This window comes from Glaciimonas sp. OK215 (genome assembly GCF_057787885.1).
On the sequence record NZ_CM173544.1, the window covers coordinates 3452041 to 3509711 of the forward strand.

General features: G+C 53.8%; 52 protein-coding genes and 3 tRNA genes (2 of these 55 only partly in view). 23 read left to right on the forward strand and 32 right to left on the reverse strand.

Annotation, left to right across the window (positions count from 1 at the left end):
- Positions 1 to 490 carry the beginning of a pyridoxal phosphate-dependent aminotransferase gene (locus AC3CHX_RS15765; RefSeq protein WP_488644838.1) on the reverse strand. Its footprint begins 740 nt before the window's first position, so only the first 490 of its 1230 coding nucleotides appear in the window; the start codon lies at positions 488 to 490; its stop codon lies beyond the left edge, outside the window.
- Positions 491 to 721: 231 nt separating this feature from the next.
- Here AC3CHX_RS15765 and AC3CHX_RS15770 point away from each other — a divergent pair, with 231 nt between their 5' ends.
- The 14 genes from AC3CHX_RS15770 to AC3CHX_RS15835 all read left to right on the forward strand — a co-directional run bounded on the left by AC3CHX_RS15770 (position 722) and on the right by AC3CHX_RS15835 (position 16715).
- Positions 722 to 1138 (forward strand): Mth938-like domain-containing protein, encoded by a 417-nt coding sequence (locus AC3CHX_RS15770; protein WP_488628988.1) that lies wholly within the window; start codon positions 722 to 724, stop codon positions 1136 to 1138.
- Complete coding sequence (locus AC3CHX_RS15775; RefSeq protein WP_488628989.1) at positions 1131 to 2900, forward strand: glycosyltransferase family 39 protein; 1770 nt, start codon at positions 1131 to 1133, stop codon at positions 2898 to 2900. Before AC3CHX_RS15770 ends, AC3CHX_RS15775 begins: the two co-directional genes overlap by 8 nt.
- A gap of 12 nt (positions 2901 to 2912) precedes the next feature.
- On the forward strand, positions 2913 to 3284 hold the full coding sequence (locus AC3CHX_RS15780; protein WP_488628990.1) for an EamA family transporter: 372 nt from the start codon (positions 2913 to 2915) through the stop codon (positions 3282 to 3284).
- A gap of 288 nt (positions 3285 to 3572) precedes the next feature.
- On the forward strand, positions 3573 to 4709 hold the full coding sequence (locus AC3CHX_RS15785) for a DegT/DnrJ/EryC1/StrS family aminotransferase (RefSeq protein WP_488628991.1): 1137 nt from the start codon (positions 3573 to 3575) through the stop codon (positions 4707 to 4709).
- Positions 4710 to 4724: 15 nt separating this feature from the next.
- On the forward strand, positions 4725 to 5681 hold the full coding sequence (locus AC3CHX_RS15790) for a glycosyltransferase (RefSeq protein ID WP_488628992.1): 957 nt from the start codon (positions 4725 to 4727) through the stop codon (positions 5679 to 5681).
- A complete protein-coding gene (locus AC3CHX_RS15795; protein WP_488628993.1) occupies positions 5678 to 6571 on the forward strand; it encodes a formyltransferase in 894 nt (297 codons plus the stop codon). Before AC3CHX_RS15790 ends, AC3CHX_RS15795 begins: the two co-directional genes overlap by 4 nt.
- 129 nt (positions 6572 to 6700) lie before the next feature.
- Complete coding sequence (locus AC3CHX_RS15800; protein WP_488628994.1) at positions 6701 to 7756, forward strand: bifunctional UDP-4-keto-pentose/UDP-xylose synthase; 1056 nt, start codon at positions 6701 to 6703, stop codon at positions 7754 to 7756.
- A 141-nt stretch (positions 7757 to 7897) separates the two neighbouring features.
- Complete coding sequence (locus tag AC3CHX_RS15805; protein WP_488628995.1) at positions 7898 to 8842, forward strand: polysaccharide deacetylase family protein; 945 nt, start codon at positions 7898 to 7900, stop codon at positions 8840 to 8842.
- An 82-nt stretch (positions 8843 to 8924) separates the two neighbouring features.
- Positions 8925 to 9374 (forward strand): peroxiredoxin, encoded by a 450-nt coding sequence (locus AC3CHX_RS15810; protein ID WP_488644839.1) that lies wholly within the window; start codon positions 8925 to 8927, stop codon positions 9372 to 9374.
- Positions 9375 to 9607: 233 nt separating this feature from the next.
- Entirely contained in the window at positions 9608 to 11320 is a 1713-nt protein-coding gene (locus AC3CHX_RS15815; RefSeq protein WP_488628996.1) for a PhoH family protein, read from the forward strand.
- A 370-nt stretch (positions 11321 to 11690) separates the two neighbouring features.
- On the forward strand, positions 11691 to 12170 hold the full coding sequence (locus tag AC3CHX_RS15820; protein WP_488628997.1) for a MarR family winged helix-turn-helix transcriptional regulator: 480 nt from the start codon (positions 11691 to 11693) through the stop codon (positions 12168 to 12170).
- 102 nt (positions 12171 to 12272) lie between these two features.
- A complete protein-coding gene (locus tag AC3CHX_RS15825) occupies positions 12273 to 13817 on the forward strand; it encodes an efflux transporter outer membrane subunit (RefSeq protein ID WP_488628998.1) in 1545 nt (514 codons plus the stop codon).
- Complete coding sequence (locus AC3CHX_RS15830) at positions 13814 to 15049, forward strand: EmrA/EmrK family multidrug efflux transporter periplasmic adaptor subunit (protein ID WP_488628999.1); 1236 nt, start codon at positions 13814 to 13816, stop codon at positions 15047 to 15049. The genes AC3CHX_RS15825 and AC3CHX_RS15830 overlap by 4 nt, the downstream gene beginning before the upstream one ends.
- Before the next feature lie 106 nt (positions 15050 to 15155).
- Positions 15156 to 16715 carry a DHA2 family efflux MFS transporter permease subunit gene (locus AC3CHX_RS15835; RefSeq protein WP_488629000.1) on the forward strand — a complete coding sequence of 520 codons (1560 nt, stop codon included), beginning with the start codon at positions 15156 to 15158 and terminating at the stop codon, positions 16713 to 16715.
- 315 nt (positions 16716 to 17030) lie between these two features.
- On the opposite strand, the gene AC3CHX_RS15840 is transcribed toward AC3CHX_RS15835, so the two are convergent.
- From AC3CHX_RS15840 to rpsF, 7 genes are all read right to left on the reverse strand, one after another.
- Complete coding sequence (locus AC3CHX_RS15840; protein WP_488629001.1) at positions 17031 to 18041, reverse strand: inorganic phosphate transporter; 1011 nt, start codon at positions 18039 to 18041, stop codon at positions 17031 to 17033.
- A gap of 117 nt (positions 18042 to 18158) precedes the next feature.
- Positions 18159 to 18785: a DUF47 domain-containing protein gene (locus AC3CHX_RS15845; protein WP_488629002.1), complete on the reverse strand. Its 627-nt coding sequence runs from the start codon at positions 18783 to 18785 to the stop codon at positions 18159 to 18161.
- Between the two features lie 261 nt (positions 18786 to 19046).
- Positions 19047 to 20435 (reverse strand): replicative DNA helicase, encoded by a 1389-nt coding sequence (locus tag AC3CHX_RS15850; RefSeq protein WP_488629003.1) that lies wholly within the window; start codon positions 20433 to 20435, stop codon positions 19047 to 19049.
- A gap of 125 nt (positions 20436 to 20560) precedes the next feature.
- Positions 20561 to 21013: a 50S ribosomal protein L9 gene (gene rplI, locus AC3CHX_RS15855; protein WP_488629004.1), complete on the reverse strand. Its 453-nt coding sequence runs from the start codon at positions 21011 to 21013 to the stop codon at positions 20561 to 20563.
- A gap of 26 nt (positions 21014 to 21039) precedes the next feature.
- Complete coding sequence (gene rpsR, locus AC3CHX_RS15860) at positions 21040 to 21324, reverse strand: 30S ribosomal protein S18 (protein WP_108439014.1); 285 nt, start codon at positions 21322 to 21324, stop codon at positions 21040 to 21042.
- Positions 21325 to 21345: 21 nt separating this feature from the next.
- The gene (gene priB / locus AC3CHX_RS15865) at positions 21346 to 21660 is read right to left on the reverse strand and encodes a primosomal replication protein N (RefSeq protein WP_488629005.1); all 315 of its coding nucleotides are present in this window, start codon (positions 21658 to 21660) and stop codon (positions 21346 to 21348) included.
- Between the two features lie 53 nt (positions 21661 to 21713).
- On the reverse strand, positions 21714 to 22097 hold the full coding sequence (gene rpsF / locus AC3CHX_RS15870; protein WP_488629006.1) for a 30S ribosomal protein S6: 384 nt from the start codon (positions 22095 to 22097) through the stop codon (positions 21714 to 21716).
- A 278-nt stretch (positions 22098 to 22375) separates the two neighbouring features.
- On the opposite strand from rpsF, the gene lexA reads away from it, so the two are divergent.
- Positions 22376 to 23047: a transcriptional repressor LexA gene (lexA, locus tag AC3CHX_RS15875; RefSeq protein WP_488629007.1), complete on the forward strand. Its 672-nt coding sequence runs from the start codon at positions 22376 to 22378 to the stop codon at positions 23045 to 23047.
- A 50-nt stretch (positions 23048 to 23097) separates the two neighbouring features.
- On the opposite strand, the gene AC3CHX_RS15880 is transcribed toward lexA, so the two are convergent.
- Positions 23098 to 23871 carry an RNA methyltransferase gene (locus tag AC3CHX_RS15880; RefSeq protein ID WP_488629008.1) on the reverse strand — a complete coding sequence of 258 codons (774 nt, stop codon included), beginning with the start codon at positions 23869 to 23871 and terminating at the stop codon, positions 23098 to 23100.
- Between the two features lie 148 nt (positions 23872 to 24019).
- Between AC3CHX_RS15880 and AC3CHX_RS15885 the strand changes: the two genes are divergently transcribed.
- Positions 24020 to 24823 (forward strand): inositol monophosphatase family protein, encoded by an 804-nt coding sequence (locus tag AC3CHX_RS15885; RefSeq protein ID WP_488629009.1) that lies wholly within the window; start codon positions 24020 to 24022, stop codon positions 24821 to 24823.
- Between the two features lie 376 nt (positions 24824 to 25199).
- A complete protein-coding gene (locus tag AC3CHX_RS15890) occupies positions 25200 to 26558 on the forward strand; it encodes a DEAD/DEAH box helicase (RefSeq protein ID WP_488629010.1) in 1359 nt (452 codons plus the stop codon).
- 356 nt (positions 26559 to 26914) lie between these two features.
- Here AC3CHX_RS15890 and ltrA read toward each other — a convergent pair whose 3' ends face one another.
- From ltrA to AC3CHX_RS15940, 10 genes are all read right to left on the reverse strand, one after another.
- Complete coding sequence (gene ltrA / locus AC3CHX_RS15895; protein WP_488629011.1) at positions 26915 to 28309, reverse strand: group II intron reverse transcriptase/maturase; 1395 nt, start codon at positions 28307 to 28309, stop codon at positions 26915 to 26917.
- Between the two features lie 473 nt (positions 28310 to 28782).
- Positions 28783 to 28859 (reverse strand) — tRNA-Pro (locus AC3CHX_RS15900).
- Between the two features lie 149 nt (positions 28860 to 29008).
- Positions 29009 to 29085, reverse strand: a tRNA-Arg gene (locus tag AC3CHX_RS15905).
- Positions 29086 to 29241: 156 nt separating this feature from the next.
- Positions 29242 to 29318, reverse strand: a tRNA-Pro gene (locus tag AC3CHX_RS15910).
- A 72-nt stretch (positions 29319 to 29390) separates the two neighbouring features.
- Positions 29391 to 30710, reverse strand: coding sequence for a phosphate regulon sensor histidine kinase PhoR (gene phoR, locus AC3CHX_RS15915; protein ID WP_488629012.1), 1320 nt, complete (start codon positions 30708 to 30710; stop codon positions 29391 to 29393).
- Between the two features lie 7 nt (positions 30711 to 30717).
- Positions 30718 to 31416: a response regulator gene (locus AC3CHX_RS15920; RefSeq protein WP_488629013.1), complete on the reverse strand. Its 699-nt coding sequence runs from the start codon at positions 31414 to 31416 to the stop codon at positions 30718 to 30720.
- Between the two features lie 48 nt (positions 31417 to 31464).
- A complete protein-coding gene (gene glmM, locus AC3CHX_RS15925; RefSeq protein ID WP_488629014.1) occupies positions 31465 to 32802 on the reverse strand; it encodes a phosphoglucosamine mutase in 1338 nt (445 codons plus the stop codon).
- A gap of 160 nt (positions 32803 to 32962) precedes the next feature.
- Positions 32963 to 33811, reverse strand: coding sequence for a dihydropteroate synthase (gene folP / locus AC3CHX_RS15930; protein WP_488629015.1), 849 nt, complete (start codon positions 33809 to 33811; stop codon positions 32963 to 32965).
- Positions 33812 to 33891: 80 nt separating this feature from the next.
- Positions 33892 to 35778: an ATP-dependent zinc metalloprotease FtsH gene (gene ftsH / locus AC3CHX_RS15935; RefSeq protein WP_488629016.1), complete on the reverse strand. Its 1887-nt coding sequence runs from the start codon at positions 35776 to 35778 to the stop codon at positions 33892 to 33894.
- A 188-nt stretch (positions 35779 to 35966) separates the two neighbouring features.
- Positions 35967 to 36611, reverse strand: a complete 645-nt coding sequence (locus tag AC3CHX_RS15940; RefSeq protein WP_488629017.1) for an RlmE family RNA methyltransferase — start codon at positions 36609 to 36611, stop codon at positions 35967 to 35969.
- Between the two features lie 36 nt (positions 36612 to 36647).
- On the opposite strand from AC3CHX_RS15940, the gene AC3CHX_RS15945 reads away from it, so the two are divergent.
- Positions 36648 to 37118 (forward strand): YhbY family RNA-binding protein, encoded by a 471-nt coding sequence (locus AC3CHX_RS15945; RefSeq protein ID WP_488629018.1) that lies wholly within the window; start codon positions 36648 to 36650, stop codon positions 37116 to 37118.
- Between the two features lie 118 nt (positions 37119 to 37236).
- Here the strand turns inward: AC3CHX_RS15945 and AC3CHX_RS15950 are convergent, their stop codons facing one another.
- The 5 genes from AC3CHX_RS15950 to AC3CHX_RS15970 form a co-directional block, all read right to left on the reverse strand.
- Positions 37237 to 37695 carry a DUF4149 domain-containing protein gene (locus AC3CHX_RS15950; RefSeq protein ID WP_488629019.1) on the reverse strand — a complete coding sequence of 153 codons (459 nt, stop codon included), beginning with the start codon at positions 37693 to 37695 and terminating at the stop codon, positions 37237 to 37239.
- Positions 37696 to 37880: 185 nt separating this feature from the next.
- Positions 37881 to 38357 carry a transcription elongation factor GreA gene (greA, locus tag AC3CHX_RS15955; RefSeq protein WP_488629020.1) on the reverse strand — a complete coding sequence of 159 codons (477 nt, stop codon included), beginning with the start codon at positions 38355 to 38357 and terminating at the stop codon, positions 37881 to 37883.
- Between the two features lie 277 nt (positions 38358 to 38634).
- Positions 38635 to 41856: a carbamoyl-phosphate synthase large subunit gene (gene carB, locus AC3CHX_RS15960; RefSeq protein ID WP_488629021.1), complete on the reverse strand. Its 3222-nt coding sequence runs from the start codon at positions 41854 to 41856 to the stop codon at positions 38635 to 38637.
- Positions 41849 to 43027, reverse strand: a complete 1179-nt coding sequence (gene carA, locus AC3CHX_RS15965; RefSeq protein ID WP_488629022.1) for a glutamine-hydrolyzing carbamoyl-phosphate synthase small subunit — start codon at positions 43025 to 43027, stop codon at positions 41849 to 41851. The genes carB and carA overlap by 8 nt, the downstream gene beginning before the upstream one ends.
- Before the next feature lie 362 nt (positions 43028 to 43389).
- On the reverse strand, positions 43390 to 43797 hold the full coding sequence (locus AC3CHX_RS15970; RefSeq protein ID WP_488629023.1) for a GlcG/HbpS family heme-binding protein: 408 nt from the start codon (positions 43795 to 43797) through the stop codon (positions 43390 to 43392).
- A gap of 274 nt (positions 43798 to 44071) precedes the next feature.
- Between AC3CHX_RS15970 and AC3CHX_RS15975 the strand changes: the two genes are divergently transcribed.
- Entirely contained in the window at positions 44072 to 44668 is a 597-nt protein-coding gene (locus AC3CHX_RS15975) for a C40 family peptidase (RefSeq protein ID WP_488629024.1), read from the forward strand.
- Positions 44669 to 44774: 106 nt separating this feature from the next.
- Here AC3CHX_RS15975 and AC3CHX_RS15980 read toward each other — a convergent pair whose 3' ends face one another.
- From AC3CHX_RS15980 to pstS, 8 genes are all read right to left on the reverse strand, one after another.
- Complete coding sequence (locus AC3CHX_RS15980) at positions 44775 to 45647, reverse strand: patatin-like phospholipase family protein (RefSeq protein WP_488629025.1); 873 nt, start codon at positions 45645 to 45647, stop codon at positions 44775 to 44777.
- A gap of 249 nt (positions 45648 to 45896) precedes the next feature.
- Entirely contained in the window at positions 45897 to 47213 is a 1317-nt protein-coding gene (gene phoR / locus AC3CHX_RS15985; RefSeq protein WP_488629026.1) for a phosphate regulon sensor histidine kinase PhoR, read from the reverse strand.
- 43 nt (positions 47214 to 47256) lie between these two features.
- Positions 47257 to 47946 (reverse strand): winged helix-turn-helix domain-containing protein, encoded by a 690-nt coding sequence (locus tag AC3CHX_RS15990; protein ID WP_488644840.1) that lies wholly within the window; start codon positions 47944 to 47946, stop codon positions 47257 to 47259.
- A 35-nt stretch (positions 47947 to 47981) separates the two neighbouring features.
- Positions 47982 to 48686, reverse strand: coding sequence for a phosphate signaling complex protein PhoU (phoU, locus tag AC3CHX_RS15995; protein ID WP_488629027.1), 705 nt, complete (start codon positions 48684 to 48686; stop codon positions 47982 to 47984).
- A 79-nt stretch (positions 48687 to 48765) separates the two neighbouring features.
- Entirely contained in the window at positions 48766 to 49566 is an 801-nt protein-coding gene (gene pstB, locus AC3CHX_RS16000) for a phosphate ABC transporter ATP-binding protein PstB (RefSeq protein WP_488629028.1), read from the reverse strand.
- Positions 49567 to 49650: 84 nt separating this feature from the next.
- A complete protein-coding gene (gene pstA, locus AC3CHX_RS16005; RefSeq protein ID WP_488629029.1) occupies positions 49651 to 50535 on the reverse strand; it encodes a phosphate ABC transporter permease PstA in 885 nt (294 codons plus the stop codon).
- The gene (pstC, locus tag AC3CHX_RS16010; RefSeq protein ID WP_488629030.1) at positions 50532 to 51539 is read right to left on the reverse strand and encodes a phosphate ABC transporter permease subunit PstC; all 1008 of its coding nucleotides are present in this window, start codon (positions 51537 to 51539) and stop codon (positions 50532 to 50534) included. Before pstC ends, pstA begins: the two co-directional genes overlap by 4 nt.
- A gap of 288 nt (positions 51540 to 51827) precedes the next feature.
- Positions 51828 to 52871 (reverse strand): phosphate ABC transporter substrate-binding protein PstS, encoded by a 1044-nt coding sequence (gene pstS / locus AC3CHX_RS16015; protein WP_488629031.1) that lies wholly within the window; start codon positions 52869 to 52871, stop codon positions 51828 to 51830.
- A 313-nt stretch (positions 52872 to 53184) separates the two neighbouring features.
- Here pstS and ppk1 point away from each other — a divergent pair, with 313 nt between their 5' ends.
- The 4 genes from ppk1 to rsxB form a co-directional block, all read left to right on the forward strand.
- Positions 53185 to 55320, forward strand: a complete 2136-nt coding sequence (ppk1, locus tag AC3CHX_RS16020; protein ID WP_488629032.1) for a polyphosphate kinase 1 — start codon at positions 53185 to 53187, stop codon at positions 55318 to 55320.
- Between the two features lie 28 nt (positions 55321 to 55348).
- Positions 55349 to 55807, forward strand: coding sequence for a SixA phosphatase family protein (locus tag AC3CHX_RS16025; RefSeq protein ID WP_488629033.1), 459 nt, complete (start codon positions 55349 to 55351; stop codon positions 55805 to 55807).
- A 291-nt stretch (positions 55808 to 56098) separates the two neighbouring features.
- Complete coding sequence (locus tag AC3CHX_RS16030) at positions 56099 to 57334, forward strand: polyhydroxyalkanoate depolymerase (protein WP_488629034.1); 1236 nt, start codon at positions 56099 to 56101, stop codon at positions 57332 to 57334.
- 104 nt (positions 57335 to 57438) lie between these two features.
- A protein-coding gene (gene rsxB / locus AC3CHX_RS16035) for an electron transport complex subunit RsxB (RefSeq protein WP_488629035.1) crosses the window boundary here: on the forward strand, positions 57439 to 57671 show its start. The gene runs 505 nt beyond the window's last position; the window shows 233 of its 738 coding nt (coding positions 1–233); the start codon lies at positions 57439 to 57441; its stop codon lies beyond the right edge, outside the window.

A 57671-nucleotide genomic window follows, 5' to 3' on the forward strand; every position in this document is an offset into this window, starting at 1 on the left:
TGCTCTTGATGTCGGCGATATCCGGGAACCAGTCGGCCCGCTCATCGCAGATGTAATGGCGCGGCGTCCCGCCGGATAGGCTGACCGCAGCGGTCCACAACGGATAATCGGGCGACGGCACCAGTACTTCGTCACCGGTATTGAGCAACGCGTTCATGCTCATCACAATCAGTTCCGAGGCGCCGTTGCCGAGATAGATATCATCGATGGTGACGCCCTGGATGTTCTTTTGCTGGGTGTAATGCATCACCGACTTGCGTGGTGCGAACATGCCCTTGGAATCCGTATAGCCTGAGGCGTTACCCATGTTGCGGATCATGTCCTGGACGATTTCATCCGGCGGCTCGAAACCGAATACGGCCAGATTGCCGATATTCAGTTTGATGATCTTGTGGCCTTCTTCTTCCATTTGCCGCGCTTTTTCAAGCACAGGCCCACGGATGTCGTAACAGACATCGTCCAGTTTTTTCGATTTTTGAATCGGTCGCACAGCGCAATCCTTGTTATTTGATGCCATATAGACATCTATTCAATCGGCGCAAAGAGTTGGCCGGAACTAAGCATTTTGCCGAAAGCGTGAAGCTTTATCAATCGAATTATCATGTAATAGCAGTTCGTTACCGACGGAAAACGCTACAATGCAGCACTTTATTTTCCATTTTACGGAAATTGGCGCGCCGACAACGATCTAATCGCAGTCAATCACGCGGAGAATTAGACTATGAAGCTGCATCACACCCCGACGCAACAATACCAAACCGTGACCGCTTACGACGACAATGGCGTCGAAATCAACACGGTCCGTTTCGAATACAGTTTACTGGTCTTGCCGGAAACGCCACCCGTGGCATGGCCGGTCCGCAGCTTTGAGCGACTGGACCCTGAACACTTTGCCCATATCGCCAGCACAGATCCCGACGTGGTGATACTCGGCACCGGCAAGCGCCAGCGCTTTGTCCATCCGAAACTGACCACGATGCTGACTGCGCGCCGCATCGGCGTCGAGTGCATGGACAATCAGGCAGCTTGCCGTACTTACAATATTCTGATGGCGGAAGGCCGCAAGGTCGCGCTGGCATTGATTTTCGATATGGTCGATCCGATCCCCACTATTAAGGAACCCGCTCAAGATGCGTGAATTGCATAAATCCAAGACCTTTGTGTGGGTCCTGTTCCTGCTGTTTTGCATTATCTGGTGCTACATGCTGGGCGCGCGTACGCTGGTGCCGACCGACGAAGGACGCTACGCTGAAATGGCCCGCGAAATGGTGGCAACCGGCGACTGGATCACATTGCGCCTGAATGGCATCAAGTATTTTGAAAAGCCGCCACTGCAAACCTGGATGAATGCACTGACCTTCGAACTGTTTGGCCTGGGTGAATGGCAGGCGCGTTTGTGGACCGGTTTGTGCGGTTTGCTGGGCGTGGTACTGGTGGCGTTTACCGGGCGCAGGGTATTCTCGGAGCGTACCGGCTTCTTCGCCGCATTGGTATTGGGTTCAAGCTTCCTGTGGGCGGGCCTGGGCCACATCAACACGCTGGATATGGGGCTGGCCGGCATGATGACGCTCTCGCTGTGCGGCTTGTTGCTGGCGCAGCGCAGCGATGCCAACGCTTCCGAACAACGCAACTGGATGCTGGTGTGCTGGGCCGGCATGGCGCTGGCGGTATTGTCGAAGGGACTGATCGGCATCGTCCTGCCGGGTGCGGTACTGATTCTGTACACCCTGTTTTCACGCGACTGGGCGATCTGGAAGCGCTTGCACGTTATCAAGGGACTGCTGCTGTTCTTTGCCATTACGGCACCCTGGTTTGTGCTGATTTCATTGAAAAATCCGGAGTTCCCGTATTTTTTCTTTATCCACGAACACTTTCAACGCTTCACCAGCAAGATCCATCATCGTTATGGCCCGCCTTATTATTTCGTGCCAATTTTGCTGCTCGGGATTATTCCTTGGTTAGGCGTCTTTTTCCAGAGTCTGTGGAACGGCGCCCATGAGCGCAACGCGGCGTCCGGCTTCCAGCCGAAAAAAATGTTGCTGATCTGGTCAGTGTTCATTTTCTTCTTTTTCAGCATCTCGGACTCGAAGCTGCCGTCGTATATTTTGCCGATCTTACCGTCGTTGGCGCTACTCATCGCCTGTCATCTGGATAAAGCGTCCAACAAGGCGATCAATGCCTCGGCCTTGCTATTCCTGATACCAAGTGCGCTCGGTGTTGCGCTGGCCTGGAAGATTCCAACGCTGGCAAAAGATGCTTACTCGCTGCCGCTGATGGCGGCCCATGTACCCTGGGTATTTGCCGCCTCCGTCATCGGTTGTATCGGCGCCGTCGCCGCCATGTTGCTGTCACGCCGCCAAAGGGAATGGGCGATTGTGGCGCTGGCTGCCAGCGGTTTTGTTTCCGGCCAGGTGCTGATGTATGGGCACGACCCGCAAGGTCGTTACTCGGCCGGCGTTGACATGGTGCCGGCGATCCAGGCTGAATTGACGCCGGAAACGCCGCTCTACGTGGTCGGCAAATATGAGCAGGCATTGCCGTTCTACCTGCGGCGTACCATGACCATGGTGCAGCACATGGATGAGCTGGAATTCGGCCTGACGCAGGAACCGCAGTTGTGGATCCCGACGATAGACGCGTTTGCCACCAAGTGGACCGCAGATCACGTCGCGGGCAAGAAGGATATTGCGGTCATTCGTCCTGAAAATTATGTCGAGCTGGAAAAACGCGGCTTGCCAATGCGCGTCATCGCCCAGGATCCGCGGCGCGTGGTCGTGACCAACGCGATGAGCAAGCCCGGTGCGAAACCTGACGCAGCGGTTGCACAAGCTGCGCCGGAACCCGCCTCACCAGGTCCGGTTGCGGACACCGCTGGCGCTGCTTCAGCGTCGGCACAATAAGGAGCAAGCCCTATGACTCTCACTACCTTTGGCTTTATCCTGACCGGTGTGTTCCTGAATGCATTGGCGCAATTATTGCTCAAGGCGGGCACCAACGCTGTCGGCGCGATCCATCTGACCAGCGCGAACTGGTTCGCCACCGGCATCAAACTGGCCACGCAATTGCCTATCCTCGGCGGCCTGACCTGCTATGTCATCTCGGTCGGCGTCTGGATCATCGGACTATCGCGGGTGGATGTGACTATCGCCTACCCTTTGCTTTCGCTGGGTTACATAGTCAGCGCCATCGGCGCCTGGTACTTTCTGGGCGAAGCGATCTCGGCACAACGCATCCTGGGAATAGGCGTGATTATCGTCGGCGTGGTGCTGCTGACGCGCAGCTAGTGTAGTGTTGCACGCAGATTGCAGCATATAAAAAGGATGGATTTTTCGCCGAAACAAGGAAAAACCCGCAGCAATACTGAAGTATTGCGAGGATTTTTGACGCAGTGTCGGCGGAAAAGACGCCTTTTTATACTGCAAGATAAGTGCAACACTGCACTAGCGGCATACGGGCTGTCCGCGCGCTATCTGGCATATAGCGCGCGCTCCAGCTAGTCCGGGTAGATTCGCCACACGATTCATGCAGTACCGAGCACTTCCGACATTTTAAATACTTCGGTCAAATTCACTATGAGCCAACAACCATTCCTTCCTTTTTCCAAACCCACCATCGATGAAGACACCATCGCTGCAGTTGGCGATGTACTGCGTTCCGGCTGGATCACCAGCGGTCCCAGGGTGCAGGCTTTTGAAAGCCAGTTGTCCGAATATATGGGCGGTCGTCCGGTGCGCACTTTCAACTCCGGCACCTGCACCATGGAAATCGCTTTGCGGATCGCCGGCATCGGTCCCGGCGACGAAGTCATTACCACGCCGATTTCATGGGTCGCTACCGCCAACGTCATTATTGAAACCGGTGCGACACCGGTGTTTGCCGATATTGATCCGCTGACCCACAATATCGATCTGGACAAGCTGGAAGCTGCCATTACACCACGCACCAAAGCGATTATCCCGGTCTACCTGGCCGGTTTGCCGGTCGATATGGAGCGCCTGTATGCGATCGCCAACAAGCACAATCTGCGCGTGGTGGAAGATGCGGCGCAAGCCCTCGGCTCAAGCTGGAAAGGTCAGCGCATCGGTTCGTTTGGCGACTTCGTCTCCTTCAGCTTCCAGGCCAACAAAAACATCACCTCTGCCGAAGGCGGTTGCCTGGTATTGAATAACGCCGAGGAAGCGCGGCTGGCGGAAAAATATCGTCTGCAAGGCGTTACCCGCAGTGGCGTCGACGGAATCGATGTGGATCTTCTGGGCGGCAAATTCAACATGACGGATGTCGCCGCCGCGATTGGCCTCGGCCAGTTTGCGCACATCGACGCCATCACCGCCCATCGACGTCGGCTGGCGCAGCATTACTTCGCCAGTTTCGGCAGCGACTTCACCGAAAAATACGGCGCTGAATTGCCGGTCGCCGATTTCGAAAACAGTAACTGGCACCTGTTTCAGCTAGTCCTGCCGGAGCGGGCAGACGGTAAGCCGGCACGCGCCACGTTCATGGAACAAATGCAGGCGCACGGCGTCGGTGTCGGCTATCACTATGCGCCGATACACCTGTTCAGCATGTATCGCAAACGCGGCTTCAAAGAAGGCATGTTTCCGGTCTCGGAACGGGTCGGCCGGCTCATCGTGACACTCCCGATGTTCAATGCGATGACAAGCGGGGATGTCGAACGTGCGGTGGACGCGGTAAAATCCGTGCTTAAATAAATTTGCCAGCGATTCATGAAACCAGAACTCACCGTTGTCATCCCCGTTTATAACGAAGAATCCAGCCTCGCCAAGCTATTCGATCGCCTGTATCCGGCGCTCGATGCACTCGGCACCTCTTACGAAATCATATTCATCAATGACGGTAGCCGCGACACCTCGGCGGCTGTGTTGGCCGAGCAGTTCCGGGCACGCCCGGATGTCACCCGGGTGCTCCTGTTCAACGGCAATTTCGGCCAGCACATGGCGATTCTGGCCGGTTTTGAAGCGAGCCGCGGCAAAATTATTGTGACGCTCGACGCCGACCTGCAAAATCCACCGGAAGAAATCGGCAATCTGGTCGCCAAGATGCGTGAAGGCTATGATTACGTCGGCTCGATCCGTCGCGAGCGTCAGGATTCGGCCTGGCGCACCATCGCGTCCAAGGCGATGAACCGATTGCGCGAAAAGATCACGCACATCAAAATGACGGATCAGGGCAACATGCTGCGCGCCTATGGCCGCAATGTGGTCGACCTGATCAATCAGTGCAAGGAAGTAAACACCTTCGTCCCGGCGCTGGCATACACCTTCGCCCGCAAGCAGACCGAGATCGTGGTGGAGCATGAGGAACGCTCGGCCGGCGAATCGAAATACTCGGTATACAGCCTGATCCGTTTGAATTTCGATCTGGTGACCGGATTTTCGCTGGTGCCGCTGCAGTTCTTTTCGCTCGCCGGTATCGTCCTGGCTTTCGCTTCTGCGGCGTTGTTCGTTTTGCTGGTAATCCGACGCTTCGTGTTGGGCGCGGAAGTTCAGGGGGTCTTCACGCTGTTCGCGATCAGTTTCTTCCTGATGGGCGTGCTTCTGTTCGGCATCGGCCTGGTCGGAGAATACGTCGGCAGGATTTACCAGCAAGTACGAGCCCGCCCGCGGTATGTCATTCAGGCGATGCTGGAACAATCCTCGGCCGAAGATAAGGACGCCTCATGAAAGCCGTGGTCTTTGCGTATCACAACGTTGGCGTGCGCTGCCTGAAGGTGTTGCTGGCGCGTGGCGTCGAAGTTGCGCTGGTGGTCAGCCACGAAGACAATCCGGCGGAAACCATCTGGTTCGACTCGGTCGCTGCGGTATGTCGCGAACACGGCATTCCGGTCGTCACACCGGCAGATCCGGGCAGCCCTGAATTACTGGCACACATCACGGCGCTGCAACCTGATTTCATTTTCAGTTTCTATTACCGTCACATGCTGCCGGTGAATTTGCTGGCGCTGGCAAAACACGGCGCCTACAACATGCACGGCTCGTTGCTGCCGAAATACCGCGGCCGGGTCCCCATCAACTGGGCGGTCCTGCACGGCGAAACCGAAACCGGCGCCACCTTGCATGAGATGGCGGCCAAGCCCGATGCCGGCGCCATCGTTGCGCAAACCGCAGTTCCCATTCTGCCCGACGACACCGCCTACGAAGTATTCGGTAAAGTCGTCGTCGCAGCAGAGCAAACATTGTGGAACGTGCTGCCCGCGATGCTGGCTGGCGCAACGCCGAAGCTGCCGAACAATCTGGCGCAAGGCAGTTATTTCGGCGGACGCAGGCCAGAGGACGGCAAGATAGACTGGCAACAATCGGCACAGGCGGTGTATAACCTGCATCGTGCGGTAGCGCCGCCCTATCCCGGTGCCTGGACGATGGTGGGCGACACCGCTTTAGTGATAGAAAATGCACGTTTATCAACTATCGCGCTGCCAAATTTGCCTATCGGCCTGACGGTAGTGGATAATTGCATTTTTGGCGTGTGCGGCGATGGCCGCGCGCTGTTGATCAACAGCTTGTCGGCGAACGGGAAAACACTGACACCACAAGCGCTACAGGCGATTCTTTAGCAAAACCTTCGACAAACATCCTGGCCGTCCCGCCGTTCGACAAGTGGTCGACGCGGGGTCTCAAACCACCATGCTCCGGCTCGGACTACATAACAAGCCGCAGTGATAACCCAATAACAAGATACCACTATGAAAAAAGTCCTCATTCTCGGCGTTAACGGCTTCATCGGCCACCACCTCTCCAAACGCATTCTGGAGACCACCGACTGGCACGTCTACGGTATGGACATGATGACGGACCGCATCCGTGACCTGCTCGACAACGAAGATTACAAATCGCGCATGCACTTCTTTGAAGGCGACATCACGATCAATAAGGAATGGGTTGAATACCACGTCAAGAAATGTGACGTGATTCTGCCGCTGGTCGCCATCGCGACGCCATCGACTTACGTCAAGAAACCGTTGCGCGTCTTCGAATTGGATTTCGAAGCCAATCTGCCTATCGTCCGTTCGGCGGCAAAATACGGCAAGCATCTGGTGTTCCCATCGACATCTGAAGTCTATGGGATGTGCCACGATGAAGAATTCGATCCGGAAGAATCGGAATTGATCTGCGGCCCAATCAACAAGCCGCGCTGGATTTACTCTTGCGCCAAGCAATTGATGGACCGCGTGATCTGGGGTTACGGCATGGAAGATGGCTTGAACTTCACCCTGTTCCGTCCATTCAACTGGATCGGCGCCGGCCTGGATTCGATCCACACGCCAAAAGAAGGTAGTTCGCGCGTCGTCACGCAATTCTTCGGTCATATCGTTCGCGGCGAAAACATTTCGCTGGTTGATGGCGGCCAGCAAAAACGTGCATTCACCTACGTCGACGACGGTATCGATGCGCTGATCAAGATCATCGCCAACAAAGACGGCATCGCCAGCGGCAAGATCTACAACATCGGCAACCCGGTCAACAATTACTCTATCCGCGACCTGGCTGAGATGATGTTGAAACTGGCGGCGGAATATCCGGAATACGCGGACTCGGCGAAGAAAGTCAAACTGATCGAGACCACGTCCGCTGCGTACTACGGCAAGGGCTATCAGGACGTACAGAATCGCGTACCGAAAATCACCAATACCTGCGGTGAACTGAACTGGCAACCAACCACCAACATGGCCGACACACTGCGCAATATTTTCGATGCGTATCGCGGCCAGGTCGCCGAAGCACGTGCATTGATGGATTAAGCGCGCAGCGCAAAGGGTGGAAGCGCATTGCCGTCCGCCCTTTGCGCGTCACATGCGATGACCAGCACGTAGCAGTTGCAACTCTGACGGCGGCGGACATCCGCCCTGCCAGCCTGTCCACTCTCAAGTATCAAACCGACCTTGCCGCTTCTCACCCTGAAAATCGACGCCGACACCTATCGCGGCACCCGTGAGGGAGTACCGAACCTGGTGCGCCTGCTGAACAAATATCAGGCCCGTGCGACCTTCCTGTTTTCACTCGGCCCGGACCATACCGGATGGGCATTGAAACAGGTATTCCGGCCCGGATTTTTCAAAAAAGTGTCACGCACTTCGGTAGTCGAACATTACGGTTTGAAAACGCTGATGTACGGGGTGTTGCTGCCGGCGCCGGATATCGGCAAGACCTGCGCCGCTTACATGCAGGCGGTACAGGCAGCGGGCTTTGAATGCGGCATCCACACCTGGGATCATCGGGTCTGGCAAGACCATGTAAGGCAGCGCGATGCGGCGTGGACGCAGGCCACCATGCAGCGTTCGTTTGATCGCTTCGAAAGCATCTTTGGCGTCGCGCCCAGCACCCACGGCGCGGCGGGCTGGCAAATGAATCCGTACGCGTTCGAGCAACTGGAAGTGTTCGGGATTGCCTACTCGTCGGATGGTCGCGCCATGCTGACGGACTCCGGCACATTGGCCAACCGGGCGGCTGGCCCACATCGGTTAAGCGTTAACGGCAAAACACTGCCATGCATCCAGTTGCCAACCACCTTACCGACACTCGACGAATTACTCGGGCGCAGTGTTGATGGCGTCGAATTGAATCCGTCAAATATCGCGGCGCACCTATTGAAATTGACCGCAACGCCACGCGATCATGTATTTACCTTGCATGCAGAACTTGAAGGGCAAAAACTCGCCCCAATATTCGAGCAGTTACTACAGGGATGGCGTGCGCAAGGCTACGATCTGGTAGCTATGGAAGATTATTATCGGCACATTAAAGATCAGGCCTTACCAACCGTGCCGCTGCTCTGGGCCGAGTTGCCGGGCCGATCCGGCGCCATGATCATGCAGCCCGGCGTTTGATGCAATCTCACTGTCCATCATTTTATAAATTTCATTCAGGGAACAGGACAATAAAGTGGCAGATCAACCATCGATTATCAACATGACGGTGCCAGACTTCTCCGCAGCCATGACTGGCGATCAGACTTTTACACTGTCCGATTATCAAGGTAAAAATCTGGTGCTGTATTTTTACCCAAAAGACAACACGCCTGGCTGCACGACCGAAGGCATCCAGTTTCGCGACCTGTATCCGGAGTTCCAGCAGCACAATACGCTTTTATTCGGCATCAGCCGCGACAGCGTGCGTTCGCATGAAGGCTTCAAAGCTAAACTGGGCATGCCATTCGACCTGATTTCCGATCCTGACGAAACGCTGTGTGCTATGTTCAATGTCATGAAGATGAAAAACATGTACGGCAAACAAGTTCGCGGTATCGAACGCAGTACGTTTGTGATTGACGGCGCCGGCATATTGGTGAAAGAATGGCGTGGAGTGAAGGTGCCTGGGCACGTCACGGAAGTACTGGATTTTGTGAAGACCATTACTTGAGTTTCTAAGTCATTGAAATCTAAAAAACTTATTTCTGGAAGCCGTTTGAGGATAAGGTCTTTGGCCTTCTCAAACGGCTTTTTTACTTTGCGATTTGACCATTTTCGCAATTCGCGAAACAGCTACTCGTAGTTTTCTGACGCCTTTTGTTGTTTTTACGTTTGTTTTACCGGTTGGTCTGGTTCGTGTTTTACCAAAGCGAACTATTTTTTCATCACTAGAGCGAGGTTTTTATGCCCCTACCAAAACTACCGACCAAACCCGCTGCCCTACTCTCCGTTCAGGATTATCCAAAAGCGGAAGCTGGCAAAACCGTCAAGCCTCGCATTGCAATCGTTGAGCCGACCGCCCGCACTGCGCGCACAACAACCCCGACAGTAGCGCCGCAAGCACGCAACAAGCAAGTAGAAAAACGTCCCGTTGAAAGCCGCAAAGCCGACAAGGCGCCAAACGATAGCCCGCGTGCAATCATCGATAAAACCGCCAAATCCATAGAAGCCCGCCCTAAATCCAGCATTAGCCGTGCGGCCGACAAATCCGGCATCACCAAATTGTTCGTGCTCGACACCAACGTATTGATGCACGACCCAAGCTCGCTGTTCCGCTTTGAAGAACACGACATTTACCTGCCGATGGTGACACTGGAAGAACTCGACAACCATAAAAAAGGCATGTCGGAAGTCGCACGCAATGCCCGTCAGGTTTCGCGTTCGCTCGATGCCTTGGTCGGCGATGTGGTCGACGAGCAGATCGACCACGGCATTCCATTATCCAAACTCGGCAACAAGGATGCCAAAGGCCGCTTGTTCTTCCAGACCAAACTGCAAAACGGCGCGCTGCCCGAAGGTTTGCCGGTCGGCAAAGCGGACAATCAGATTCTCGGGGTGGTCCGTGCACTTGAGACTGAAACACCAGGTCGTGCGGTGGTGCTGGTGTCGAAAGACATCAATATGCGCATCAAGGCCCGCGCCATGGGTTTACCCGCGGAAGATTATTTCAATGACCATGTGCTGGAAGATACCGATCTGCTGTATTCCGGCATCCAGCAACTGCCGGATGATTTCTGGATCAAGCACGGCAAAGGCATCGAGTCCTGGCAAGAAAACAAACTCGGCACCGGCTACACTTATTACCGTCTGAGCGGCCCGTTGGTGCCATCGCTGCTGGTCAATCAGTTCGTGTTCATCGAACCGAAAAACGGTGAGTCGGCATTCTACGGCCAGGTCACGCAAATCAACGGCAAAACGGCTGTACTGCAAACACTGCGCGACTATGCCCACGCCAAAAACAGCGTGTGGGGCGTCACCGCACGTAACCGCGAACAGAATTTCGCGTTGAATTTGCTGATGAACCCGGAATGTGATTTCGTGACCTTGCTGGGTCAGGCCGGTACCGGCAAGACACTGCTGGCGTTGGCGGCAGGCTTGGCCCAAGTACTCGAAACCAAAACCTATAACGAAATCATCGTTACCCGCGTCACGGTGCCGGTCGGCGAAGATATTGGTTTCCTGCCCGGTACCGAAGAAGAGAAGATGGGGCCATGGATGGGCGCCTTCGACGACAACCTCGAAGTCCTCAACAAGTCCGATTCCGATGCCGGTGAATGGGGTCGTGCGGCAACCCAGGATCTGATTCGCTCACGGATCAAGATCAAGTCGCTCAACTTCATGCGCGGGCGTACTTTCGTCAACAAGTTCCTGATCATCGATGAGGCGCAAAACCTGACGCCTAAGCAAATCAAAACCCTGGTGACGCGCGCCGGCCCCGGCACCAAGATCATTTGCCTGGGCAACATCGCGCAAATTGATACGCCGTATCTGACCGAAGGTTCCAGCGGCCTGACCTACGTCGTCGATCGATTCAAAGGCTGGTCACACAGTGGCCATGTGACGTTGGCGCGCGGCGAACGATCACGTCTGGCGGATCATGCGAGCGACGTGCTGTAATAATTTTATGGGCGTCGGTTAGTAATTCAGGACACTCGTCCTGCGACGTACTTAAACTGAAAAGGGAGCGATTCATTTGAATCGCTCCCTTTTTTATTCGGTATCGATATGTCATCAACGGCTCTGATGATCCCACCAATCAATCGCTCAGCCTATTAAACCAAAGCGCTTCAAATGCGTTCTCAGTCGCAGTCTGAACAAAGTTATAAAACAACTACCGCGAGCTCTTAACCCGGACCAAGAGCATTGCCACCGGCGGTGATCACGTACATTTGAAGTCTTTACCTAAACAACAGACTGCGAATTTGATCGAATTCATGTATATTCTTGCCTAGGCAATGATTATTGAAGCAACCAAGTGAGCGACCCTGTGAGCAATTCAGCCCCCCTTTTTCCTCTTGATAGCTATCAAATCGAGGATAGCATCGGCTATTTACTGGCACGCACACGTACCATGCTGGTGAAAAGCTCAGACGAATCACTGGCCGGGTATGGCATCACCCATGCGCAAGCAGCTATTCTATTGATGCTTTCCACCGGCAAGTATTCAACTGCCGCCGATCTGGCCCGCGAAACCTACAGCGATGCAGCCTCCATGAAGCGCATGATCGATCGACTTGGCGCACGGGGACTGATTCGGCGCGAGCCATGCTCACAGGATCGACGCCTGGTGAAGCTATGCCTCACCGACGATGGTGCCGAACTGGCAAAACAGGTCCCTGCGGTTTTCTGCGGTGTACTGAACCAGCATTTTGCAGATTTCACTGCGGAAGAAATCGGCTTTCTGAAGTCCATGCTGCGTCGCGTACTGGCGAATAACACGCCAGCTCATGCAGCTAAAACTAAGTGACCAGGCAACAGTAATTTCATTGCATTTGTACTTGTAATCGCATACGGAACACTTTTCTAAACACACCATCACCGACAAATAGCCGTTAAAGAAATCATCCCAATGAACTCTCTTCCAATCCAATCCGGGCGCGGCTTGCCATTTGTAAGCATGCAGCGCCTTGCCATCTGCGCCGCCGCTGTCCTGCTGTCGGCTTGTGTCGGCATGAACGGTATTCACACCAACGCGCACTCCAATACGCCAGCCGACTATGCCTCCGCAACGTCGCTGCCAGATCAAGGCGGACTGTGGCCTGATGCCTCCTGGGTCGCAAGCATTGGCGGCGCACCGCTGCAACAACTCACCGATGAGGCGCTGGCAGGCAATCCGGGACTACAAGTCGCAGCGGCCCGCGTCGCCGCAGCACGTGCGATGGTGGAAGCTGCAGGTGCCGCATCCAAACCGCAGGTTAGCGCCGGCTTTTCGACTACACGCGAACGCTTTACCGCAAACAGCATCTATCCTCCACCTTTCGGTGGCGCCTATGTGACGGATAATGAATTGGCGCTGAACTTTTCTTACGACCTCGACTTCTGGGGCAAACACGGTGCCGAATTACGTTCCGCACTGTCTCAGAGCAAGGCAGCCGAAGCCGAACATTATGCGTCGCGCCTGATGTTGACTACCGCAGTTGCCAAAGCATGGGTACAACTGGCACGTGAATATGCGCAACTGGATTTGACCAACCAGCAGTTAGGCTTGCGCGACCAACTAGACCGTCTGACCCAGCAACGCGTCGCGGCCGGCCTGGACACACAAAGCGAGAATCAGCAAAGTCGCTTGCTGGTCGCCAATCTGCGCGCCGAACAGGCCCAGTGGAATGAAGCAATTGCGTTGACCCGTAACCAACTCGCGGCATTGCTTGGTCACGGTCCGGATCGTGGCTTGAGTATTCCCCAGCCAACTCTGCCGCCAGACGCCGCCATCGCCCTGCCCGACCAGTTGCCGCTGGGCTTGCTGGGACGCCGCGCCGATATCGTTGCTGCACGCTGGCAGGTCGAAGCCGCGCAGAGCGATATCAAGGTGGCAAAAACCGAGTTTTATCCCAACGTCAATCTGTCAGCGATGATCGGCCTTTCCAGCCTTGGCTGGAGCAACTTTCTCAGCAAAGGCAGCATGGTCAACGGGATTGGCCCTGCCATTCATTTACCGATCTTCGAAGGCGGCGCATTGCGCGCGCAACTCAAAGGCCGTGTCGCCGCGTACGACGGCGCAGTCGCGACTTACAACCAGGCCCTCAACGACGCCCTGCATGAAGTCTCGGACCAGGTGCAGTCGTTACGCGCCGCTGAAATTCAGAAAAATAATCAGCAAGCGGCAAGCGATGCCGCCGAGCGCGGCATGAAACTGGCGCAGCAACGGCAGCAGGTAGGCACCGCCAATATGCTGCAAGTTGTCGCTACCCAAATCACCTACCTGTCGCAGCGCAAGCTGGAACTGGATACCCGTGCCCGTCGCGCCGATCTGCGGATAGGCCTGATCAAGTCACTGGGTGGCGGCTTTGATGCCGGCGCCGAAGGGCTGGCACCAGCAGCGTATGGCACTCCCGACACCAACAAAAGCAGCACACCATCAAACCGCCCACCTCTTGCGAATGCCGCGCCATGAACACACCTAATCAAACTCCTCAAGACAAGCCAGTTGCCGCTACTCCTGCCAACGGCGGGGTGCCAGACATCGAAAAGCCGATTGAAAGTCAAGGCAAGCGTCGCGGCCTGCTCATCGCTTTCACCGTCATCCTGATTATTTTGTTGATCGCCTACGGCATCTGGTGGGCGGTGTTCGCCCGCCACTACCAGAGCACCGATGACGCCTACGTCTCCGGGAACGTGGTGCAGGTAACGCCGCAGGTCAGCGGTACCGTGCTGGCCATCAACGCCGACGATACCGAACTGGTCCAGGCGGGCAAGCCATTAGTTGAACTGGATCAGGCCGATGCCAAAGTCGCCCTCGACCAGGCCGAAGCGCAGCTGGCTCAGACCGTACGTGAAGTGCGTACGCTGTTTGTAAACAACAGCGCATTAACCGCCAACGTCACCGCACGTCAGTCGGAAGTCGAAAAATCACGTGCCGATGTGGCGCGTCGCCAGCAATTGATCAGTACCGGTGCGGTGTCCAAGGAAGAATTGGAACATGCCAAAGTAGCGTTGCAAGGCGCACAAGCAGCACTGCAAGCTTCTACTGAACAACTGGCGTCGAATCGCGTGTTGACTGACAAGACCACGGTTGAACAGCATCCAAACGTGCTGCGCGCTGCGGCCCAGGTACGCAACATGTATCTGAACTACTCACGCACTACCTTGCCTGCGCCGACCACCGGCTACATCGCCAAACGCTCGGTACAAGTCGGTCAACGTGTTGCGGCTGGTACGCCATTGCTATCGATCGTGCCGTTGAATGCGCTGTGGGTCGATGCCAACTTTAAGGAAGTACAGATCTCCAGCATGCGTATCGGTCAGCCGGTGACACTGGTATCGGATTTGTACGGCTCGAAGATCGAATACCACGGCAAGGTTTCCGGCCTGGCGGCAGGCACCGGCTCCGCTTTCGCCTTGTTGCCGGCGCAGAACGCCAGCGGCAACTGGATCAAGATCGTACAACGCATCCCGGTCCGCATCACGCTGGATCCTAAAGAACTGGAAACCCATCCGCTGCGAATCGGTGTCTCCATGGACGTCAAGGTTGACATCGCCAAAACCGAAGGCACCTCGCTGACAGCAGGTTCAGCGGCACGCACGACGCCAGCCTACAAGACCGAAGTGTTCGACAAATCGGGCGAGGAAGCCGATGCCATTATTAGCCGCATCATCGCCGCAAACAACGCTGCTGCAGCGCGTTGAAACCTGTTGCATCAGAAGCCGTGAAATTTTCTGAAGTGCTTGTTTTGAGTATGCTGCAGAAAATTTCACGGCGTATTTTGCGCAATAACCAAACCGGAATGCATGCATGAGTCCCCCTAATCAACCACACCAGCCGTTGCAGCCTTTGACCGGCGGGAAACTGGTTCTGGGCACGGTAGCATTATCGCTAGCCGTGTTCATGAACGTACTCGACTCGTCGATTGCGAACGTCTCGATTCCGGCCATCTCCGGCGACCTGGGCGTGTCACCGCAACAAGGTACCTGGGTCATCACGTCGTTCGCGGTGGCGAATGCCATTTCGGTACCGCTGACCGGCTGGCTGACCCAGCGCTTCGGTCAGGTACGGCTGTTCATTAGCTCGATCATCCTATTCATCCTGTCATCGACACTATGCGGCCTGGCGCCGAGCATGGAAGTATTGATTGCGGCGCGCGTGCTGCAAGGCGCCGTTGCCGGACCAATGATCCCATTGTCGCAATCGTTACTGCTGGGAAGTTATAAGCCCTCAAAAAGTGGCATGGCGCTGGCATTTTGGGGTATGACGACCCTGGTGGCGCCAATCATGGGGCCATTATTGGGCGGCTGGATTTCAGACAATTACACCTGGCCATGGATCTTTTACATCAACATTCCAATTGGTGTCTTCGCCGCCTGGGCTACCTGGTCTATCTATAAAACGCGCGAGTCGGCGACCCGCAAGTTACCCATCGATGCGATTGGTCTGGGGCTACTCGTGGTATGGGTGGGCTCGTTGCAGATCATGCTGGATAAAGGCAAAGAACTGGATTGGTTCAACTCCGGGCAGATTGTCATTCTGACTGCCATCGCAGTAGTTGCCTTCATCTATTTCGTGATTTGGGAGTTGGGCAGCAAACATCCGGTGGTCGACCTATCCCTTTTCAAAACCCGGAATTTCAGCGGCGGCGTCGTCGCAATTTCAGTCGGCTATGGCCTGTTCTTCGGCAGCCTGGTGATTCTGCCGCTGTGGTTGCAAACACAGCTTGGTTACACCGCAACGCTAGCCGGTGAGGTCATGGCGCCGGTGGGTATTTTCGCCATCATCCTGTCGCCGATGATCGGCAAGATCTTGCCCAAGGTGGATGCGCGCTGGGTTGCATCGGCAGCGTTCCTGATCTTCGCAGTGGTGTTCTTCATGCGTGCCGCATTTACCCAGAACGTCGACACCATGACGCTGATGATTCCAACCGTGATCCAGGGCGCTGCGATGGCAATGTTCTTCATCCCGTTAACTTCCATCATCTTGTCGGGTCAACCGCCGGAGAAAATTCCGGCGGCTGCAGGTTTGTCGAACTTCGTCCGGATCATGTTTGGCGGTATCGGCACCTCTGTCACAAGTACGTTCTGGGATCGGCGCACCGCTTTGCATTATTCACAATTATCCGAGCATAGCGGTCCGCACAATCCGGCCTTTACAGATGCAGTGCACGGCCTGACGGCGCAAGGAATGCCACAACAAAGCGCCTATGCCGTCATCGACAGATTAATGACAGTCGAAGCCAGCACCAAGGGCGCTACCGATATTTTCTGGATATCGGCGATACTGTTCCTGTTCCTGATCGGACTAGTCTGGCTGACCAAACCGCAGCGTTCCAGCGTACCGATTGATGCTGGTGGCGCGCATTGATGACTTGGTAAAGCGGAGCTGGTAGCGCACTATCGATAGGATTGAATACTCGGCTCGCTAAATTACCAGCACGGATGATGCGTATGCGAATACACATCATCCGTTTTTTTATTCGCACCAGTGAACCACATGGCTGCACGCAATTGGCGAGCCCCATGTCGTCGTACTGCCGTTGCCGGCGAATCGCACGCATCGCCTTGATCGCAGGCATACCTGATGCCGAATATTTTCGTACCTCTCGTACCAATAGAAACGGGCCGTGCAAATCAATTTTGCACGGCCCGCACCAGGTCAGGTCAATTGCTAACGGAACGCTTACAGCAGATGCATCCCTACCCACCAGGCAATCGCTGCAATAAATGCCGATGCCGGAATGGTGAGAATCCAGGCCCAGACAATATCGCTCGCAACGCCCCAGCGTACCGCCGACATCTTGCGCGCCGCGCCAACGCCAACGATCGCACCTGTGATGGTGTGGGTGGTAGAAACCGGAACCCCTAACATGGTCGCCATGAACAGCGTAATGGCGCCGCCCGTTTCGGCACAAAAACCGCCAACCGGTTTCAGTTTGGTGATTTTCTGTCCCATGGTTTTGACAATCCGCCATCCGCCGAATAACGTCCCGAGACTGATCGCGGTATAGCAGGAAAAGATCACCCACCATGGCGGCAACGAGTCGGAGCCATTCGAAACACCCGCAGCGATCAGCAGCATCCAGATGATACCGATGGTTTTTTGGGCATCATTACCACCATGGCCCAGGCTGTACATCGAGGCCGAAAGCAATTGCAGGCGGCGGAACCATCTATCGACCTTGCGCGGCGTCGAGCGCGCGAAAATCCAGGATACCAGCACCATCATGATCGAGCCGAAAACAAAGCCGAGCAACGGTGAAAGGACAATAAACGCAATGGTTTTGATGAGTCCCGAAGAGATCAGCGCGCCAGTACCTGCCTTAGCCACTGCAGCGCCAACCAGGCCACCAATCAGCGCATGCGATGACGATGATGGAATGCCGTAATACCAGGTCAGAATATTCCAGCAGATGGCACCGATGAGTGCGCCAAACACCACGTAATGATCGACCACTTCAGCGTGAATAGTGCCTTTGCCGACGGTGGCTGCGACATGCAGTTGAAAAACCGCAATCGCGACAAAGTTAAAGACTGCGGCCATTGCTACGGCTTGTTGTGGCTTCAGAACGCCGGTAGAAACAACCGTGGCGATGGCGTTTGCAGCATCATGAAAGCCGTTCATGAAATCGAACACCAACGCCAGTGCAATAAGGAAGGCAAGAACGTAAATACTTATATGAAGAGTATGCATGGAAAGTTGAGTCGTTTTTTTGAATTACATCAAGGTGGCAGATGCATGCTGTAATGCTTTTTAGCCCACGGGGCCCGTCACCGGCTACCCCGTGTCGAACGTGCCGCTGCGTAGGGCTTAAGCGTTTTCTACGATGATGCCTTCAATGATGTTCGCGACGTCTTCACAACGATCTGTCACTGTTTCCAGGATTTCATATATCGCTTTCAACTTGATCAGCGTGCGCACATCCGGCTCGTCGCGGAACAGCTTCGACATCGCAGCGCGCATCACGTGATCCGCATCCGATTCAAAACGGTCAATCTCGGCGCAGATTTCCAGAATTTTTGTCGAGTTATCCATGTTGTGCAACAGCGCTACTGCCGCCTTGACTCTTTCGGCACAAGACAGACATAACTCGGCGAGACGCTTGGCTTCCGGCGTAATGGCCTTGATGTCGTACAAGGAAATGGTTTGCGCCGCATCCTCGAGCAAATCGAGAATATCGTCCATGCGCGTAATCAGCTTATGGATATCATCACGGTCAATCGGCGTAATGAAAGTCTTGTGCAGCATGTCGATCGCCGCGTAGGTCACCTTGTCGGCCTGCTTTTCGATGCTTTCAATCGCGTGGACCCGAATCTCCAGATCGTCGAAATTGGTCATCAACGCCACCATTTCTTTAGCGCCCTTGACGCACAACTCTGCATGCTGATTAAAGAGCTCAAAGAATTTGCCCTCGGTGGGCATCAATCGTCCAAACATGTTTATTCTCTCTTCTTCTTGATTAAAGCTGAACTGGGTTAAATCTGTGCGGCACTACAAGGAATTTAGGTCGAACTAATGAAATCCGGACAAGTTGGATTCAATTTTTCAGACCGGATTGTTACATATATTTCAAACCATCTGTCCAAACTGAAAATTTCCAGATTGGATTGCTGCTATTCGGCAATAAGGAAATACTAGCTTGACGCCGACCAGGATTGACAAAAATACAGCATGTAACGGAAATTAAACATCGCCCGATTAATCACCGCCATAAGGTGCTGCAAGGCCGCCGGCATAGTTATCAAATTTGGTGTATTGCCCCAGGAAAGTCAGGCGTACGCTACCAATCGGGCCATTACGTTGCTTGCCAATGATGATTTCGGCAGTACCTTTTTCTTGCGAGTCGGGGTTGTAGACTTCGTCACGATAGATGAACAGGATAACGTCGGCATCTTGCTCAATCGCACCTGATTCACGCAAGTCGGACATGACCGGGCGCTTATTCGGTCGCTGCTCCAGCGAGCGGTTCAACTGCGACAACGCAATCACCGGGCACTGCAGTTCTTTGGCCAGACCTTTTAAATTTCGGGAAATTTCAGAGATTTCAGTGGCGCGATTTTCACCCGCACTATTTCCGGACATCAGCTGCAAGTAATCGATAATGATCAATCCCAACTTGCCGCACTGTCGCGAAAGCCGGCGCGCACGTGCGCGCAGTTCCATTGAGCTCAACGCCGGCGTTTCATCAATGTACAGCTGCGCGTCATTCATCTTCTGAATCGCATGCGTCAGGCGCGGCCAGTCCTCGTCGTTCAGGCGGCCGGTACGCAAGCGATGCTGATCAAGGCGTCCAACGGAACCCAGCATACGCATCGCCAGCTGGGTGCCCCCCATTTCCATCGAGAACACCGCGACCGGCAGTCCGCTTTCAATGGCCACCGTCTCGCCGATATTGATCGAAAATGCGGTCTTACCCATCGATGGCCGACCGGCCACGATAATCAGATCGCCGGGCTGCAAGCCCGAAGTCATTTTATCGAGATCGGTAAAGCCGGTTGGCACGCCGGTGATTTCACTTTGATTGTCGCGACTGTAAAGCTCATCAATGCGTTCGACCACCTGGGTCAGCAACGGTTGAATTTCCTGGAAGCCCTGCGCACCGCGCGAGCCCTCTTCGGCAATCGCAAAAATCTTCGACTCTGCCTCATCCAGCATCTGCTTGACTTCTTTGCCTTGCGGACTGAAAGCCTGACCCGAAATTTCATCGGCAACAGTAATCAGTTTGCGCAGGACGCCACGGTCACGCACGATCTCGGCATAACGACGAATATTGGCAGCGGAAGGAGTGTTTTGCGCCAGCGCATTGAGATAAGTCAGGCCACCGACTTCTTCGGCCTTGCCGGTACCCCCCAGCGACTCATACACCGTGATGACGTCGGCCGGCCTTGAGTTATTGATCAGCTTGACGATATGCTGAAAAATAATCCGATGATCGTAGCGATAAAAATCGTCAGCCCGCACAAAATCAGCGATCCTGTCCCAGGCGGCATTATCGAGCAGCAACCCACCCAGAACGGACTGTTCTGCTTCGATCGAATGGGGTGGTACGCGGAGGGAATCTAACTGAGGATCTGAAGGTGCATTCATGGCGCGAATTATACCTGCTTAGCCATGTTTAACTCTGCTGCCGCGCACAAAAAACGGCAATAAAAAAGCCGGGCGAACCCGGCTTTTTAGCATTACAACAAATACTGGCCACAAACTTAATGAAATTAAGCGTGCTCGCCGATCACTGTAACAGTCACGTCAACCAGGACGTCAGTGTGCAATGACACGGCAACAGCGTGGTCGCCAACAATCTTCAGCGGACCGACAGGCAAACGCACTTGCGCTTTTTCAACGGCAAAACCTTGCTTGGTCAACGCTTCAGCGATATCAGCATTGGTAACCGAACCGAACAAGCGGCCATCGACGCCCGATTTTTGCGAAATCTTCACGGTCAAACCGTTCAGTTTTTCGCCTTGCGCCTGGGCAACAGCCAATTTCGCCGCAGCAGCGTTTTCCAGCTCGGCGCGCTTGACTTCAAATTCAGCGATTGCCGAAGTTGTAGCACGGCGTGCCAGACGTTGCGGGATCAGGAAGTTACGTGCGAAACCATCTTTTACGCGAACGACTTCACCCAGATTGCCGACATTAACGACTTTTTCCAACAGAATAATTTGCATGTTTTTCTCCTATTTCAAGTCGTCAATTAAACGTTGTGCAGATCGGTGTATGGCAGCAATGCCAGGAAACGTGCGCGTTTGATCGCGGTGTCTACCTGACGTTGGTAAATTGCCTTGGTACCCGTCAGGCGTGCCGGCATGATCTTGCCGTTTTCCTGAACGAAATCTTTCAACGTATCGACGTCTTTGTAATCAACGCTAGCAACATGTGCTGCTGTGAAGCGGCAAAACTTTTTACGCTTGAACAGCGGGTTTTGTTGTTGACGCTTGTTTTTCAGTTTGCTTTTATCGAACTTTTTACCGAATGCCATTTGTGGCTCCTGTATAAATAATTAATCTGCAGTTTCAGCTGCAGCAAATTCAGTGATGTGAAATACCAGACTTCTGCCGTTGCGACTCTTGCGGGCCAAAAATCCCGTGAACCAGTATTGACCGCCCAAAACCGTCTGATTGAATCTGCCCGAAATCTCACCTATGGCAAGCGCGGCAATTTCGAACTCAACCTGACGCTGAATACCTGCTTCAATTGGTGACGAGCGACTCAGCAATGTTGCCGAAACGATCGGGATGCCAGCCGGTGTGTAACGCAATACTTCGCGTTCGGCAATTTCGGCAACCAGTTGAAACACATTATTGAGTTGGCTCACTCCGGTTTACTTGGAAATTTGATGACGCAATGAATCCACGTTAATCGGCAAAATTAGGCGGCTGCGGCTGGTGCGGCTGGCGCTTCAGTACGATGGCTCTTGGCCGCATCTTCCTTTTGCACTGCCTTCATCATTGGCGATGGACCAGTTTCAGCTTTTTTCAACTTGACTGTCAGGTGACGCAAAACTGCATCATTGAATTTAAAACCAGTTTCGATTTCGGCCAGTGTTTCGCTGTCGCACTCGATGTTCAGGCAAACGTAATGCGCTTTTGCCAGTTTCTGGATCAAATATGCCAGTTGACGGCGGCCCCAATCTTCAACGCGATGAACGATACCACCACGTGTAGTGACGATACCCTTGTAGCGTTCGATCATTGCAGGCACTTGCTCGCTTTGATCCGGATGGACGATAAATACGATTTCATAATGACGCATGTAAGCTCCTTTTTGGACTGTTGAAAATAGCCCACCCCGGCGTCAAGACGAGTGTGGGAAGAGGAAAACCAGCAACTATACAGTGAAACCTTAGCAAACTCAATGCTTTCAAGCGCGCAAGCAAAGCGGCTCCGAGTTTGGCAAATTCGCTTGCATTCCCCCGAATACTGTACAAAAATACAGACTGTTTATATACACAGCATCAATGACTCATCCGAATTGCGCGCATGCACACTCAGTCTGCACCCTCCAATACCTCGACATCAGCCGCCGCCAATATGATCAAATTAACCGCACGTCAACAACAAATCCTCGATCTGATCAGGGATGCCATCGAAAACACCGGCTTCCCCCCCACACGGGCAGAAATCGCTACCGAACTGGGGTTTCGCTCAGCCAATGCCGCCGAGGAACATTTGCAGGCATTGGCGCGCAAAGGCGCGATTGAAATTTCACCTGGCACCTCACGTGGCATACGCTTGCTCGATAAACGGCTGGATCCGAGCGCTCGAGCCGAGCGCAGTCCTGGACGACAATTGGCACTACCGCATCCGGCCTTGATGCAACTCAGCCTGCCGCTGGTTGGACGGGTTGCCGCTGGCTCGCCAATTCTCGCGCAAGAACATATTCAGGCGACCTACAACGTTGATCCGGCACTGTTTAGCGCCAAGCCGGATTACTTGCTCAAGGTACGCGGCATGTCGATGCGGGATGCCGGCATTCTGGATGGCGACTTGCTGGCGGTAAAGAAGACCGACAGCGCCAGAAATGGGCAAATTGTCGTTGCACGCCTCGGCGATGACGTGACTGTCAAGCGTTACCAGAAGACCGGCTCGACGATTCAACTACTGCCGGAGAATCCGGATTTTGAACCGATCATCGTCAGCGAGGATCAGGATGATTTTGCGCTTGAAGGCCTGGCGGTAGGATTATTACGCAACTGGGCCTAAACGCATCCTTTCGGACCACAATTTTCCTTGGGCATTTATTTAGCGTGCATTCAGCGATCAAGGCGTCGCCGCTTGGTCAAAATCTGATTGGCGATACCGCGCAGGATATTCACCTCTTCGGTCTCCAGTCCGGCGCGGGAAAACAAACGTTTTAAGCGCGGCATCAGTTTTTTCGGATGGGCCGGATCAAGAAAATCGATTTCGATCAGCGCCCGCTCCAGATGCGCAAACATGCCTTCGATCTCAACCAGGTTGGCGGCATCGCCATGAAATCCGATCTCACCACTCGGGCTCGACGACTGGTCTTCGCTGGCAGCAATCCGGCACTCGTAAGCCAACACCTGTACCGCTTGCGACAAATTCAACGACGAATAATCGGGATTGGCCGGAATATTGATCAATACATTACATTTTTCGACAATTTCATTCGGCAAACCATAGCGCTCGCTGCCAAATAACACCGCTCCCGTGAGGCTGGCATCATTGGCAAGTTGCGTTGCCAGCGCCCGCGGCGCAATCACTGGCGGCGAAAACTCGCGCAACCGCGCACTCAGTGCAGCTGCGAAATTGCAGCCGACCAGGGCCTGCTCGACACTCTCGACTATCCTGGCGGACGCCAGAATGTCCTGAGCGCCGCTGGCTAATGCGATGGCCTCGTCGCGCTGCAGGACGTCAGGGTACCGAGGATTCACCAGTACCAGTTCGGAAAATCCCATGGTTTTAATGGCGCGCGCGGCGGCGCCAACGTTGCCAGGGCTACTGGTTTCGACCAGTACAAAGCGCAGGCGATTGAAAAGAGACGTGTTGGTTTTTGTCAGGTTCATTTAAAATAGCGACATTCGCAGGTAATTTTCAGGGAAAAGCTGATTTCGAGTTTCAGCCGACACCCGCTGCATCGCTCATTATTATTCATATAGGTGGTTCTGTTCCTTTCGGCGCAGTGCCGCCATTTTAACGGAACCGAATCCAGTTATGCATCCTATGCTCAACACGGCCATCAAGGCCGCCCGTCGCGGTGCCACGGTCATCTCGCGCGCCTCCTTCGATCTCGACTTGCTCCAGATTACAAAAAAAGCGCATAACGACTTTGTCACCGAAGTTGACCAGGCTGCCGAAGCAGCGATCATCGACGTGCTGAAGAACGCTTATCCGGATCATGCGATTCTAGCCGAAGAGTCCGGCGCTTCTGACAATCTGCACGACGAAAACGAAAACGTCTGGATCATCGACCCGATCGACGGCACCACCAATTTCATCCACGGCTTTCCACAATACTGCGTATCGATTGCGCTGCAGCACCGCGGCCAGATTACTCAGGCGGTAGTCTATGACCCTACCCGCAACGACCTGTTTACCGCCAGCAAAGGCGCCGGCGCTTACCTGAATGAAAAGCGCATCCGTGTCAGCAAGCGCGTCCGTATTGCCGACGGCCTGATCGGCACCGGCTTCCCCTTCCGCGAGACCGAAGGCGCGGCAATGGACGAATACATGAAAATGTTCCGCGTCATGACCCAAAGCTGCGCCGGTCTGCGCCGTCCTGGGTCTGCCGCACTTGATCTGGCGTATGTCGCTGCCGGCCGCCTTGATGGCTTCTTTGAGAAAGGTCTGAAGCCTTGGGATATCGCTGCCGGTTCGTTGCTGATTACGGAATCGGGCGGTATCGTCGGTAATTTTGTGGGCGACTCCGACTACCTCTACAAGGGTGATGTACTGGCCGGCAGCCCGAAAATTTTCGCGCAGATGGTTAGCCTGCTGTCACCATACGCCAAAAAGTAGCAGAAAATCAAAAGGCGTTCTAATCCAGATCGGCCGCAATGAAGGAAGACAACGCATAATTAATACCCTGAGAACAATAACAACAGCAACCTGCGGCGCTATTCGCGCCGCAGGGAACGCTAAAATATCGAACCCTCACCTCGGAAACGCTGGTTTTCCAGCTATCGCTGTTATACTCTGCGCGAGCGCGGCCGTTCTCCAGTCAAATGCCGCCGCAAGGGGGTCAGTTGGACTTACGGGATCGCAGCAATAGCTGCCAGGCAGATGGCGTTAGCTGCCTCGAATTAAATCCGACCGACTCCTGAATTCTCTAATCCGTTTGCCTGCGACTGGCGCCCTGAGCGGCGACAGGCCAATATTCTTCTATTGAGCTTCCATGTTATTTTCTGAACTCGGCTTGTCCGATGCCATCGTTCGTGCCGTTACCGAGCACGGCTACACTACGCCCACCCCAATTCAAGCGCAGGCAATTCCTGCCGTGCTGGCTGGAGGCGATTTGCTCGCAGGCGCCCAGACCGGCACCGGCAAAACCGCTGGCTTCACGCTGCCGGTGCTGCATCGCCTGGCGACCTCCGCCACCAACCCAACCGGCTCGCAGCGCCCGATACGCGCGCTAATCCTGACGCCAACGCGTGAACTGGCGGCTCAGGTCGAAGAAAGCGTGCGCCTGTACGGCAAGTATTTGCCGCTGACATCGGCCGTTATTTTTGGCGGCGTCGGCATCAATCCGCAAATTAAATTATTGAAACACGGTGTCGATATTCTCGTGTGCACACCAGGTCGTTTGCTGGACCACATGCAACAGGGCACGGTCAATCTGAAGCATGTCGAGATTTTGATTCTAGACGAAGCGGACCGCATGCTGGACATGGGTTTTATCCGCGACATCAAGAAAATTCTGGCAGTGTTGCCGAAGAAACGCCAGAACCTGCTGTTCTCCGCCACATTCTCGGACGACATCAAAATACTGGCAGATAATTTGCTGAACTCACCGGCGATGATCGAAGTCGCGCGTCGTAATTCGACCGTTGAAGTCATTCAGCAAAGAATTCATCCGGTTGACCGCGATCGCAAACACCCCTTATTGGCACATCTGATCAAGACGCATGAATGGCCGCAAGTATTGGTGTTTACCCGCACCAAACACGGCGCAAACAAGCTGGTCGAACAACTTGAAAAAGACGGCATCAGCGGCATGGCGATTCATGGCAACAAAAGCCAGTCGGCACGTACCAAAGCGCTGGCTGAATTTAAAGACGGCAGTTTGCAGGTACTGGTCGCCACCGACATCGCAGCGCGCGGCATCGACATCGATCAACTGCCACACGTGGTTAACTATGATCTGCCGAATGTCCCTGAAGACTACGTCCATCGTATCGGCCGCACCGGCCGTGCCGGCGCCACCGGCGAAGCGGTATCGCTAGTCTGCGTCGATGAACATCAGATGTTGAAAGACATCGAAAAACTGATCAAGCGTGAATTGCCGAAAGAGATCATCGCCGGCTTTGAACCAGACCCGCATGCGCGTGCGCAACCGATTCAACTGCGTAGCGGCGGCGGTGGCAATCGTGGTGGCGGCGGCGGTCGCTCACAAGGTCAGCGCACAGCAGGCAAAGCGCCCGCAGCCGGCGCCAAGCCAGGCACTGCTCCAGCCAGAAGTCATGGCGGAGGAGGCGGCAATAACTCGCAGGCTCGGCCTGCTACTCCACACCGCTCCGGTGGCCGTGGTCGCTAAGAAATCCCCATAGCAAGCAATTGCAATAAAAAAATGGCCGCGCAATTTTCTGTATGAAAATTGCGCGGCCATTTCAATTTGGCAGGGCCTAACGCGATCCCCGACAACCCTCGTCATGGTTTGCGATTGCAGCGCGCATAAAGCCTTCTGTATGCTATGCGGGACTGCAGGATGGAGATTATTTGGTTTGAATTAGTGCGACTGAATATCGCGAAATGCTACTGTTGATGGCGATCCTTAAATCTTCATTTTTATGCGGCTTCTTTAATCTTTATTTCGCCGTAAATCGAGTAAGGGACGGGATTACCCCCGTCGCCTTCTCACACCACCGTACATGCGGTTCCGCATACGGCGGTTCATTCAACACGCTGGAAGCGCCGCTGGGTGTCCAGCAGCGAAACCAACCCTAATACATCAAAGAAGCGTTTAGGATACGCCGCGTTCATATGACTCGCTCCGGCGTTCCACCAGTGGCCGCGTCCGTTGCTTGCCGACTTCCATGCGCGCGTCTTATCCAAACCTTGGGCTTGCAGCTTCTTGTTACGGGTGGACGGTCGCTTCCATTGCCGCCATAGCAGGCAGCGCAGTTTGCGCCGAATCCATCCGTCCAATTCCTCCAACACACCTTTTACCTCTGTCAGGCGGAAGTACGATGTCCAGCCACGCAGCACCGGGTTGAGCGCTGCGATCGTTTCGCCGAGATTGCGCGAGGCGTTCCCGACCACGATTTCACGCACCCTGTCTTTCAATCGCTTCAGACTGCTATCGGCGATTTTAAGACGGACTTGCTTATGCCAAGTGACGCTGTAACCTAGAAACTTCCGCTGCCAGGGCCGTGCGACGGCGCTCTTGTCCCGGTTGACCTGAAGTTTTAATTTCTTCTCCAGATAGCCGGTAATCGCAGCCATCGCATGCCGTCCTGCCGCTTCGCTTTTGACGTAAATGTTGCAGTCATCGGCGTAACGGCAGAACCGGTGTTCCCGCCGCTCCAGTTCGCGGTCCAAGTCCGTCAGCAGGATGTTCGACAACAACGGTGACAGCGGGCCGCCCTGCGGCGTACCTTCCGTCCTCGCGCTGACGATCCCTGCCGACATCATGCCCGCTTCCAGATAACGACGGATCAGTTTCAATACCCGTTCATCTTTGACTTTCCTGGCTATCCGCGACATCAGAATGTCGTGGTTCACCCGGTCGAAGAATTTCTCCAAGTCGAGGTCGACCACCCAGCGGCGGCCTTCCTTGATATAACCTTGCGCTCGTTGCACCGCTTGCCATGCATTGCGGCCCGGTCGGAACCCATAGCTATGTTCGGAGAATTCAGGTTCGAACTCTGGTTGCAGGACTTGCAACAGCGCTTGCTGGATCAGGCGATCCAACACCGTCGGGATGCCCAGTGTGCGTACCCCGCCGTTGGGCTTGGGTATCTCCACTTTGCGGATCGCCGCCGGTATATAGTTGCCTGCCAGTAGCGCTGTCTTGACGCTTGGCCAGTGCTGTTGCAGCCACGCCTTGAATTCGAACACAGTGAGTCCATCGACTCCCGCTGCACCCTTGTTCTGCATGACCCGCTCATACGCTCGCCACAGGTTGTGACGTTCGACCACGACGTCCATCTGCCGCAGTCCTTCCGCTTTCGTTTGCCCATCCGCCGCCGTGCCAACCTCGGCACCCGACCCGGCCATCGACGAAATCCGTTCGTCTCTCTCCGTGTCGGGCGCAGTTGCCTGCCTTGTTGCGTCATCGATTTGCATCGAGGTCGGATGTCCTAATCGCGTTGTTCAATGTTCAGGCCTTCAGTCATGGCTCTCTCCGGCTCGCCGCCTCGTCCTCGACCTACTATGCCCTCTGCTGACTTCTGCATACGCATCCCAACACCTCTCGATGTCGGTAGCACTAGGCACGCATGCAGATCTCCCCGGGTATTGCGCACCTACCTTCACGCTTATGCCTGTCGGATCTACGTCATAGCCTTCCGGACAAGTATCGGGCTTTGATGATATTTGACATCTCACCCGGCTACGCCGCCTCATATCCGCTTCCTGTTCGTCAGGCCAGCGCTTTGCCTTCGGCTTCCTCCAGATTCGCAGTCGCCCGCGACACCCTTGCCTTCAGCTAACTCTTCCCCTTGTCGGGCGAGTAGAGGACTTCCACCTCCAAGTAAGCACGCCCTGCCGGGCGCACAAATAAAAAAGGCCCGTCAAAGACGGGCCTTTTTTATTCAATATGGTCGGAGTACAAGGATTCGAACCTTGGACCCCCTGGTCCCAAACCAGGTGCGCTACCGGGCTGCGCTACACTCCGAAGACCAGCATAATACACGTAAGTGTCGTAGCTGGCAAAACAATTCTGCAATTATGGCAATTTTATTGCAGGCATCAAAACAAAAAGCAAAATCTTAAAATCAGAATGAAAATAATCACAAAAAACACAGACATTGCGAAGACTGAAACTGGTCCGGCCGGAGGGAATCGAACCCCCAACATTTCGGGTAGAAGCCGAATGCTCTATCCAGTTGAGCTACGGCCGGATTAACCGACTGTCTTTGCAACTTATTGCGACTGCAATTTCACTTAATTCAATGCGATTTTCCAAGGCGATTTCGATAAAAATTTCGATCTCGGATATAACTTTTTATTCTGCACAAATGAAAAGCGGGCTGTCCTAAGACAGCCCGCTTTAATATTGGTCGGAGTACAAGGATTCGAACCTTGGACCCCCTGGTCCCAAACCAGGTGCGCTACCGGGCTGCGCTACACTCCGAAGAACAGAATCATACCCGGCAACATCATTTCGGTCAATATGTTTAAGTAAATTTCCATTAAAAACTTGCCGTCAATCTTCGGACAAGACCAACTGCGAACGCTCAAAAACAGCACTGAAACAACTGCCCTTGCCGGGCTCCGAAGTAATCACCAAATGACCCCGATGCCGCAGCAAAACATGCTTAACGATTGCCAGGCCAAGACCGGTTCCCTGAGTCACCCGCGAACGGGTTTTATCAACGCGATAAAAGCGTTCAGTCAGGCGATTCAAATGCTCCGGCGCAATCCCGATTCCATTATCCCGCACTGTCAGTCCCGCTCCATCGCCAAGCAACTTCCAGATAATCTGGATTGATCCGCCGTCAGGCGTATACCGCACCGCGTTAGTTAATAAATTAGTGAAAGCGCTCTCCAACTCATCGCGATTACCTTTTAGATCAACCTCCTGCGCTTCCAGCGCAATCCGATGTTTCCCGCCAGATAAAGCGCGTGCCTGCTCCAAGATGTGATTTAGCATCGGCACAATTCGTACTGTCTCGCTGGACGGCTGCTGGGCCAAGGATTCGAGTCTGGTCAAGGTCAGCATATCTGCCACCAGACGCTGCATGCGCTGACCTTGCTCGACCATCAAATTGAGTTGCCGCTGACGCGTCTTCTGATCCATCTCACTGGATAAAGCGTGCTCCAAAAACCCGTTGATAACAGTCAATGGCGTACGCAATTCATGAGAGGCATTCGCGATAAAATCACGGCGCAAAGTGTCGAGCTTTTCAGCTTGAGTGACGTCATGGGTGACTAGAATTTGCCGTCGATTCTCGAAAGAAATTAATTGCAATTGTATTTTTCGATGATGATGTACAAACGGCAGCGGCTGCTCGAAACGGCCTGACAACATGTAGTCGACAAACTCGGGCGCGCGAATCAGGTTAGTCAAAAGGCGTCCCTCATCACGCAGCAGATCAAGTCCCAAATGCCTTTCCGCGGCGGGATTGCACCACTCCAGATGCATGACGCCATCAACAATCACAACGCCATCCGGAAGCAGACTCATAGCCTGTCGAAAGCGCGCCAACCACTCCGCCATATCGACCCGCGAACGCTCATCCTCGCGCCGAATATCTTCCAGCCGGGTCGCCGCATGCGCCCACAATCCCCAGGTCTTGGGGCGCGGCGTACCGGCCGGCCGGTCCAGCCACTGCTCAATACGGTAGAGCGACCACATTTGCAAAAATAACAGGACCACCAACGATAATCCGAAACAACTCAGACCAGCTATGTGGCCGTAATAAGCGCCGACCGCCAGCATCACCAGACACAACAGAGCGAACCACAATAACGCCGGCACCCAAAACGTACTGGCTGTACGGCTCGCCCGTTGGTGAATATTCATCGGCACCTCATGAGACCGGTTCTGATGTAATTTTGTAGCCGACGCCACGTATGGTTTTCACGTAATCCGCTGCCGATCCTAGCGATTTGCGCAGGCGCATAATGTGGACATCGACAGTACGCTCTTCAATGAAAGTGTGATCTCCCCACACTTTGTCGAGCAATTGTGCGCGCGAAAATATGCGCTCCGGATGGGCGATCAGGAAGCGCAGCAACTTGAACTCCGCCTGATCCAGTTCGATCGCCTGATTCTCAACAGAGACCTGATAACGGTCAGTGTCGATACTAATAGCGCCATACTTCAATGCACTGTAACCGAGCTCAGGCACCTTACGACGCAACAGCGCCTGAATCCGCGCCACCAGTTCCTTGGGAGAGAACGGCTTGGTAACGTAATCATCCGCACCTTCATTCAAGCCCCGGACCTTATCTTCGTCCATGCCCTTCGCCGTCAGCATGATGACCGGCAAAGTGGCCGTCCGTGACTGGCCACGCCACTCTTGCAGCAACGACAATCCGGAAGTATCGGGCAGCATCCAGTCAAGCAAAACTACCTGGGGCAACATCGTGGCAAGCGCCTCGCGCGCCTCACTGGCGCTGTAGGCAATTTCACAGGAAAAACCCGCATCATCGAGCGTGAACCGCAAGAGCTCGGCAATACCGGGCTCGTCTTCGACAATCAGAATATGAGTTTGATGTTTTGACATCTATGGTCTGAAAGTTGATAAGGGTAATCGGAGTGAATCAACTAATATTCAAACAACGACTTTATCCGCTATGCGGCGCGCCATGGTCTGGGCCAGATCAGCTGTCTTGGCTTCAACCATGACGCGTATCAATGGCTCGGTGCCGGAAGCGCGAATCAATACTCGCCCGTCTTCACCAAGCTCTGCCTCAACCGCAGCCTTCTCAGCCACGACTGCCGATTGCTGTTGCCAGTCGAAGCCGGCGGCAACCTTCAAATTGATCAAGGTTTGTGGATACAGGCTGATGTCTGCAGTTATTTCTGCCAGGGACTGGCCGCTACGGCTTAATGCAGACAGGACCTGCAGCGCTGACACGATACCATCACCGGTCGTATGCTTATCAAGGCAAAGCAAGTGGCCGGAACCTTCCCCGCCAAGTATCCAGCCACGCTCATTCATCTGCTCCAGCACGTAACGGTCGCCGACCTTGGCGCGGGCAAACTCGATGCCCATTTGCTTGAACGCCACCTCTAACGCCATGTTGGTCATCAAGGTGCCGACTGCACCTTTAACCGCACCGGTTTTTAGCCTGTCCTTGACCATCACATACAGCAGCTCATCGCCGTTGTAGATGCGTCCGGTAGCATCGACCATGATCAATCGATCAGCATCACCGTCCAGCGCAATGCCAATGTCCGCACGGTTCGCACATACCGCAAGCGCGAGTGCCTCAGGTGCAGTAGCGCCATAACCGGCATTGATATTAAAGCCATTCGGTTGATTGCCGATAGCGATTACCTCGGCACCCAACTCATGAAAAACATGCGATGCAATATGATAAGCAGCCCCGTGCGCCGTATCGACAACAATGGTCATCCCGCGCAAATCAAGGTCATTCGGGAACGTGCTTTTACAAAATTCTATATAACGGCCAGACGCATCATCCAGACGTGTTGCCTTGCCCAGCTTGTCCGACGTTACGCAATTCATGGGCTGATCCAGCGCCGCTTCAATTGCAGCTTCGACACTATCGTCCAGCTTATTCCCATGTGCCGAAAAAAACTTGATCCCGTTGTCATCAAACGGATTATGCGAAGCGGAAATCACAACCCCTGCGGATAGGCGCAGCGCCCGTGTCAGGTAGGCGATCGCCGGTGTCGGCATCGGCCCCGCCAGCATCACGTCGACGCCGGCAGCAGCAAATCCCGCCTCCAGAGCGGCTTCCAGCATATACCCCGAGACCCGCGTATCTTTACCGATGAGTACAGTCGGCTTGACCGTCGCAGACTCCGATTGCGCCAGCACTTTGCCGGCGGCATAGCCCAGTCTCATGACAAAATCCGGCGTAATCGGAGCGACACCCACGCGACCACGGATACCATCAGTACCAAAATATTTTCGAGTCATTTATTGTCCTAATTTTTTCGTTCAACTAATTCTTATTGTTTCCGGCAGAACCGCCACTTTAGAGGTTGCAAAATTATTCTGGCTAGCCGTGCCGATGCAGACAGTACGCGTAATACGGTAGGAAGACACGGCAACGTTAGATTGATTTTGCAACGGACTCTTAATTTGTAGTCTGACCAGCTCGCCAAATCGCAAGTGCGTCGACTGTTTCCGCAACGTCGTGCACGCGCACAATCTTAGCCCCCTGAGCCACAGCAACCAGCGCCGCCGCCACGCTACCAGCCAACCGTCGCTCAATTGGCTTGCCGGTCAAATCACCGATCATGGTTTTGCGCGATATTCCGGCCAACAACGGCAGATCCATCAATTGCTGTAACTTTCCGATACTTTTTAACAAGACCAGATTATGCGCCAGAGTCTTGCCAAAGCCAAAACCAGGATCAATGCTAATGCGTTCGCGGTGAATACCGCACTGCTCCATGACAGCGATACGTTCGTGCAAAAATGTGCTTACCTGGCTCAGCACATCGTCGTACTCAGGCTGTTCCTGCATGCTTTCGGGCTGGCCTTGCATATGCATAACACACAATCCGCAATCACTATCCTTGACCGCTTCCAGCGCACCTTCTGCCCGAAAGCCATTGATGTCATTGATTAAATCGGCACCGGCGGCAATCGCCTCGCGCATGACCACTGACTTATAGGTATCGATCGATAACGGCTTGCCGCAATCGCGCAGTGCATAGATCACCGGCATCACCCGATCCAGCTCCTCCGAAAGTGACAAAGCCGGACTACCAGGGCGACTTGACTCTCCACCAATATCGATAATGTCCACGCCATCCGCGATCATCTGCTCCGCATGAGACAAAGCAAATTCAAGCGAATAAAATCGTCCGCCGTCGGAAAATGAGTCTGGCGTGATGTTGAGTATCCCCATTACCAACGGTCGCGCATTAGGCGTATTCACTGGCAGGCGGTAGCGGCCACATTGAAAATATTGTTGCATCTTTTATCTGGATAAAGAAAAAGGGCGAGGATTGCTCCTCACCCTTAATTTGATTACGTCATCTTTCGCCAGCCGAACGATCAGGCCGGCGCGGTCGCAGTTGGAGAAACGCCACCGGAAGAATTATCTGTTGGCGCTTTCTTGGCCGGAACACCGTATTTCGGCAAACGTGGCTCGAGTCCATCCATGATGTCGTTAATCTGATCGGCATCAATGGTTTCCCAGTCCAGCAACGCTTTAGCCATAGCCTCAACCTTTTCGCGATTTTCTTCCAGCAATCTACGTGACAACGCATATTGCTGATCCAGAATGCTGCGGATTTCCGCGTCAACTTTTTGCTGAGTCGCTTCCGAGACGGTCTTGGAAGCCATACGGCCAAAGTAAGCATCCTGCTCGGTATCCTCGTACACCATGGTACCGAGCGTTTCAGACATGCCGTAACGCGTCACCATCGCACGCGCCAGCTTGGTGGCACGCTCAAAGTCGTTGGACGCGCCAGTCGACATCTGATGCATGAAAATCTCTTCAGAAATGCGACCACCAAACAGGATCGCGATCTCTTCCAGCATCTTGTCTTTGTACATATTGACACGATCATGCTCCGGCAACTGCCAGGTCAACCCGAGCGCAAATCCACGTGGCATGATGGTGACTTTATGGACTGGATCAGCTTTTGGCAGCAACTTGGCGACCACGGCGTGGCCCGACTCATGGTAAGCGGTATTGCGACGTTCTTCTTCACGCATCACCGCAGACTTGCGTTCCGGACCCATGACAATCTTATCCTTGGCATCCTCAAAATCCTGCATCTCTACCAGACGTTTGGTACGACGCGCCGCAAACAATGCAGCTTCGTTGACCAGATTGGCCAAGTCCGCACCCGAGAAGCCAGGTGTGCCGCGCGCCAGGATATCTGCCTTGACGTCGGTTGAAATAGGCACCTTGCGCATATGCACATTCAGGATTTGCTCGCGACCACGAATATCCGGCAAGCCGACCACTACCTGGCGGTCGAAACGACCTGGACGCAACAGCGCCTTATCGAGCACATCAGCACGATTGGTAGCAGCAATCACGATGACGCCAGAGTTCGCCTCGAAGCCATCCATCTCAACCAGCAGTTGATTCAACGTCTGCTCACGTTCATCATTACCGCCGCCCATACCGGCACCACGGTGACGACCGACCGCATCGATTTCATCGATAAAGATAATGCAAGGAGAGTGCTTCTTGGCATTTTCGAACATGTCGCGCACGCGTGATGCGCCGACACCAACAAACATTTCAACAAAATCGGAACCGGAAATGGTAAAGAACGGCACCTTGGCTTCACCTGCAATCGCACGCGCCAACAATGTTTTACCGGTACCCGGAGGGCCCACCATCAACACCCCGTGCGGAATACGGCCGCCCAATTTTTGAAACCTGGTCGGATCACGCAGGAAATCGACGATTTCCGACACTTCGTCCTTAGCCTCATCGCAGCCGGCGACGTCGGCAAAAGTCACGGTGTTTGTGGTTTCATCCATCATCCGTGCTTTTGACTTGCCGAACGAGAAAGCGCCACCCTTGCCGCCACCCTGCATTTGACGCATGAAGAATATCCAGACACCTAGCAACAAAATCATCGGGAACCAGGAAATAAATACCTGCGACAGGAACGATGGTTCTTCCGGTTGCTTGACGTCGAATTTGACGCCGTTGTTCAGCAGGTCGCCGACTAGGCCACGATCCAGGAAGGTGGCAGTAGTCTTGACTTTTTTACCATCCGAAGTGTTAGCAATAATACTACGATCCTCAATAACCGCATCAGCGATGTGCCCGGCTTTGACCTCGCTAATGAAGTCCGAATACGCAATCGGTGCCGCACCGGTGGCCAGTCCTTTAGTATCGAACTGTTTAAATACGGTGAAAAGCACCAGGGCAATGACCACCCAGATGGCGGCTTTGGAAAACATGTTGTTCACTAGAACTCCTTGGGCGCGCTACGCGCCGGTATACGTGGTGCTTCGGTGTAGCCCTGCACTATTGCTTTGTTGCTTTCGGGTGGAACCTCGATTTTACTCGGAATAACCAGTGGTTACTAGGTTGGAGATGCGGCCACACCCGTGAAAAATCAAGGATAAATTCACAATAACTTTATTAACACCCAAATTTATTGCGAATTCTTTAAATTCCGTCCCAATAAAAATATTTCCGACGATTTATCACGGCTGGCTTTCGGTTTTCTGGAGGCCACGGCCTCAAATGCCAGCCGAAACTTGCTCAACACCTCGTTATAGCCCCTGCCATTGAAGCATTTGGCTAATAATACGCCGGATGGTTTCATATGATTTTGCGCAAACTCAATTGCCAAATCAATAATTTCCTCAACGCGTGCCGCATCGGCAATCGCAATACCCGAGAGATTCGGCGCCATGTCAGACAACACCAGATCCACCTTGCGACCGGCCAAAAGACGCTCGAGCTGAGACAAACTTTCCTGCTCGCGAAAATCACCCTGAATGAAATGCACGTCGGCAATCGGCTCCATCGGCAATATATCCAGGCCAATAATCATGCCGTGAATGCCGCCACCTTCTTGTCCGGCCAACTTGTTGCGCGCGTATTGCGACCAGCTTCCGGGCGTCGATCCGAGGTCGACAATAATCTGGCCTGGTTTAATCAGCTTGTCAACTTCGTCGATTTCTTTCAGCTTGTAAGCAGCGCGAGCGCGATAGCCATCTTTCTGTGCCTGCTTCACATATGGGTCATTAATGTGATCGTGCAGCCAGTTTTTGTTTAATTTCTTCTTTGCCATTCGCGTAGAATACCGTTTTTAAGGAATTTTTTATTTATGTTGAAACTCACACCCGCCGAGCGCAGCGAACTCCGCTCCGAAGCCCACGCACTTAGTCCAGTGGTCCTGATCAGCGAAGAAGGCTTAAAGCCGTCGCTGCTAAAGGAAATTGATAACAGCCTGAATTCTCATGGACTGATCAAAGTGCGCGTATTTGGCGACGATCGCGAAGCGCGGATTGCAATCTACGAAACCATTTGCGACAAACTCGGTGCCGCGCCGGTACAACACATCGGTAAACTCCTGATACTGTATCGTCCGCAAAAAGACGCTGCCAAGGCACGCACTGAAACACGCGGCAAAGGTATGCGTGAAGTAACCATCGTCAAACCAAGTCCAAGTGGCACCAAACGGCCATCGGTTACCAAGGTGATGGTGAAAGGCAATGAACGCGTAACCGCCGGCGGTAACATCAAGCGTTCAAAACCACGTCAGAAGAGCCACAAGAAATCTGCACTAGGCCAATAAATCTGCATCAGGCGCACCGTACTTATGGCATCAGGGGAGTATGCGCATTTTACGCGAAGTAGCTAGTGTAAAGGCCGCTAATGGCCTACTCCCCTGCCGTTACATCCATTGCGCTGCGCTAGCGCAGTGTGCGCAACTTCAAAATCAGGCCAACGCCCAACAGGCTCTGAATCAGGTAAATCCCGCTAGCAACACCATGCAATATCCCGAATTGGGTCTTTACAGCGGAACTCATCACACCGCCTGCCCCCGCTGCCTCGCGTAACGACGCCATGATCGGCTGGATACCAAAATAACCGATCAGCGTACATAGCAGCATCACCAGTGTCAGCCGCAACAAAGTCTTGCGTAACGGCGCATTGTCGTCGGCTGTGCGAAAGCCAAACAGCAGCGTCAGCAACAAGCCGCAGGCAAGCGCCAGCCAGGCCTCTACCCTGAATAGACTTCCGGCAATCGTTCCTGCCAGGATCCGATCAGGCAAAGTTGCAAACAAGGTCGGCGCAACCAGATAACCAAGAGTCCACAAACTACCTACCCACAAGGTGGCAATCAACAATCTTGCACGCACTACTATCATCGTGACTCCTGAAACGGGAATTGTTGAGCGAATTTCAATTGGAAGTTACAAGCTGCCTGAATCTTGTCGCCCCAGCCAAAACTGACTTAGTTATCAGCGCGGCCACGGGCTACATGCTGCAACGCACGAACCCATTTACGGAGGTCGGTACGGACTCGGTCAGCAAGAGATGATCGGCCAGGTTCTTAGATATAACGTACTTCAAGAATCTCGTACTCGCGGATGCCGGACGGCGCCTGCACACCCACCACTTCACCGGCGCTTTTACCAATCAGCGCACGCGCAATCGGCGATGTTACCGAGACTTTTGAGAGCTTGATATCGGCTTCGTCCATGCCGACGATTTGATAAGTGACCTTCTCACCCGTCTCCAGATCTTCCAGGTCAACGGTAGCGGCAAACACCACGCGACCATCAGCATCCAGCGCAGTCGGATCGATAATTTGCGCCGCTCCCAGCTTGCCTTCCAGATCTGCAATGCGACCCTCAATAAAACCCTGGCGTTCCTTAGCTGCGTCGTAATCAGCATTTTCCGACAGATCGCCGTGCGCACGTGCCTCTGCAATCGCATTGATAACGGATGGGCGTTCTTTGGTTTTCAGGCGTACCAGTTCGTCTTTCAACAATTCGGCGCCAAACTTGGTAAGAGGTACTGAGCTCATAGGAATATTATTCAAAATCTAAATACAGTTTGTCAATTCGGCGAATTACCGGGCATGTGCACCATGACGGTTGCCACTCTCCCGGCTGAATTCACTGGCGTTATTTCACTAACCTTGGTTGCTACATTTTTCGCTGGCATGGATCTGCCAGAACACTTTCACCAGAAGTCTTTGCCACGACACAATAAAAGGCCGCGGAGGCCACAAACGGAACCGGATTTCGGCACTGTCTGTGACCTCCGCTGGGACGTCTATGGCGATGAATTGCAGGTATCGGTCAGTGTAAGGTTTTATGCAAGCCTTGTAAATCGTAGACATGCAACTCGTCCAGATGACGCATCCCCTCAACCGCAGCTTCAGCACCTGCAATCGTAGTGTAGGTAGTCGCCCGCGCCTGCAACGCCGAAGTCCTGATTGCACGCGAATCGACAATTGCACTACGCTTTTCTTCGACGGTATTGATCACCAATGCAATTTCATTGTTCTTGATCATATCGACGACGTGCGGACGGCCTTCAACCACCTTGTTGACGGTTTTCACCGGAATCCCGGCAGCATGGATCGCGGCAGCCGTGCCCTTGGTCGCCACTACCGAGAAGCCTATCGCCACCAGATCCCTGGCAACCTTGACCGCGCGTGGCTTGTCGCTGGCTTTGACACTCAGGAACACCTGGCCCGAAGTCGGCAGCTTGATACCGGCACCAAGTTGCGATTTAACGAACGCTTCACCGAAAGTTTTGCCGACGCCCATCACTTCACCGGTTGATTTCATTTCCGGTCCGAGAATGGTATCCACACCCGGGAACTTAACGAACGGAAACACCGCTTCCTTGACGCTGAAATACTTCGGCACGACCTCTTCCTTGATCCCCTGGCTATCCAGCGATTGACCTACCATGCAGCGTGCTGCGATCTTGGCCAATTGCAAACCGGTTGCCTTCGAAACGAATGGCACCGTACGCGATGCACGTGGATTCACTTCCAGCACATACACCACATCCTTGCCCTCGACCTGTTGAATCGCAAACTGCACGTTCATCAGGCCGACCACATTCAGGCCCTTGGCCATCAACGCAGTCTGACGCTTCAACTCGTCAATGGTTTCCTGCGCCAACGAATATGGCGGCAACGAACAAGCGGAGTCACCCGAATGGACACCAGCTTGCTCGATATGCTCCATGACGCCGCCAATGAAGGTGCGCTCGCCGTCGGATAAACAATCCACATCGACTTCAATCGCATCATTCAGGAAGCGATCCAGTAACACCGGCGAATCGTGCGACACCTTGACCGCTTCACGCATGTAGCGCTCAAGATCACGTTGTTCGTGGACGATTTCCATAGCGCGGCCACCGAGCACATACGACGGACGAACCACCAGCGGATAACCGATTTCCTGCGCCAGACGCAGCGCGTCTGCTTCGGTACGCGCAGTCCGGTTTGGCGGTTGACGCAGATTCAGATCTTGCAACAGTTTTTGGAAACGTTCACGATCTTCCGCAGCATCGATCATGTCTGGCGAGGTACCTACGATAGGCACGCCGTTCGCTTCCAGATCCAGCGCCAGCTTCAACGGCGTCTGACCGCCGTATTGAACGATCACGCCGTATGGCTTTTCCTTGTCGACGATTTCCAGCACATCTTCCAGCGTCAGCGACTCAAAGTACAAACGGTCAGAAGTGTCGTAATCGGTCGATACGGTTTCCGGATTACAGTTGACCATGATGGTCTCGTAACCGTCTTCGCGCAGCGCGAGTGCCGCGTGAACGCAGCAGTAGTCGAATTCGATACCCTGGCCGATACGATTTGGGCCGCCGCCGAGCACCATGATTTTCTTTTTGTCGGTTGGATTCGATTCGCACTCTTCCTCGTAGGTCGAATACATGTAAGCCGTATTCGTCGAGAATTCACCTGCGCAGGTATCGACCCGCTTGTAGACCGGGCGGATATTCAGCGCGTGGCGCTTGGCACGGACTGCTGTATCAGTGACTTTCAGCAACTTGGCCAGGCGGCGATCGGCAAATCCCTGCTGCTTCAGCTTGAACAGCGTATCGCGATCCAGCCCATCCAGTGTTTGCGTCGCTTCCAGCCACAATTCCGTATCGACAATTTCCTTGATTTGGGACAGGAACCATGGATCGATATGCGTCAGTTGGTGCACTTCTTCCAGCGTGAAACCTTGCGCGAAAGCATCACCGACATACCAGATGCGATCCGGGCCAGGCTCCCCGAGCTCTTCTTCGATAACTTCGCGATCCTGGGTTTTTTCATTCATGCCATCGACGCCGACTTCAAGTCCGCGCAAGGCTTTTTGGAACGACTCCTGGAAGGTGCGGCCAATCGCCATCACTTCGCCAACCGACTTCATTTGCGTGGTCAGATGATCGTCGGCGGCAGGGAATTTTTCGAATGCGAAACGAGGAATCTTGGTCACCACGTAATCGATCGACGGCTCAAACGATGCAGGTGTTGCACCGCCGGTGATTTCATTGCGCAGCTCGTCCAGCGTAAAACCGACCGCAAGTTTTGCCGCGATCTTGGCAATCGGAAAACCGGTTGCTTTCGATGCCAGAGCGGACGAACGCGAAACGCGTGGATTCATTTCGATGACGATCATGCGGCCATCAGCCGGATTGACTGAAAACTGCACGTTGGAGCCGCCGGTATCGACACCAATCTCGCGCAATACCGCCAGCGAGGCGTTGCGCATGATTTGATATTCTTTGTCGGTCAGCGTCTGTGCGGGCGCAACCGTGATCGAGTCACCGGTATGCACGCCCATCGGATCCAGATTTTCGATCGAGCAGACGATGATGCAGTTGTCCGTTTTGTCGCGCACGACTTCCATCTCGTACTCTTTCCAACCGATCAGCGATTCTTCAATCAGCAGTTCTTTGGTTGGCGACGCTTCCAGACCGCGCTTGCAAATCGCTTCGAATTCTTCAGCGTTGTAAGCAATGCCGCCACCGGTGCCGCCCATCGTAAACGATGGGCGAATGATGACCGGGAAGCCGAGTTCTTTTTGCACAGCCCACGACTCATCCAAGGTGTGTGCAACGCCGGAACGCGCCGAGCCAAGACCAATCTTGGTCATCGCAGCCTTGAATTTGGAACGGTCTTCCGCCTTGTCGATTGCTTCTGGCGACGCGCCGATCAATTCAACGTTGTACTTGGTCAGGATGCCGTGGTGATGCAAATCAAGTGCGCAATTCAGGGCAGTCTGGCCACCCATGGTCGGCAGAATCGCATCCGGCTTTTCCTTGGCGATGATGCGCTCCACCACTTGCCAGGTAATCGGCTCGATGTAGGTCACATCGGCCATCTCCGGATCGGTCATGATGGTCGCCGGATTGCTGTTGACCAGAATGACTTTGTAGCCCTCTTCACGCAATGCCTTGCAAGCTTGTGCGCCGGAATAATCGAACTCGCAGGCCTGGCCGATGATGATCGGACCAGCGCCTATGATCAGGATGCTTTTAATGTCGGTACGCTTAGGCATTTTTATTTTTCTCCAGCATCGCATGACTCATAAGTTGAATAAAGCGATCAAACAAAGGGGCGATATCATTCGGGCCGGGCGATGCTTCCGGATGCCCCTGGAAGCAAAACGCCGGCTTATCGGTACGGGCAAAACCTTGCAATGAACCATCGAACAGCGAGACATGTGTCACGCGGCAGTTGGCCGGCAAGGTTGCCGAATCAACCGCAAAACCGTGATTCTGCGATGTGATCATGACTTGTTTGGTATCGAGATCCTGCACCGGATGGTTCGCGCCGTGATGGCCGAAACTCATCTTCAGGGTCTTGGCACCAGATGCCAGCGCCATGATTTGATGTCCGAGACAAATACCAAAAGTAGGAATACCGCGTTCGATCAATTCTTTGGTAGCAGCAATCGCGTAATCGCACGGTTCTGGATCGCCAGGGCCGTTCGACAGGAATATTCCGTCCGGATTCAGCGCCAAAGCTTCGGCAGCTGTCGCTTGCGCTGGCAAGACGGTGATTTTGCAGCCACGCTCGGCCAACATGCGCAGGATATTGAACTTGACACCATAGTCAAACGCGACCACATGGTACTTAGGGGTAATTTGCTGATCGTAGCCTCGGCCCAGACGCCATTCCGTCTCGCTCCAGCTATACGCCTTGGTAGTGGAGACTACTTTAGCCAAATCCATACCCGCCAATCCCGGGAAGCTGCGCGCCAGATCCAGCGCCTTGGCGGTGGCGGCGGCAATATCTGCCTCGCCAGTCACGATGGCGCCGCTTTGCGCGCCTTTTTCACGCAAAATGCGTGTCAGTTTGCGCGTGTCGATACCGGCAATAGCGACGATATTCGCATCTTGCAGATAAGACTCAAGCGTTTGGCTGGAACGGAAATTCGAAATCAGCCGTGGCAGATCGCGAATGATCAGGCCTGCAGCGTGCACCCGGGAAGATTCGATATCTTCCGGATTAACGCCGGTATTGCCGATGTGCGGATAAGTCAGAGTGACAATTTGACGGCTATAGCTGGGATCTGTGAGAATTTCCTGGTAACCGGTCATGGCGGTATTGAATACCACTTCGCCGGTCGTATGGCCGACAGCACCAATCGAAAAACCTTGAAAAATTGACCCATCTGCTAGCGCGAGGATGGCCGGAACAGCATGGCCAGAAAAAAATGGCGGCAAAGGTAACTCCTGATGTTGTTACCGCCGCTGCGCTGCGCCAAACGACCGCTATGAAACCCCCAAAGAAAAAGAATTTGGAGGTATTAATAGTCTTTTTGGGACGAAATGGAAGTGGTAAGCGCTACGGCGGAGTAAATTGGGCTAAACCCTGCGATTATAGTGCAAAACCACCTTACCGACAATCCAATCTGGCTCTGACCAGGGTCTTTCTGAAGAAATACTGGTTATCGGCCAATTCAGAGGCGGCATCGACAAAACCCAGTTCATGAGCCACGACAACCAGCCCCCGCAGCTTTCTACCAATCAAGGCTAGTCGCCTTAGCCAGCGCCAACCGATTGCCAGCCCAGCGTCGCGCTGAACGTTAGGCAGATAACGCGGCAATACCAGCCCTGGCAATTTGCACATCTTCCGAAGATTTGACGCCAGACACGCCGACCGCACCGAGATACTCGCCATTGACCACGATTGGCACGCCACCCTCGAGCAAACCCTCCAGGTTAGGGGCGGTAATGAAAGAGAAGCGACCATTGTTGATCATATCTTCATAAATCTTTGACTCGCGCTGACCCAACGCGGCAGTTTTGGCCTTGGCCGGAGCGATATGCGCAGAAATCGGTGCGGCACCGTCCAGACGCTGCAACCACAGCAGGTGGCCGCCGTCATCAACGATGGTAATCGTCACCGCCCATTTATTCGCCAGGGCTTCCGCTTCCGCTGCGCTTGCGATTTTTTTTACGTCGTCGAGTGTCAACACTTGTTTCGATTTCATTATTGCTCCTTGTGATAAGGGGAATTATTGTACTTGAGTGAAGCAGGAATATACATCCCTGCCAAATTGATTAGCGCAAGAATTGACATACAAGTATTGACATACGACATGCATTTTTGAATCGATATAAATAATTCAGCTAATTTTTGCTTTTTTTGGAACTTTCCACCGAATTTGCCATCTTGTAATGCGCCTTGCATTAAGCCCCTGGTTTGACAAGGGACGGTTATTCACTTACATTCATGCGGTCATATCGACCCGAGCCCCAATTACGATGACGATCAAAGCAGCCTCCCCATTTTTTCATGTCTTAGCGCTGACGTGTGCCATGCTCGCCAGTTGCTGGCTGGCCAGCCCGGCATGGGGAACTGATATTACCGATCTGTATAATGCGCCCCCTCCTCCTCGCAGCAAATTTCAACAATTTCAACAATTCACAGAGCAATTCACCGAGCGCGCATCGGATCTGGCGCAAAGTGCCATTGGCCTGATCGGCATCCACTACAAATATGGCGGCAGCTCACCGCAAACCGGTCTTGATTGCAGCGGCCTGGTTCGCTATGTGTTCAAGGAAGCGCTAGGTATCGAATTGCCACGCACCTCAGCGGAACTGAGCCGTGAGGGCGAGAAAGTCGACCAGCAGGACTTGAAGCCGGGAGATCTGGTGTTTTATAACACTTTGCGCCGCAGCTTCTCTCATGTCGGTATCTATTTAGGCAACAACAAGTTCATCCACGCACCACGTACAGGTGCCTCGGTACGCGTTGAAAGCATGGACATCGCATATTGGAAAGATCGCTTCAATGGTGCTCGCCGCATCAGCGATCTTGATCCGGCGACGGTTAACAGCCTCACGGCGCCTCAGCAGTAAGTAGCGGTAACCGAGCCCCTGTCAAAAAGCCGCATGCGGAACATGCGGCTTTTTTATTGGAAAACCCCGGCCGAAGCTGCGGATTGCATCTTCGGCAGCGCGCGCATCATTCCTCGCGCTTCTCTTGCAACTTCTTTTTGATTTGCGCCATCTCCGCCATCGTCGCCTGCTCACCGGCCAGAATCGCCGTGTTGCGCCCATTAAAATCGTTACCCTTCATCGCGTCAAGACTAGGACGAATCACGATATCGGCTTCTTTCAGGTCTTTGATGTTAATGCTTTGCCCCATGATGGCGAAGGTCTGGAGCAGTACATCCACCGAACTGGATGCAGCCTGCGCCTCAGGTGCGGCAGATATATTCACGGCGATCACGAAATCAGCCCCCATTTCCTTGGCATAGCGCACCGGTACCGGCGCCACCAGGCCGCCATCGACATATTGATGACTACCTATTTTCACAGCCTGAAATACGCCCGGCACCGCTGACGATGCACGTACCGCCAGTCCGGTATTGCCACGACGAAACAGAATCGGCTGACCGGAATTCAGATCGGTCGCCACCGCGCCAAACGGCATTTTCAGTTTCTCGATGGGCACATTGCCGACCGCCTGATTCACGTAGTTCTGGAGACCCACGCCTTTCAGCACACCACTCACCTTCGCAAACAACGGTATCGACCAGTCCGAGAATGCCGTCTCATCCATTTTCAGCGCCATCTTTTGCAGCGCGAAACCATTATTGCCTGCCGCATACAACGCGCCGACGACGCTGCCGGCGCTGGTGCCCACCACAATATCGGGCACGATACCCTGCGCTTCCAACGCCTTGATCACGCCAATGTGAGCAAAGCCACGGGCAGCCCCGCCGCCCAGCGCCAAACCAATTTTGATGTGACGAGGCGCCTCCTTCTGGGCCACCGGCGCAACAATCGGCGGCGCAATGGTCTTACAGGCGGTGACCAGAGACAAGGTAAGCAAAATAACAAGCGGCGAACGTATTGACCGCAGGCAACGCAGTGATGAGATTGGATTCATTGAATAAGAAACGCGATGAGAGCGAGGGATTCTACATCAGATGCCCGGCAGTTCAGCGCGCTCAGGGGAAGAATGGGAACTGCAGAATTGTAGCCGATGTGGTGCTGCCCCGTCGGCCACCGGATCGAGAGCCGGCACGACGCTCGCAAAGCCGGCTAAGCAATCAATAGCAAGCGTTGTGCAAGCAACATCTCAAACAGTGCTTGATTCAACTTTGCAGTCCGCCACAATGGATGCGGGAAGCCGCGCGGTGAACACACTGCCTTTTTCCTGGCGCGACTCGATCCCCAGCGAACCCCCGTGACGCAGCAAGACGTGCTTGACAATGGCAAGGCCCAGGCCGGTTCCCTGCGTTTCGCGGGAACGGCTTTTATCGACCCGGTAGAAGCGTTCGGTCAGACGTGAAATATGCTCCGAACTAAAGCCGATACCGGTGTCGCGTACCACCAGCTGTGGACCGGCTATGGTGTTTTGCCAAAGTAAATCTATTTTTCCGCCAGCCGGGGTATACCGCACCGCATTGGAAACCAGATTATTGAACGCACTACGCAATTCCTCGGGGCTTCCATTAATATCGGGGCCCTCTATGCGCAAGGAAAAACTATGCTGACCAGCCGACAGGACTTCAACTTCTTGCAAAATATTCTTCAGCATGGCTTGGATATTCACCCGCTCGGGACGCATCGGGCAATCGATCGATTCCAGCCGCGTCAGCGTCAGCATGTCGCCAATCAGGTTTTGCATGCGCTGCCCCTGTTCGGTCATCATCTTCAGATGACCGGCGCGCACCTTTGGATCGAGATGCGGATGGGCCTGGGCAATCTCCAGAAAGCCGTTAATCACCGTTAATGGCGTGCGTAGCTCATGCGATGCGTTGGCGATAAAATCGCGTCGCATCATATCGATGCGTTCCGACTCGGTCGCATCATGCGTCACCAGAATTTGCCGGCGGTTTTCAAACGGAATAATTTGTACGACCAGCTTGCGATCGCGCAATGTCAACATCAACGGCTGGTCATAACGGCCGAGAATAATGTAATCGATGAAGTCCGGATTGCGAATCAAATTGGTGACGCGCATACCCTTGTCGCGGCCGTGCTGCAGGCCCAGATGACGCTCGGCGGCCGGATTGCACCATTCCAGGAACAGCACATCGTCCATGATGACGACACCGTCCGGCAGCAGATGCATGGCCTGACGAAAACGCGCCAGCCATTCGGAGAGCTCCGCCTGATTTTTTTCATCGTCACGTCGCAGCCGATACAAGCGCGAAAAAATGTCAGTCCATGCACCCCATCCGTCCGGCAGCTTTTCGCTACGCGGATTGTCCAGCCAGCCGCTTAAGCGGAATAGATAATGCAGCTGCAATACAACTATCGCGACCATCGTCGCCAAGCTCAGCAGCAAACCGGGAATCGCTCCGAAAAAAAACCATACCACGGCCGAGATGGCAAAAATCAGCAGCATCCGTATTGCTGCCGGTATCCAAAACAACATCTGTGGATTCATAAGTAATTCTTCAGAGAAGAGCCTGCACTTTTCACAAAAGCGTCTATTTGGTCGATAGCATGTAGCCTACACTACGCACGGTGCGGATCAAATGTTCGGCTTCGCGCAGGGCCTTGCGCAGACGCAACACATGGACGTCGACTGTACGCTCTTCGATGACAACGTGGTCGCCCCAGACTTTGTCGAGCAACTGGCTGCGTGAAAAAACACGGTCCGGATTTGCCATAAAAAACTTTAGCAGGCGATATTCGGCATGACCGATATCGATTTTCTGCTCATCCAACGACACTGAACAACTCGCCGGATCAAGCTGAATTCTACCGGCCGACATGACTCCCGGCATCTGGTCCGGATTCTTGCGACGCAACAACGCTTTGACGCGTGAAGTCAGTTCACGTGGCGAAAACGGCTTGGTCATATAGTCGTCAGCGCCATTATCCAAACCGGATATCTTGTCCTCTTCCATGCTTTTTGCCGTCAGCATCATCACCAGCATCGACTGCAATTGCCGCTCCGCACGTAAACGCGACAACAACCTGAGTCCGCTCTGGTCCGGCAGCATCCAGTCCAGCAACACCAGATGCGGCATGCGACGCTGAATGGCGTCCCAGCCATCAGCCGCGGTGTGCACCACCGCGGGGTTCCAACCGGCCTCCGCCATCGTATATTCGATCAGCTCGGCAATCGATGGCTCGTCCTCGATAATCAGAATTGAAGTTTTATCGGAAAGCATAGGCATGTGTTACGTCAGATGACACAGGCCGCATATCAAGCGCCCGGTCCAAGGTGAGTCGCCGCATAATCGGTGTGTCGAATGTCTTTACCTTCGACGATGTAGATCACGTATTCAGCGATATTTTTGGCATGGTCACCGATGCGCTCGATCGCCTTGGCGACCCATAACGTATCCATCAAAGCAGAAATCGTGCGCGGATCTTCCATCATATAGGTAATCACATTACGCATGATGGAGCGGAAATCGCGGTCAATAATCGCATCATGTGAAATCAGTTTGAGCGCCTGCTTTTCGTCCAGCCGCGCCAGCGCATCCAGTGCGTCGTGCAACAGATCGGCCGCGGCGCTGGCAATCACCCGCACGGTTTCGATATGATCGACGCTGCCAATGCCACGCTTGTGCAAATGAATGGCAGTGCGTGCGATCTTGGCCGCTTCATCGCCGACCCGTTCCAGATCGGTAATCACCTTGATGGTCGCCATCACGGTGCGCAAGTCGTTGGCGGTAGGCTGCCGACGCACGATCAGATGACTACAGGCATTATCCAGTTCGACTTCCAGCAAATTGACTTCATCGTCATCCTTGATGACGCGCTCGCCGGCTGCGATATTGCCGGTACGGTAGACGTTCATCGCCTCCTGAAATTGGCGCTCGACCAAGCCGCCCATCAACAATACTTTGGAGCGGATGGTTTCCAGGTCTGAATCGTATTGCTTTGAAGAGTGTTCGCCTGTCATCTGGTTATTCCTTACGGTTCTATGCGGTTCAATATATTGGTTAAAAACGGCTTGTTGAAAGCCGGTTGGCAGCGACAAATTAACCGAAGCGGCCGGTAATATAATCCTGCGTTTCCTTGCGTGCAGGATTCATGAATATCTGATCCGTCTGACCAAACTCCACCAGCTCGCCGAGGTACATATAGGCCGTGAAATCTGAACAACGCGCGGCCTGCTGCATGTTGTGGGTAACGATGGCGATGGTGTAATCCTGCTTGAGTTCCGTGATCAGCTCTTCCACCTTGGCGGTCGAAATAGGATCCAGCGCCGAAGTAGGCTCATCCAATAAAAGTACGTCCGGACGTACCGCGACACTACGCGCGATACACAGCCGCTGCTGCTGACCGCCGGACAAACTCAAACCGCTCTTGTTCAGCTTGTCCTTGACCTCGCCCCAGAGTGCAGCCTTGGTCAGCGCCCATTCAACGCGTTCATCCATTTCGCCTTTCGGCAAATTTTCGTAAAGACGGATACCAAACGCGATGTTGTCGTATATCGACATCGGAAACGGCGTTGGCTTTTGGAACACCATGCCAACCTTGGCGCGCAACATGTTCAGATCCTGGCCCGGTTCCAGGATATTCCGACCGGCATACACAATCTTGCCTTCAGCGCGCTGGCCCGGGTACAGATCGTACATCCGGTTTAGCGTACGCAACAGGGTCGACTTACCGCAACCGGACGGCCCGATAAATGCCGTCACCTTCTTTTCATTGATATGAAGATTGATGTCTTTCAATCCTTGAAAATGTCCGTAGAAAAAATTTAACTTGGAAATTTCTATGGTCGGCTTTTTATGAGCGCTGTAATCCGTGCTTTGCAGTATTTGATGAGTAGTCATGGCAATCGCAGTCATTGAATTCAGTTAATGGTCCAGATGTTCGTCTGCATCAAGCGTCCTGGTTGTTCGTCTCCGCTACGCGCATCAACCAGGGATTTTCTGGCTGAACAAGGTACGTGCGAGTATGTTCAGGATCAGTACGCCCAAGGTAATCAGTAACGCACCGGCCCAGGCCAGCGCCACCCAATTGTCGTACGGGCTATTGGCAAACTGATTAATCACGCCTGGCAGGTTGGCGATCGGCTTATTCATGTTGGTACTGAAAAATTGATTGTTCAGCGCTGTAAACAGCAATGGCGCGGTTTCGCCAGCGATACGTGCGACGGCCAGCAACACACCAGTCACCACACCGGCCTTGACCGCACGCAGACGGACCGTCAACGCCACTTTCCAGCGTGGTGCGCCCAGCGCAAACGCCGCTTCACGCAAACTGCCGGGCACCAGCTTGAGCATATTGTCAGTGGTCCGCACCACCACCGGCACGGCAATCAGCGATAGCGCAAAAGTACCGGCCCAGCCCGAAAAATGGCCGATTTTAGCGACATAAATCGCGTACACAAACAAACCAATGACGATCGATGGTGCCGACAACATGATGTCGGTGACGAAACGCGTCACTTGCGCCAGTTTGCTTTCTTCGCCGTATTCAGCCAGATAAATCCCGGCCAGAATCCCGATGGGCGTACTGATCAGCGTCGCCAGGCCAACCAGCATCAAGCTACCGATAATCGGATTCAGCAAGCCGCCGCCTTCAGCACCGGGCGACGGCGTGTTTTGCGTTAGCAAACCCAGATTCATCGCACCCACTCCCTTGACCACCAGGGTTGCCAAAATCCACAGCAACACCAGCAGCCCGAACGCCATCGCCAGAAACGACAGCATCATGCCGATTTTGTGGATCAGGACGCGCTTGCGATACACCTTGTTGGCGGCTGGATTCGCTGGAAAGGTCTGTATTTGTGCGCTCATTTGACACCTTCTTTGCGGGACATTCCCATCAACATCAACTTAGCGGCGGACAGTACCAGGAAAGTAATGACAAACAGGATAAGACCGAGGGCGAACAAGGCCGATACATGCAGTGTTGAAGAAGCTTCGGCGATCTCATTTGCCAGCGTCGATGCGATACTGTTACCGGCACCGAATAGCGACCACGACAAGCGGTGCGAATTACCGATAACGAAAGTCACCGCCATGGTTTCGCCCAAGGCACGACCGAGACCCAGCATGACACCGCCAACCACACCGGTCTTGGCGTATGGCAGCACCACTTTGCGGACGACTTCCCAGCGCGTGCAACCGAGGCCGTACGCCGATTCTTTTAACACTGCCGGTACTACCTCAAAGACATCGCGCATCACTGAAGCAATAAAGGGAATGATCATGACTGCCAAAATCAGTCCCGCGGTCAAGATACCGATTCCCATCCGCGGCCCGGAGAACAGGATGCCAATGCCAGGTATGTGGCCCAAGGTCTCGCCTAATAGCGGCTGGACGTATTCGGCAAACAGCGGCGCAAAGACGAACAAGCCCCAGATACCGTAAATAATGCTGGGCACGCCGGCCAGCAGCTCGACCGCGGTGCCTAACGGCTGGCGTAATTTTGCCGGGCAAATTTCGGTCAAAAACAGGGCTATGCCGAAGCTGATCGGGAACGCAATCACCAGCGCGATAAAGGATGTCACCAACGTACCGACAATCGCCACCATTGCGCCGTACTGCTCGTTGACCGGATCCCACTCGATTCGAGTGATGAACGACGGTCCGAATTCGCGGAATACCGGCCATGCGCCGATCGCCAGCGAGACGATAATTCCCATCAGCACCAGCAGCACCAGCAGCGAAAACAGCATCGTGACTTTGTGGAAGAAGAAATCCTGGATGCGTTGTTTGCGCATGGTGGCAAGCAATGCCTGCTGCGACAAACCGGCCTGTTCAGCGCTTTTGGCCTGGAGTGATATTGGTTGTGCCATAACGGGAATATTTGCACTCATGAGTTGCGATATCCGATGAAGAGTGTGCCGTGTCGGTCGAAAAGCCCAGGGTCTGAAGCATCTGCTCGGCTAACCCGCGGCAATACAGGGATGGGTGTGATCAATTGGGCGACGAGCTTGCTGCCCAAGTAGCCAGTCCAACCAAATTAATACTGATAATTTTGCGATTTTATTACTACCGGCAGGCCATCTGGATTGACGACCTGCCAGCATCTTGCTTCAATTTTTCTGCAGTAACTTATTGCTGACACCAATAGCCAACATTGATTACCAGACCGGCTTGCCTGCACTGTCTTTAACTTGTACCTTCCAGGCTTCTGTCACCAGCTTGACCACTGGTGCAGGGAGCGCGACATAGTCAAGTTCAGTGGCCGCTGCGCCGCCATTTTTGTAAGCCCAATCAAAGAACTTCAGGACTTCCTTGCCCTTGGCTGCATCCGCTTGCGACTTGTGCAGCAAGATGAAAGAAGCGCTGGTGATAGGCCAGCTTTGTTTACCGCCCGCGTCGGTGAAATCAACTGCGAAGCCAGGTGTCTTGGCCCAGTCAGCGCCAGCCGCTGCAGCTTTGAACGTTTCGTCATCCGGTTGCACGAAGGCGCCATCACGATTCTTCAACTGCGTATGTTGCAGCTTGTTCTTCTTGGCGTAAGCGTATTCAACATAGCCAATCGCACCCTTGATTTTTTGCACGTTGGCGGCAACGCCTTCGTTACCCTTGCCGCCTACACCGACCGGCCACTTGACCGCAGTGCCGGCGCCAACGCCGCTCTTGAAGCCCGGGCTGGTTTTCGACAAATAGCTGGTGAACACGAATGAAGTACCGGAACCGTCAGCGCGGTACACGACTGTGATGTCGCTGTCAGGCAGCTTCACGCCAGGATTCAGTGCAGTAATTTCTGGCGAATTCCATTTGGTGACTTTGCCCAAATAGATATCTGCCAACACCGCGCCGGTCAGTTTCAGCTGGCCTGGAGCGATACCGTCCAGATTCACTACCGGCACAACACCGCCCATGATTGCGGGGAATTGCATCAGGCTATCGGCGTTCAGTTCTTCTGCCTTCAATGGCATGTCCGATGCGCCGAAATCGACAGTCTTGGCTTTGATCTGCTTGATGCCGCCACCGGACCCGATGGATTGGTAGTTCAGGCTATTTCCAGTTGCGGCTTTGTAAGCCTCGGCCCATTTAGCATAAATTGGATATGGAAACGAAGCGCCGGCGCCGGTGATTTCCGCTGCCATTACCGATGAAACCGCGAGCGTTGCACCTAACGCCAAGACTACGGATGTAAAGAGTTTATTGAGTCGCATTCGTTGCTCCCTTAATCACTAGAATTAATAACCGGACTTAAAATCAGAATTGAGATGCCTACCAAGAGACTGTTGTGAAATAAAAAAACCTAGCGTACTCAGCGTGCTTTTAAGCGCTTCAATTTCACAACAGCCTCCAAGACAGGGCGAACTCTATCCAACATTTATGACAGCTTTATGACACAAAGTGCAGCGCAACAAAAATTGCCAATTTGTATCGGAATAGCGGCAAATAGCTTCCACTCTTGTCATCAAGCTGTCATATTCGCTGCATACACTCCGCCCAAAACTCTTCAGACTAGTCGTTAGATTCATGATAAAAAAAGCCAAGTCAGACGAACTTACAGGAAGATCAAAAGTAAATCTCGACAGTAATCCCGCCTTTCTGAATCGCGAGCTATCGCTGCTGGCGTTTAACCGGCGCGTGCTGGCGCAAGCCGAGCAACGCCACATACCACTGCTCGAACGGTTGCGCTACCTGTGTATCGTCAGCAACAATCTGGATGAATTTTTTGAAGTGCGTATCGCAAGCTTGCTGGCGAGTGGTCGCAAAGACGGCGATAGCGATGCCGTCGATCCACCGGCGCTGACCGAGGCATTCAAGCTCACCAGTACAGAATGTCATCAAATCGTCGCCCGTCAGTACGCGATTCTGAATAAGGAGGTGCTGCCGCAACTGTCTGCAAACGGGCTCCATCTGCTGCGTCACAACGACCGCAACGAAGCCCAGCGCGCCTGGGTGAAATCTTTCTTTGAGCAGGAAATCCGGCCGTTGCTGACACCGATCGGCCTTGATCCTGCTCATCCATTTCCACAGGTTCTCAACAAAAGTCTGAATTTCATTGTTGAAATGGCGGGAAAAGACGCGTTCGGGCGCGATACCACGATTGCCATCATCAAGGCACCGCGGGTATTGCCACGGGTCATTAGATTGCCCGACGTATTATCGCCAAACGGCATTTCATTCTGCCTGCTATCCTCCATCATCCATGCGCATATCAATGACCTGTTCAGCGGACGCGAAATTCTGTCGTATTATCAATTCCGGGTAACGCGCAATAGTGATTTGTGGGTCGATGAAGAGGAAGTTAAAAATCTGCGCCAGGCACTGCAAAGCGAACTGCAAAGCCGCCAGTTCGGGGTGGCGGTCCGGCTTGAAGTGGCGCAAAACTGCCCTCCCCATCTTTCGCAGTTTTTACTGAGTCAGTTTTCGATCGCACCGAATCGCTTGTACGCCGTCGATGGCCCGGTCAATCTGGTGCGGCTGTCGGAGATGATCGATCAGATCACCCTCCCGGGTTTGCGCTTCCCGCCCTTTGCGCCGGGCCAGCCGTCATACCTGACGTCCGAGGACATCTTTACCTTATTGAAGAAAAAAGATGTCTTGCTACACCATCCGTTCCAGTCATTCCAGCCGGTCATCGATTTTATCCGCAGCGCTGCAAATGATCCGCTAGTGGTCGCCATCAGGCAGACGATTTACCGCGCCGGCATGAATTCCGACCTGATTGAATCGTTAATCATGGCCGCCAAGCTCGGCAAGGAAGTCACTGTCGTTGTTGAATTGATGGCACGCTTTGACGAAGAAGCCAACATCAATTGGGCCGACCGGCTGGAGCGGGCGGGCGCACAAGTGGTATACGGCGTGGTAGGCCTTAAAACGCATGCAAAACTTGCACTCGTCATTCGCCGCGAACTCGCCAAAGATGGCACCGGCGAGTTGTGTTATTACGCACATCTCGGCACCGGCAACTATCACCCTAATACCACCAAAATGTACACGGACTTCGGGCTGTTAACCTCCAATCAAAAGCTGGCAATGGAGGTCAACGAAGTATTCATGCACCTGACCAGTCTGACCAAGCCGAAAAAGCTGGATTACCTTTGGCTGGCACCGTTTGCACTGCAAAAAGAACTCATCCGGGCGATTCGGAATGAGGCAGAAATCGCCCGCCAAGGCCGGCCCGCGCGGATTGTCGCCAAAATGAACGCGCTGCTGGATGAATCAGTGATTAAAGCGCTGTATGCCGCCTCGGCCGAGGGCGTGAAAATCGAACTGATCATTCGCGGCGCCTGTGCTTTGCGTCCGGGCGTACCCGGATTGTCGGAAAACATCACCGTGCGCTCGATTATCGGCCGCTTTCTCGAACATACGCGCATCTACTACTTCCGCAATAACTTGCAGCACGATGTCTATCTCGCCAGTGCCGACTGGATGAATCGCAATCTGTTCAGACGCATCGAAGTGGCCTTTCCGGTATTGGACAAAACACTGAAAAAACGCGTCATTAGCGAAGGCTTGACCCCCTATCTGAAAGACAATATCAATGCGTGGGAACTGTCGTCTGACGGCACTTGGAGCAAACGCAAACCGGGACCGCGGCAGGCAGCGTTTAGTGCGCAGCAACACCTGATGTCACTGCTAGGCGCTGCGCCAGAGACCAACTAACAAACTTTTCGTACTGAAGGAAAGCATCATGGAACTGATACTGTGGCGACACGCAGAGGCCGGGGTAGGAGAGCCTGATGAAGGCCGCGCGTTGACCGGCAAAGGCCACAAGCAAGCCTGGAAAATGGCCGACTGGCTGGACCGTAATTTGCCCAATACCTGCAAGATCCTCAGCAGCCCCGCCGTACGCGCGGTCCAGACCGCGGAAGCACTTGGCCGCAAGTTCAAGATTCACGCCGGCCTGGCCCCGGACTGCACGCCACAACAGCTATTGGCAGCCGCCAACTGGCCGGATTCGCGCGAACCTGTCCTCATCATCGGCCATCAACCTACCTTGGGCCAGGTAGCGGCCATGCTTATCGCCGGAGAAAGACAAGAGTGGTCAATTCGTAAAGGCAGTGCATGGTGGATCGCTCAACGTGAGCGTGGCGATATCACGACCAACTATCTGAAAGCGGTAATGTCACCCGATTTGGTAGTCAAGTAACCCAGTATCCTGCCTTTCTTGAAAATACTTGTTTTAATACTATTATTAACCTAACCAACAATACAACAGCACACGTCCATCCGATCATTTCTTCGGTACACTATGACGTCACAAAATATAACCGATGCTTGTGTAATCCGTTGAATCGGGGCAACAAACAGATGCGCGTCCTATTGCAAGTACTTAAATTTCAATATTTATTTACATAAGTTAAGTTAGAATAGTGCGCTTGTTGCATTGCAGCATAGCAATTTTCCGTATTCTCGGCAAAGAGTCACCCAAGAGGTTTGTATGCTTTATCACTTGCACGAATTCAGCCGTTCCTTACTTACACCTCTGGTGCAATTCGCAGAAACAAGCGCCAAGTTGTTTACCAATCCGGTCTCGCCGCTCGCCCATGCCCCGTTCGCGCAGCGTATTGCCGCCGGCTACGAACTGATGTTTCGACTGGGCAAAGATTACGAAAAGCCACGCTTTGACATCGACACTGCCCTGGTCGGCGGTATGGAAGTGGGCATCGTTGAAGAAGTCGAGATGACGAAACCGTTCTGTCGTCTGCTGCATTTCAAGAAGAATTTAAGCAACAAAGAGAGCACGGCACTAAAACAACCAACGGTCCTGCTGGTCGCACCACTCTCCGGTCACCACTCCACCCTGCTACGCGATACCGTGCGGGGCCTGCTCCCGGAACATGATGTGTACATCACCGACTGGACCGATGCACGCATGGTGCCGGCAGCCGACGGCGCCTTCCATTTGCACGACTACATCTATTACGTCCAGGATTTCATACGTCTGCTAGGGCCCGATCTGCATGTCATTTCAGTGTGTCAGCCGACCGTACCGGTACTGGCCGCTATCTCGCTGATGGCGACCGAAAACGACCCCAGACTGCCAAAGACCATGACCATGATGGGCGGCCCGATCGATGCGCGGATCTCGCCGACGGAAGTTAACGACCTGGCAACCGAAAAGCCGTTTAGCTGGTTTGAAAATACCGTCATCTATACCGTTCCCGCGAATTACCCCGGTGCCGGTCGCAAGGTGTATCCGGGCTTTCTGCAACACGCCGGTTTTGTCTCGATGAATCCGAATCGCCATGCGCAAAGTCACTGGGACTTTTACATGCACTTGCGCGAAGGTGACAACGAGTCGGCGGAGAATCATCGCAAGTTCTACGACGAATACAATGCGGTACTGGATATGCCGGTCGATTACTATCTGGAAACCATCCGAACTGTGTTCCAGGATTTCAGCCTGCCGTTAGGCACTTGGGAAATCGAAGGTAAGCTGGTCCGGCCACAAGACATCAAGAACGTTGCCCTGTTTACGATTGAAGGTGAACTCGATGACATCTCCGGACCTGGTCAAACCAAGGTCGCGCACGATTTGTGCTCTTCTATCCCTAAAGCCAAGAAGCAGCACTTCACTGCCGAGAAATGCGGCCATTACGGGATTTTCTCGGGACGTCGCTGGCGTGAGCTGATTGCACCGAAGATCACGGAATTCATCAAGGCCAACGCCTGACAACGCCGATCTGAGCCTCGCTGCGCAGTTTACAAGCCGCTCTTTCATACAGAGCGGCTTTTTCCATTTGGCGCACCGCTGATTTACTCGGATAATAGACAATTATGTCATCATCATCTGCCGTGTCCAACCAAACCGCCCTCTCACTCCCCGACCGTATTGAAGCGCTGCTGCCGCAAACGCAATGCACCAAATGTGGTTATCCCGCCTGTCGCCCCTATGCAGAGGCAATTGCCGACGGTAGCGCGAATTACAATCAATGCCCGCCCGGTGGCCAGCAAGGCGTGGCTCGCTTGGCACAACTGTTGGGTGCGCCGGTGATCCCACTCAATCCGGT

Bases quoted from the DNA above. Each gene is read 5' to 3' on its own strand.
- AC3CHX_RS15770 (WP_488628988.1), top strand. From the start codon at position 722: ATGAAGCTGCATCACACCCCGACGCAACAATACCAAACCGTGACCGCT.
- AC3CHX_RS15775 (WP_488628989.1), top strand. From the start codon at position 1,131: ATGCGTGAATTGCATAAATCCAAGACCTTTGTGTGGGTCCTGTTCCTG.
- AC3CHX_RS15780 (WP_488628990.1), top strand. From the start codon at position 2,913: ATGACTCTCACTACCTTTGGCTTTATCCTGACCGGTGTGTTCCTGAAT.
- AC3CHX_RS15785 (WP_488628991.1), top strand. From the start codon at position 3,573: ATGAGCCAACAACCATTCCTTCCTTTTTCCAAACCCACCATCGATGAA.
- AC3CHX_RS15790 (WP_488628992.1), top strand. From the start codon at position 4,725: ATGAAACCAGAACTCACCGTTGTCATCCCCGTTTATAACGAAGAATCC.
- AC3CHX_RS15795 (WP_488628993.1), top strand. From the start codon at position 5,678: ATGAAAGCCGTGGTCTTTGCGTATCACAACGTTGGCGTGCGCTGCCTG.
- AC3CHX_RS15800 (WP_488628994.1), top strand. From the start codon at position 6,701: ATGAAAAAAGTCCTCATTCTCGGCGTTAACGGCTTCATCGGCCACCAC.
- AC3CHX_RS15810 (WP_488644839.1), top strand. From the start codon at position 8,925: ATGACGGTGCCAGACTTCTCCGCAGCCATGACTGGCGATCAGACTTTT.
- AC3CHX_RS15815 (WP_488628996.1), top strand. From the start codon at position 9,608: ATGCCCCTACCAAAACTACCGACCAAACCCGCTGCCCTACTCTCCGTT.
- AC3CHX_RS15825 (WP_488628998.1), top strand. From the start codon at position 12,273: ATGAACTCTCTTCCAATCCAATCCGGGCGCGGCTTGCCATTTGTAAGC.
- AC3CHX_RS15830 (WP_488628999.1), top strand. From the start codon at position 13,814: ATGAACACACCTAATCAAACTCCTCAAGACAAGCCAGTTGCCGCTACT.
- AC3CHX_RS15835 (WP_488629000.1), top strand. From the start codon at position 15,156: ATGAGTCCCCCTAATCAACCACACCAGCCGTTGCAGCCTTTGACCGGC.
- AC3CHX_RS15840 (WP_488629001.1), bottom strand. From the start codon at position 18,041: ATGCATACTCTTCATATAAGTATTTACGTTCTTGCCTTCCTTATTGCA.
- AC3CHX_RS15845 (WP_488629002.1), bottom strand. From the start codon at position 18,785: ATGTTTGGACGATTGATGCCCACCGAGGGCAAATTCTTTGAGCTCTTT.
- AC3CHX_RS15850 (WP_488629003.1), bottom strand. From the start codon at position 20,435: ATGAATGCACCTTCAGATCCTCAGTTAGATTCCCTCCGCGTACCACCC.
- rplI (WP_488629004.1), bottom strand. From the start codon at position 21,013: ATGCAAATTATTCTGTTGGAAAAAGTCGTTAATGTCGGCAATCTGGGT.
- rpsR (WP_108439014.1), bottom strand. From the start codon at position 21,324: ATGGCATTCGGTAAAAAGTTCGATAAAAGCAAACTGAAAAACAAGCGT.
- rpsF (WP_488629006.1), bottom strand. From the start codon at position 22,097: ATGCGTCATTATGAAATCGTATTTATCGTCCATCCGGATCAAAGCGAG.
- lexA (WP_488629007.1), top strand. From the start codon at position 22,376: ATGATCAAATTAACCGCACGTCAACAACAAATCCTCGATCTGATCAGG.
- AC3CHX_RS15880 (WP_488629008.1), bottom strand. From the start codon at position 23,871: ATGAACCTGACAAAAACCAACACGTCTCTTTTCAATCGCCTGCGCTTT.
- AC3CHX_RS15885 (WP_488629009.1), top strand. From the start codon at position 24,020: ATGCATCCTATGCTCAACACGGCCATCAAGGCCGCCCGTCGCGGTGCC.
- AC3CHX_RS15890 (WP_488629010.1), top strand. From the start codon at position 25,200: ATGTTATTTTCTGAACTCGGCTTGTCCGATGCCATCGTTCGTGCCGTT.
- ltrA (WP_488629011.1), bottom strand. From the start codon at position 28,309: ATGCAAATCGATGACGCAACAAGGCAGGCAACTGCGCCCGACACGGAG.
- phoR (WP_488629012.1), bottom strand. From the start codon at position 30,710: ATGAATATTCACCAACGGGCGAGCCGTACAGCCAGTACGTTTTGGGTG.
- AC3CHX_RS15920 (WP_488629013.1), bottom strand. From the start codon at position 31,416: ATGTCAAAACATCAAACTCATATTCTGATTGTCGAAGACGAGCCCGGT.
- glmM (WP_488629014.1), bottom strand. From the start codon at position 32,802: ATGACTCGAAAATATTTTGGTACTGATGGTATCCGTGGTCGCGTGGGT.
- folP (WP_488629015.1), bottom strand. From the start codon at position 33,811: ATGCAACAATATTTTCAATGTGGCCGCTACCGCCTGCCAGTGAATACG.
- AC3CHX_RS15940 (WP_488629017.1), bottom strand. From the start codon at position 36,611: ATGGCAAAGAAGAAATTAAACAAAAACTGGCTGCACGATCACATTAAT.
- AC3CHX_RS15945 (WP_488629018.1), top strand. From the start codon at position 36,648: ATGTTGAAACTCACACCCGCCGAGCGCAGCGAACTCCGCTCCGAAGCC.
- AC3CHX_RS15950 (WP_488629019.1), bottom strand. From the start codon at position 37,695: ATGATAGTAGTGCGTGCAAGATTGTTGATTGCCACCTTGTGGGTAGGT.
- greA (WP_488629020.1), bottom strand. From the start codon at position 38,357: ATGAGCTCAGTACCTCTTACCAAGTTTGGCGCCGAATTGTTGAAAGAC.
- carB (WP_488629021.1), bottom strand. From the start codon at position 41,856: ATGCCTAAGCGTACCGACATTAAAAGCATCCTGATCATAGGCGCTGGT.
- AC3CHX_RS15970 (WP_488629023.1), bottom strand. From the start codon at position 43,797: ATGAAATCGAAACAAGTGTTGACACTCGACGACGTAAAAAAAATCGCA.
- AC3CHX_RS15975 (WP_488629024.1), top strand. From the start codon at position 44,072: ATGACGATCAAAGCAGCCTCCCCATTTTTTCATGTCTTAGCGCTGACG.
- phoR (WP_488629026.1), bottom strand. From the start codon at position 47,213: ATGAATCCACAGATGTTGTTTTGGATACCGGCAGCAATACGGATGCTG.
- AC3CHX_RS15990 (WP_488644840.1), bottom strand. From the start codon at position 47,946: ATGCTTTCCGATAAAACTTCAATTCTGATTATCGAGGACGAGCCATCG.
- phoU (WP_488629027.1), bottom strand. From the start codon at position 48,686: ATGACAGGCGAACACTCTTCAAAGCAATACGATTCAGACCTGGAAACC.
- pstB (WP_488629028.1), bottom strand. From the start codon at position 49,566: ATGACTACTCATCAAATACTGCAAAGCACGGATTACAGCGCTCATAAA.
- pstA (WP_488629029.1), bottom strand. From the start codon at position 50,535: ATGAGCGCACAAATACAGACCTTTCCAGCGAATCCAGCCGCCAACAAG.
- pstC (WP_488629030.1), bottom strand. From the start codon at position 51,539: ATGGCACAACCAATATCACTCCAGGCCAAAAGCGCTGAACAGGCCGGT.
- pstS (WP_488629031.1), bottom strand. From the start codon at position 52,871: ATGCGACTCAATAAACTCTTTACATCCGTAGTCTTGGCGTTAGGTGCA.
- ppk1 (WP_488629032.1), top strand. From the start codon at position 53,185: ATGATAAAAAAAGCCAAGTCAGACGAACTTACAGGAAGATCAAAAGTA.
- AC3CHX_RS16025 (WP_488629033.1), top strand. From the start codon at position 55,349: ATGGAACTGATACTGTGGCGACACGCAGAGGCCGGGGTAGGAGAGCCT.
- AC3CHX_RS16030 (WP_488629034.1), top strand. From the start codon at position 56,099: ATGCTTTATCACTTGCACGAATTCAGCCGTTCCTTACTTACACCTCTG.